Below are 57,404 nucleotides of genomic sequence, written 5' to 3' on the forward strand. Positions count from 1 at the left end.
ACACAAGGGGGCGGGGGTGATCGGGGGGTGGTTTTGGGGGGGGGGCCCCACCGGCCCCCCCCCCCGCCGGGGGGGGGGGGGGGGGGGGTGGGGGGGGGGGGGGGGGGGGGGGGGGCCCCCCCCCCCGACGGGAAGGCGCTACAGGAAGAGACTGATAAGCGCGGCGACGGCGAAGCCGACGACCGACAGCACGCACTCCAGCACCGTCCACGACTTCAGCGTGTCCCGCTCCGAGATCCCGAAGTACTTCGCGACGATCCAGAACCCGCCGTCGTTGACGTGCGACGCGAAGATCGAGCCCGCCGAGATCGCCATGATCACCAGCGCCAGGAACGCCTGCGAGTGGTCGCCGTTCTCGACCAGCGGCAGCACGATGCCCGCGGTGGTGACGATCGCGACCGTCGCCGACCCCTGCGCCACCCGCAGCACCAGCGAGATCAGGTACGCCAGGACGATCACCGGCAGCCCGACGTCCTCGAAGGTGTCGGAGAGCGCCTGGGCGACCCCGCTCGCCTTGAGGACCGCGCCGAAGACCCCGCCCGCGCCGACGACGAGCAGGATGTTGCCGACCGGCTTCAGGGAGGAGGTGGAGACCTGCTCCAGGGACTTGCGGGACCAGCCGCGCCGGATGCCCAGCAGGTAGTACGCCATGAACAGGGCGATCGTCAGCGCCACGAACGGGTTGCCGAAGAACTCGACCACCGAGCGGAAGGTGGACTCGTCCAGCGCGATCGAGGAGAACGTCGCGGCGAGGATCAGCACCAGCGGCGTACCGATGATCAGCAGCACGGTGGCGAGCGAGACCGGCTGCTCCGGGCCGCCCTTGCCGTCCGCGGTGCGCTCCGCGGCCACGGTGGCCTTGGCCTCCTCCGCCGCCTCCAGCATGTCCTGCGGCACCTCGACGTAGATGCGCTTGCCGATCCAGTCGGAGAAGACCCAGGCCGCGGCGACCGCGGGCAGGCCGACGACGACGCCCATCAGGATGACCCAGCCCAGCGAGACGTCCAGCAGGCCGGCCGCGGCGACCGGGCCGGGGTGCGGCGGCAGGAAGGCGTGGGTCATCGACAGACCCGCCAGCAGCGGCATCGCGTAGAGGAGGACCGACTTCCCGGAGCGCTTGGCCGCCGCGTACACGATCGGCGCGAGCACGAAGATGCCGACGTCGAAGAAGACCGGGATGCCGAAGATCAGACCGGTCAGACCCATGGCGAGCGGTGCGCGCTTCTCCCCGAAGAGGCCGAGGAGGCGCTTGCTGAGCACCTCGGCGCCGCCGGAGACCTCCAGGATGGCGCCGAGCATGGTGCCGAGGCCGATGATGATGGCGACGTGACCGAGGATGCCGCCCATGCCGGTCTCGATGACCGAGGTGGCGGCGGACCGCTGGATGGTGCCGAAGAGTTCGGTGACGGAGAGCCCGGCGGCGAGGCCGACGGCTATGGAGACGGCGAGCAGCGCGACGAACGGCTGGAGCCGGATCTTGATGATCAGTACGAGCAGCAGCACGATGCCGAGCGCGGCGACGGTCAGCAGACCCGCGGTGCCGTCGATCAGGAGGAGCAGTCCTCCGGTGTGGGGTGGCGCCTCGGGTGCGGGCGCCGATGCGGCGAGAGAGGTGAACACGACAAACCCTTACGTCGGTGGAGGGGTTTTGGGTGTGGTGGAGCACGGCACGGCGCTCCGCGGCGGGGCGCCGTCCCGTAGGGGGTGGTGCTGTGGGGGTGGGGCAAAGCTGCTTCTGGTTCGGGGTGCGGGGTGGAGGAGGTCCGCGGGCCGTTCAGGGGGCGACCCGCGGACCGGTTCGTGGGGGTGGTGGTGCCGGGTCAGCCGAGGACGGCGAGGGCGTCGATCTCGATGAGCAGGCCGGGCGGCAGTCCGACGTACACGGTGGTACGGGCCGCGGCGGGGGCGGTGAGGCCCTGCTCCTCGAAGTACGCGTTGTAGATCTCGTTCATCTCGGCGAAGTGGTTCACGTCGGTCAGGTAGACGCGCATCATCATCACGTCGTTCCAACTGGCGCCGCCCTCTTCGAGGACCGCCTTGACGTTGGCGAAGGTCTGGAGGGTCTGCTCGCGCAGGGTGGGGCCGGCGGGCGTCGGCGGCTGGCCCTCGACGGCCGGCAGGAAGCCGACCTGGCCGGCGACCTGGAGGATGTTGCCCTTCTTGACGCCGTGCGAGAACTTCGCGGGCGGGGCGGTGTGCGTGGCGGGGACGATCGCGGTCTTCTCGGTCATGTTCTTCTTCGGTTCCTTCGCGAGGGTGGTTGGCGGGGGGGTCAGAGGTCTTCGGGGTGGCGGGACGTCAGTGCGGGGTGACCGCGCCGGAGTACTCCCGGCTGATCGCGTCCGCGGTGCGCCGCACCAGCGGCAGCAGCGTGAGGAGTTCGTCGGCGGTGACGACCACGTTCGGTGCGGAGACCGACATCGCGGCCACCACCTTGCCGTCGGCGCCGCGGATGGGGGCGCCGATGCAGTTGATGGACTCCTCGTGGCCGCCGAGGTCGGTGGCCCAGCCCTGCTCGCGCACGATCGCCAACTCCTTGAGGAAGGCGGCGGCGTTCGGCGTCGAACGGGAGGTGTAGAGGGGGTAGTCGAGCTTTTCGGCGATGATCCGCCGCTCGGTCTCCGACAGGTCGGCGAGCAGCAGCTTGGCCACCGCGGCGACGGTGATGGCGACCGGCTTGCCGATCCGGGAGTACATCCGGACCGGGTAGCGGCTCTCCACCTTGTCGATGTAGAGCACCTCGCTCTCCTCGTACACGGCGAGGTGGACGGTGTGCCCGATCTGTTCGTTGAGGGTGACGAGGTGGGAGTGGGCGACCTCGCGCACGTCCAGGTTCTCGATCGCCTCCTGGGCGAGCGCGAAGAGCCGGGCGCCCAGCCGGTAGCGCTGGTCCTGCTGTCGGAACACCAGCCCGTGGTCGTGGAGGGTACGCAGCAGCCGCAGCGCGGTGGACTTGTGGACGTCGAGGCGCTGCGCGACCTGTCCGAGGTCGGCGGGGCCTTGCGCGAGCAGCGGAAGGATGCTGAGCGCGCGGTCGACGGTCTGGCTCATGGCGTACGTACCTCCTCATCCTCGGCTGAGGTCCAGCCGGGGCCGAGACGCAGTCTCCCCCAGGCCGCGTCGTCCAGTGCGGCCAGGCGGTCGGCCCGCTCGGTCGCGGGCGGTCTGCCCAGGTCCTCCGGGACCGTGAGCACGGCCGCCGCAGTCAGGTGGCCGTGCCGGAGCCGGTCGCGCAGCGGCAGTCCGCGCAGGGTCGCGGAGAGGTAGCCGGCGGCGAAGGCGTCGCCCGCTCCGACGGCGGCGACGACCTCCACGCTCGGCGCGGGCACGAAGGCCACCACGTCCCCGGCGCCGTCGCGGGCGAAGGCGGTCGCTCCGGCCGCGCCCTGCTTGACCACCAGCACCGCCGGCTCGGGCAGCGCGGCGCGGATCGCGGCGGGCCCTTCGATGCCCCAGGCGGCTTCGGCCTCGTCCTCGCCGACGAAGACGAGGTCGGCGCTGCGGGCGAGGTCGAGCAGGACCTCCGGCCCTTCGGCGCCGGACCACAGCCGGGGCCGGTGGTTGACGTCGAAGGAGGTCAACGGCCGGCCCGGGCGTGGACGCAGCAGACGGCGCAGGAGCGCGAGGCAGTCGGCGGAGAGGGCGGCGGTGATGCCGGTGAGGTGGAGCACCCGGCCGCCGAGCACATGGGCGTCCGAGACGGTGGCGGGCGACATCGCAGAGGCGGCGGAGCCGGCGCGGTAGTAGACGACCTCGTGGCCGTCGGCAGCGCGGTCGGCGGCGGTGCGGAAGTAGACCCCGGTGGGGCGGGAGGCGTCGCGGGTGACGGCGGAGGTGTCGACGCCGTAGCCGGAGATCGTCTCCACGAGGTGGTCGCCGAAGCCGTCCGTGCCGACCCGGCTGACCCAGCGGGTGCGGTGTCCGGCCGCGGCCAGCACGCAGGCCACGTTGGACTCGGCGCCGCCGATGGCGCGGGCGAAGGACGGGACGTCGGCGAGGCGCCCGGGGCGGGAGGGCAGGAACGTGACCATGGACTCGCCGAGGCAGATCACGTCCGTGACCGCCTTGGTGACGTCCGCGGCGGGCGGTACGTCGGGTCCGTTCACGCTGCTCACCCTGGGGCTCCTCGCGGGGTCTGGGGCCGCCGGATCCATTGACCCGACGCTCGGCCGGATGTTAGACAGCACCGAGCGATATACGCAATGGTCGTTGCAGACAATGCAACGCAGGAACCGAGGAGGCGTCCATGCCCGCCGATCAGCTGGGCCAACTCCGCCACGAACGGGTCGACCACCGCTTCAAGGCGCTGCCGCCCGACGCGGACGGACTGACCGTTGCCGAGCTGGCGGCCGAGCGGCGCTCCCTCTTCACCGGCGGCTTCACCACCCCCGTACTCGCGCTCTCCGCCGAGTCCGTCGAGCACAACCTCGACCTCCTCCAGACCTACTCCGAGCGCCACGGTCTCGCCTTCGCCCCGCACGGCAAGACCTCGATGTCCCCCCAGCTCTTCACCCGCCAGTTGGAGCGCGGCGCCTGGGGCATCACCGCCGCCGTCCCGCACCAGGCACGCGTCTACCGGGCCCACGGCATCCAGCGGATCTTCCTCGCCAACGAGATCGTGGACGCCGCCGCCCTGCGCTGGCTCGCCGGCGAACTCAACCGCGACCCCGACTTCCGCTTCATCGCCTACGTGGACTCCGTGCGTGGCGTCGAGCTGATGGACCAGGCCCTGACCGCCGCCGGGGCCACCCGCCCGGTCGACGTCGTCGTGGAGCTCGGCGCCGGCGAAGGCGCCCGCACCGGAGCCCGTACGGAGGCCGAGTGCGCCGCCGTCGCCGACGCGGTAGCCGCCGTCACCACGCTGCGGCTGGTCGGCGTCTGCGGCTACGAGGGCGAGGTCCCGAACGCCGACGGCGACAGCGTCCGCACCTGGCTGCGCCGGCTGGTCGCGCTGACCGCCGCGTTCGACGCCGCCGGCCGCTTCGCCGACAGCGACGACGTGGTGATCAGCGCCGGCGGCAGCGCCTGGTTCGACGCCGTCGCCGACGTCTTCGCCGAGGTCCCGGCGCTGTCCCGGCCGGTCCTGAAGCTGCTGCGCTCCGGCGCGTACGTCTCGCACGACGACGGCCACTACCGCCATCTGACCCCCTTCAACCGGGTCCCCGAAGAGGGTGCGCTCCAGCCCGCGCTGCGGCTGTGGGCGCAGGTCGTCTCCCGCCCCAGCCCCACGCAGGCGTTCCTCAACGCGGGCAAGCGGGACGCCGCGTACGACCTCGACCTGCCCGAGGCGCAGGCGGTGCGGGACGCCCGCACCGGCGAGCTCCGCCCCGCCACCGGCATCGAGGTCAGCGGCCTGTCCGACCAGCACGGCTGGGTGCGCACCGATCCGGGCGTCGACCTGGAGGTGGGCGACTGGATCGGCATGGGCCTGTCCCACCCCTGCACGGCCTTCGACAAGTGGCAGCTGATCCCGCTCGTCGAGGCCGACGGCACGGTCATCGACTACATCCGCACCTTCTTCTGAGACAGGCGGAACCGACATGGACCTCCTCATCCGGGACACGCGCGTCGTCGACGGCAGCGGCGCCGCCTCCTACCGGGCCGACGTGCACGTACGGGACGGCCGGATCGTCGCGATCCGACGTGAGGGCGACCCGGCGCCCGCCCTCGCGCCCGGCACCCGCACGATCGACGCCGCCGGGCTGGCCCTCGCGCCCGGCTTCATCGACATGCACGCCCACAGCGACCTCGCCCTGCTGCGCGACCCGGGGCACGAGGCGAAGGTGGCCCAGGGCGTCACCCTCGAAGTCCTCGGTCAGGACGGCCTGTCGTACGCCCCGGTCGACGACCGCACCCTGGAGGGCGTGCGCCGCAGCATCGCCGGTTGGAACGGCGGCGCCCCGGGCGACGAATCGGTCGACTTCGACTGGCGCACCGTCGGCGAGTACCTGGACCGCCTCGACCGCGGGATAGCGGTGAACGCCGCCTACCTCGTCCCCCAGGGCACGGTGCGGATGTACGCGGTGGGCTGGGACGACCGCCCCGCCACCGACGCCGAGCTGACCCGGATGAAGCAGCTCGTCGCCGAGGGCCTGGAGCAGGGCGCCGTCGGCATGTCCTCCGGGCTGACCTACACCCCCGGGATGTACGCGCCGGCCGCCGAACTGACCGAGCTGTGCCGGGTGGTGGCCTCGTACGGCGGCTACTACTGCCCGCACCACCGCTCCTACGGCGCCGGTGCGCTCCAGGCGTACGAGGAGATGGTCCAGCTCACCCGGGAGGCCGGCTGCGCCCTCCACCTCGCCCACGCCACCATGAACTTCGGGGTGAACAAGGGGAAGGCGGGCGATCTGCTGGCGCTGCTGGACGCGGCTCTGGCGGAGGGCGCCGACATCTCGCTGGACACCTATCCGTACACCCCCGGCTCCACCACCCTGGTGGCCACCTTGCCGAGTTGGGCGAGCGAGGGAGGCCCGGACGCGCTGCTCGCGCGCCTCGCGGACGACGAGACGGCCGAGAGGATCCGCCACCACCTGGAGGAGGTCGGCTCCGACGGCTGCCACGGCGTGCCGATGGAGTGGGAGACGATCGAGATCTCCGGCGTCGGCCGGCCGGAGCTCACCTCGTACGTCGGGCGGACCATCGAGCAGTCGGCGAAGGACCGCGGCGAGACCCCCTGGGTCACCGCCCGCCGGCTGCTGATCGAGGACCGGCTCAGCTCCTCGATCCTCCAGCACGTCGGCCACGAGGAGAACGTCCGCGCGATCATGCGCCACCGGGTGCACACCGGCGGCAGCGACGGCATCCTCCAGGGCGCGAAGCCGCATCCGCGGGCGTACGGCACCTTCCCGCACTACCTGGGTCGCTACGCCCGCGAGTTGGGCATCCTCTCGCTGGAGGAGACCGTGGCCCACCTCACCTCGCGGCCGGCCGCCCGGCTGCGGCTCGCGGACCGGGGCCTGGTGCGCGAGGGCTACCGCGCCGACCTGGTGCTCTTCGACCCGGCGACGGTCGCGGCGGGCTCCACCTTCGAGGCGCCGCGCACCCTGCCGACGGGCATTCCGCACGTCCTGGTCGACGGGCAGTTCGCGGTGTACGAGGGGGTGCGGACGGACGTCCTGGCCGGCCGGTCCGTCCGCCGCACCCCGCGCGTCTGAGCTATCGCGGCAGCAGTCCGCCGGCGAGGTCGGTGACGGGCGCGAGCACGCCGCCGGGCGGCGGCTTGAGCATGTTGCGGTCGACCTCGCCGGCGCTGTGGCCGCCGGCCGTGGCGGTGGGTGCGGCGTGCGCGCCCGCGCCCGCGCCGCCCAGGGCCGCCAGTGCCAGGGCGCACACCACGGCGGCCCTCCTGCGGTTCTGCTGCTTCTGGTGCTGCTTCTGCTTCTCCATGTCCGGGCAACGGCCGGGCCCCGCACGGGGTCACGGCCCGTGCGCCACTCGCACAGACGATCAGTTCGTCGATGATCCGTTACCACCTACGGGGTATCGCGTTGTCATCGTGAAGGTCGCAAGCTCTGCGGCCGATGTCCTGTATGTGCAAGGAGAACTTGATGTCGCGTATCGCGAAGGCCGCTGCCGTCGTCGCCGGTTCCGGCGCCGTCCTGGTCGGTGGAGCCGGCCTGGCCGTTGCGGACGCCGGAGCGCACGGTGCCGCCGCCAACTCCCCGGGCGTCCTGTCGGGCAACGTCGTCCAGGTGCCCGTCAACATCCCGGTGAACGTCTGCGGCAACACCATCGACGTGATCGGGCTGCTGAACCCCGCGTTCGGCAACACCTGCGTGAACGGCGGCGGCCACGGCGCCTACTGAGCCGAACCGCACCGAGGGCCCGTCCCCTCCGACCCGCTCGGGTTCGGAGGGGACGGGCCCTCGGCCTGTGTACGGGGCTGGTCGCCGCTACACGTAGCGGTACCAGCGGGTGTGGTCGAGCAGCGCTGCCGGCGCGTCGCCCCACGGCGGCAGCCCCTCCGCCAGCGCGTACACCCGGCCGTGCTGCGGATCGTTCGACGGCAGCGGGGCGAGCGGCAGATAGCCGGCGCGCGGCTGCGCCTGCTGCCAGCGCGCCCACAGCCGGTCGATGAAGGCGTGGTGCAGCCAGAACACCGGGTCGTTGGGGGACGTGGCGCCCAGCATGAGTCCACCGACCCAGCGATGCACCCGGTTGTGCATCCGCCAGCGCTCGGGGGTGCCGGCGGCCCACCCCTCCATGGCGTTGCGGAACCCGCTCCTCGTGGTGGAGTCCCAGGGCTGCGCGTCGTACTGGGGCTCCTTCAGGGCGCGGGCCACGTCGTCCCGCGTCGGCAGGGACAGCGGGTCCGCGGGGCGTCCCAGGTCACGGGTGAGGTACCGGCCGTCCAGGACGCCGGAGTTGATCCGCCAGTTGCCGGTGCGGTGCGCGAAGGGGCCGGTCGTCACCTGGCGGTCGCCGCTGCGGCCGGTGCCGCCGAGGAAGTCGTCCGCCCACAGCGACGAGGTGGGCGAGGAGTCGACCGTCCAGTCCCAGTACGGGACGGTCACCCGCTCGTCGACCTCCTGGAGCGCCCGTTCGAACTCCAGCAGGTAGCGGCGGTGCCAGGGGAAGAACGACGGCGTCATGTGGGCGGCGCGCGGGCGGCGCTCGCCGTCGGTCACGTAGAACTCGCCGTGCAGGTCGACGAAGTCGTCGTACCTGCCGGACTTCTTCAGCGCCAGCAGCGCGTCCACCAGGCGCCGCTTCTCGACCGGGGTCAGGTCCCGCTGGTTCTTGCGGACGGGCACCCCCGCCGGGGCGTCGGTCCTCGTTCCGGTTCTCGTTCCGGTTCTCGTTCCAGTTCTCGTTCCGGTTCTCATTCGTTGTGGCTCCTTTCGCCTCACAGGGCGTGGGCCGGGGTCTGCGAGAGGCGGGCGGTGCCCAGGTCGTCGACGGCCGCGCGGGCCGCCGCGCGCAACGTCGGAAACGACTCGTAGTGGTTCACCGCGCTCAGATAGCTGCCGTCGGCCCGGCGCATGACGTGCAGCGGACGGCCGTCGATCCGCACCTCGACGGTGTGTTCGGCGGCGTGGCCCGCGGCGCTCGCCGGCGCGACGCCGGTGGAGCGGCTCGCGGGGACCAGAACGGTCGCGGAGCCCTCGATGCGCCGCCCCTGGTACGTCTCCGCGAACCGCTCCGCCACGGGGACGGCGGGGTCGGCGGGTGCGGCGGGGTCGGCGGGGGTCGCGGGCGGTGCGCCGGCGACCCCCGCCGCCGTGGCGCCCGCCGCACCCGCCCGCTCGCCGCCGTGCCGCACCAGGGGCGCGAGGGCCCCCGCCGTGCCGGCGACCACGCCGATCGCGAAGAGCGTGCGCAACGCGATGCGCCGGGTCAGGCGACCCGTGCCGCGGTGGTCTCGGATGCGCATGGAGCCTCCCTTTGTCTGTTTGTCCGTTTCATGCATGACAGGGCGATGCGTCCCCCTGTCAACGAGACGACCGGCAAAGGGTTCCTCATACGAGTGGTACGACCGGTATGACAGTCGCTCCGGTCGTCGGCGGCGCCGCGACTCAGCCGAGCAGCACGTCCGCGGTGGGCGCGCCCCGCAGCGTCGGCGTCAGGAGCGCCACTTCGGGCAGCACCGGCTCGGGCTGCCCGAACAGTTCGGGGCGCGGCGCGGACAGCGGCGCCCCGAGCGAGGCGCCCGGCGTGGCGAACACCAGATCGGTCGCGTCCGACGTCACCCCTGCGGTGCCGAGGGTGCCATCGCCCAGCGGGCGCTCAAGCGGGACCTCGACCGCGGTGTGGGGCAGTTCGCCGGTGAACGGCACCCGGGGCAGCGCTCCCTGCGGCAGCAGCCGCCCGTCGACGTGGGCCGGCGCCGCCGGCGCGCCGGGCACGGGCACGGGGACGCCGGTGCTCAACTCGGGTACCTCGATCGGCACGACCGTCTCCAGGCTCTCCAACGGCAACGTGACCGGCACCGACGTGCCGGCGACGGCGGGCGCGGCTCCCACGGCCGCCGCCACGCACGCCAACGCCGCTGCAACAGAACCCCGGGTGGTCAGCTTCATGGGTGGGTGTGCCCCTCTTCTCTTCGGTTGATCTCTCGGTTGTGCTCTTCGCCTTGTCGGCTCGGCGTCAACGCACGACGACCGCGTGGGGAAGAACGAGCGAACCGACCGGACCAGCACACGATTCCCCCAAATGCAGCAGCGCACCGCAGCACATGGCATTCCGAACGAAGCGTGAGAATCGCCCGTAGAACCCCAAGGCGGGTCATACGCTCCCCTCCTCGTGGGCCACCATGGCGCCCCCGACCCGAGGAGGTTCGACCGCCGTGGCAACTCCGGCCCCCGCCCACGCCCCCGCTCCCGCCCCCGCTCCGACGACCCCGCTCCGACTTTCGGACGTCGACCTCGCCGACGCCTCGTTCTGGCAGCTGCCGCGCGCCCGGCGGCTGGAGTCCTTCGCGCTGTTGCGCACCCTCGACGCGCCGGTGCGCTTCGGCGCCGCCGACGGACGCGGCGGCAGACGCAGGGGCGACGGCGGCTTCTACGCCCTCGTCCGGCACGCCGACGTCCAGGAGGCAAGCCGCAGCCCGCGCCTCTTCGCCAGTGCGCCCGGGGTCACCACCCCCGAGCCCGCCGCCTGGGTCAAGGCCCTCTTCGGCGACTCGATGGTGAACCTGGACGACCCGAAGCACGCCGCGCTGCGCAAGATCGTCGCCCGTGCCTTCACGCCCCGGCTGCTGGCCGCGGCGGAGGACAACGTACGGGCGGTGGCCGACCGGATCGTGGACGAGGTGCTGCGGGACCGGCCGACGGACTTCGTCACGGCCGTCGCCTCCCGGATGCCGTTCCGGATCATCTGCGACCTGATGGGGATCCCGGCCCACCACCGCATCGAGATCGCCCGCCGGATCGACGAGGCGTCGGCCCACGTGGGCGTGGCGCGGCGCCGGCTGCGGGTGCCCGGACGCGGGCTGCGCGCCCTGGGCCATCTGCACGTGGTGATGGCGAAGCTGGCGCGCGAGCGCCGGCGCGCCCCCGCGGACGACCTGATCTCGGCGCTGGTCACCGCCGACGTGGACGGCCAGGCGCTGACCTCGCGGCAACTCGGGGCGTTCTTCTCGCTGCTGCTGGTCGCCGGCGTGGAGACGACCCGCAACGCCATCGCCCACGGCCTCGTCCTGCTGACCGACCACCCCGGCCAGTGCGCCCTGCTCGAAACGGACTTCGAGCGGTTCGCGGACGGCGCGGTGGACGAGATCGTGCGCCACTCCACGCCGATCATCCAGTTCCGGCGCACGGTGGCGACGGAGTGCGAACTGGGCGGACGGGCCTTCCGCCCGGGCGAGAAGGTGGTGCTCTTCTACGCCTCCGCCAATCGCGACGAGGCGGTCTTCGACTCCCCCGACGCCTTCGACATCACCCGCTCCCCCAACCCGCACCTGGGGTACGGGGGCGGCGGCCCGCACTACTGCCTGGGCGCGCACCTGGCGCGCCAGGAGATGAAGGCGCTGTTCGGCGCGTTGCTGGCCCGTACGCAGGGGCTGCGGGCGACCGGCCCGGCGGAGTTGGTCGACTCGAACTTCGACAACCGGGTGCGGGCGCTGCCGTTCGCCTTCGCGGCGCGCTGAGGGCCGTACGGTCGCGTCTAGGCGCGCAGTTCGCTGACGCGCAGCAGCACGTGGGCCGAGGACAGCAGGGCCTCCTCCGTGCCGAGGAACGCCTGGAGCGTCTCCTCGGTGACCGGCTGCCCCGGGGTCGCCTCCGGCCAGGGGCGGCTCGCGACGATGAGGTGCGCGTGCCCCCGCCCGTCCGCCGCGGTCAGCCACTCCTCGGGCGCGGGGCACTGGGCACTGAGGTACGGCATGGTGAGGACGGCCTGGCCGCCCTCGACGAGCAGCCGGATCGGGGAGTTCACGGAAGCGGGCGTCGCATCGGTCATGTCACCGACCTTGAGGCCGCATTCGTCGATCATTCCGAGCACGGCGGCGGTGCGCTCCTCGTCATTTCCGTCGCCGTCGCCGAGGGAATAGACGAGCAGGTACGGCATGTCGTGGCCGGCTTCGGGATCACCGGTCCAGGCGAGCACGGAAAGGGTGCCCAAGTGGCTGCGGCGGACGGTGTTTTTGGTGGTGTTCGCAGTGCTCATGGCTCGGCACCCTAGTGCCCTGACGGGCTTGTCAGCCTCCTGCATTCACCTGGATGGCGGATGTTGGAGCAGCCACGTGACGGTCGTCGTGCCGAGCGTGCTGTGGAATCGAGTGATGCGCGCGTCTTCCGGCACGTCGAACACCAGCCAGCCTTCCGATTGTTCACCTACCGCAAGGGTGTTCCATTTCAGCGGAATTCCGGTGGTGAATTCCTTGACGTCGGCGGCGGTTCCGGAAAGGACGGAATGGCGCTTTCCGCGGTCGTCGGTGACCCAGGCGGCGGTGCGGCGGGCGTCGTGCCGGCTGCCGCCCACGTTCAGCAGCGCGACGTCGACGCCGAGCCACCGGCGGCCCTCGGCCGGCTGCGGCCGGGGCTGCTTCGCCTTCCGTACGGCGACGGCGGGGTCGACGTAGCCGTGCACCGTCATCCGCAGGTGCTCGCCCGACGCCCCGCCGCCGAGGTCGACCGCGTCGCCGAGCCAGGCGGCGCGCCGGACGCCGTCCGGCCCCTTCCCGTCCGGCCCCTTCCCGTCCGCCCGGGCCGACGCCGCGTCCCTACGGTCGTCGGGCGCGCCCTGACAGCCGGTCGCGCCCAACGCGAGCGCCGACAGCAGCAGCGCGGAGGCCATGCGTCGCATGATCGGTCCCCTCATGAAGCCGGTTTTCCGTATGATCACGCCCTTTGCCGCCGTGCGCCGTTCCCTGGGGCATCCGCCCGGGGCGTGTCGCGCGATGTGCACCCCGACGGGTCGTCCTTCACGGCGCGCACGCCGTTGCCGCGATCCCCTGCGCGCGCGGGCCGTGCCGACCTGTGAGCGCGGGCACGCCCCGCATGCCTCGAAAAACCGTTCCTGCGCTACTCCGTGACCCTTGGTGCTCAGTGACCCGGGCGCGGTGGGCGCCGTTGGCTGCCATATGGCTAGGACTCCCGCGAATCCCCGTTGGCAGCGCGTCCAGACCCTCCCGAAGGCGGCGCCGCCGTCGGGCGCCACCCCGATCTACGAACAGTTGGTGCGCGAATGGGGCGCGGCGGGCCGTGCGCTTCCCGGTGGCGGCGGCCAGGAGGTGGAGCGGGCCCGCGCGCCCCGCTTCCCCCAACAGCCGGAGTCCCGCGCCCCCGCGCCCCCACGCCGCGGCTGGCTCCACCCGACGTAGCTCGCGACGACTGCCGCCGCCCTTCTCTTGACACCCCCGCCGTTGCCCTGCGGCATCCGTTGGTCTCCGCGCCCCGGTGGTGGGCTGTTCGCGCAGTTCCCCGCGCCCCTAAAAACCTCCGCCCCAGCCCGCAGACAAGTGCCGGGGGCAGCGAAACAGGTGGCGCTGGGGCTCCCCCCACGCCCTTCGGGCGTAGGGGGCGGAACTGCGCGAGCAAGCCACCACCGGGCCGCAGGGGAAACCCTTCCGCAGGGAAACGGCGAGGCTGTTGGGGGCGCGGGGAACTGCGCGACAAGCCACCCATGGTCCGCAGAGAGCAACGGTCCCGCAGGGAAACGGCGAGGTCTTCAGGAGTGCGGGGAACTGCGCGGGTAACCCACCACCGGGCCGCAGTGGGGTCAGCGGCGCGCGGCGCTGGGCGCAGGGGCGCGGGGCGCTCGGAGGTGGGCGCAGAGGCCCGTCGCAAGGCGCGGCGCCGTGAACTCCGCGCCGTACACGAACCGCATCGACGGCCCGAACGACGGCGCCGCCAGCAACCCCGCGAAGAACAACCCCGCGCACGACGACTCGAACACCCCGCTCAGCTCCGGCGCCCGCCCCGCCCCCACCGTCGCCAGCGCGGCCCGCAGCGGCGCGTCGAGGAGGGCGAGGCGGTCGAGGTCGGGCGTGAAGCCGGTCGCGGCCACCACGTGGTCGGTGTCCACCGACACCGCGCCTCCCGGCCCGTGCAGCGTCAGCCGGACCCGCCCGTCCACCACCCGCGCCCCGCCCAGCGCGTGCCCGAGCAGTTCGGGGACGGTGTCCTCGTACCGCTGTCTGAGCCACCACGCACCGGCAGGGCCGAGCGCGGTGCGGGCGATGTGTTCGCGTTTGGCGGGGGACAGGTGGCGTACGGCCCAGGGCAGTTCGGAGTACGCCCAGCTGCGCCAGCCGGAGCCGAGGCCGCTGAGCGGGGTCCGCAGCTTCCGGTACGGGCCGCGCGCCTCGGGCACGGGCAGGGTGTTCCAGTTCAGCGCGTGCGTCCGGGCCACGAGCCGGGGCCTGGCGCCGGTCTCCGCCAGCAGCGTCGCCGTCTCCAGGGCGGCCTGTCCGGCGCCGACGACGGTGACGTCCCGACCGCGGAAGCCGCTCAGGTCGCGGTGGTCGGTGCTGTGGGAGACGTGCTCGGGGCCGAGCCCGGACAGCTCCCGCGGCACGCGGGCGAACGGCAGCAGGCCGACGGCGACGACCGCCGTGCGCGCCGTGACCGCGTCACCATCGGCGGTGTGCACGACGAAGCCGCCGCCCGGGCCGTCGTGCCGGGCGAGTCGGGTCACGGTCCGCTCGTCGACGTCGGGGACCGCGTTGTCGGCGAACCAGCGGCCGTACGCGGTGAACGCACCGATCGGCAGCGGCCGGCCGTGTTCCGTCGCGAAGCCGGCGCGGGCGCCGTAGCGGGCGAGGGTGTGCTCCGCGGCCGGGTCGCTCAGGTTCGACGCCCAGGGCTCGGACTTGAGGAACATGCCGTCCGGCATGTGGTCGCGCCAGGTGGCCATCGGCCGCCCGAAGAGCTTCAGGCGCATTCCTGCGTCGGCCGCGTGCGCGGCGACGGACAGCCCGTAGGGGCCGGCGCCGATGACTGCCACGTCGTACATGTTCGGTTCCTTCACGTCAGTGCTGCGTCTGCGTCGGCTGGGCTTCGGTGGGTGCCACGGCGGTGGGCGCCATGGCGGTGCGCGGGGGCGGAACGCGAGGGCGCACCGCAGCCGAGGCCCGGCCCGCCCCCTTGGCGAGCCCGCGCCGCAGCCAGGCCCCCGCCATCGCGAAGAAGGGCCGCGGGTCGTCTGCGGCGTACCAGGCGGTCTCCACGCCGGCGCCGCCGACCGACGCCGTGGGCGCCCGCCGCCCGCCCGTCGCCGTCGCGGCGGCGGCCAGCAGCGCGTAGTTCTCGGCGACGAAGACCCGCCCGGGGCGCTCCGCCCGCGCCGGCACCGGCTGCCCGGTCAGGTCCAGGTAGAGGGCGCGTACGACGTCGATCCCGTCGGGCCCGGTGAAGAGGCGGAACTGCGCGCCGGGCCGGGGGTTGGCGTCCAGCAGCGAGTACACGCCGGTCGACGCGTCGCGCCGGAAGTCGAGGTCGATGACGCCCCGGTAGCCGACGTGCGCGACCAGCCGCAGGGCCGCCCGCTCCACTTCGGCGTTCGGCTGCCAGCGGCCCTTGGCGGTCAGTCCGGTGCGCGGCGGCCACGACAGTTCCTTGCGCCCGCTGCCGCCGGCGAGGCAGTCGGCGTGCGCGTCGACGTAGCCGTGGAAGAACCAGTCGCCGTCCGGGGCGTCGGGCAGATAGCGCTGGAGCAACAGCCCGGCGCCGGTGCCGGCGCCGCGTTCGTACAGCGCCCTGGCCTCGGCCGGCGAGCGGACCAGGCAGGTGCTGCGCAGCCCGGCCGCTGGCGGCAGCAGCCAGGGCCGGCTCCACTTGGCCACCAGCGGCAGCCCGAGCCGAGCCGCGGCGTCGGCCGTCGCGGCGGCGCCGGGCGGCACCACCGTCTCCGGGTGCGCGACGCCGGCTGCCCGGCACACCGCGGCGAGTTCGCCCTTGTCGGCGAGGAGTCCGGGCAGGGCCGGCGGCAGCGCGGGGAAGAGGTAGCGCTCGGCGAGCCTGGGTGCGTGGGCGGCGGTGAGTACGGCGCCGAGGTCGTCCATCGGGATCAGCACGGCGCGCCGGCCGATCCGTTCGGAGACGGCGCACAGCAGGTCGACGAAGGCGTCCGGGCCGGTCGCGGCCCACCGCGGCGCGGGGTGCGCCCGGCTGAGGTGGCGGGAGCGGGCGACCGGGCTGCGGGCCGACTCCACGACGGCGTGCACCTCGACGCCGGTGCGGCCCAGCGATCTGACGGCACCGAGGGTGCCGTGGTGAAAGGGGTTCCGGTCGAGGCGCAACACGAGCGCGGGGACCCCGGCGTCGAACGGTGGCATGGACGTCACAACTTTCACCTGGATGGCCCCTCGGGGCGCGGACGTGTTCGCGGATGGGCTAGCGACGCTCCCCCAGAACGCCCATTAATAGGACTTTCTGCCTACGGTCGGACAAGTCGTCAGTTCGATTGCCAGCCAAGGAGGAGCCATGAAGCGAGGGCGCCGCCGCACCGCCACCGGCACCTGTGTCAGCACGGTCACCGCCTCCCTCCTCGTCTCCGCGGGCGTCTTCGCGGGCGTGGGAGCGGGGGCGACGGGCCGGGCCAGCGCCGAGGAGCGGGGCCACGGCGAGGTCGCCCTGGGCGCCTACGTCGACTACGGGGCGGCCGGCCCGCGGCGCATGGCGGAGCTCTCGCGCTGGCTCGGCGGCACGGACCTGAAGGTCGGTCACACGTACCTGCCCGGCGACGTCTGGGGCGGCATCGAGGGCAACGTCGACTTCCTCGACGACTGGGCCCGCTGGCGTCAGGGCGCGAAGGACCGGATGTTCGTCCTCAACGTGCCCATGCTGGAGCGGAACGAGGGCCGGCTGCCGGACCACGAGGTGCGCGGGCTGCTGCGGGCGGGCGCGGGCGGCCAGTTCGACCACCACTTCCGCGCCCTCGCGCAGCGCCTGGTCGAACTGGGGGTGCCGGACACCGTCGTCGTGCTCGGCTGGGAGATGAACGGGACCACGTACTCGCACCGGTGCGGACCGGATCCGGCGGCGTGGAAGGCGTACTGGCAACGGATCGTGGCGGCGATGCGCTCGGTGTCCGGGCAGTCGTTCCGCTTCGACTTCGCGCCGAACCGCGGCAAGGACGCGATCCCGTGGACCGAGTGCTACCCCGGCGACGACGTCGTGGACATCATCGGCATGGACTCCTACGACCAGGCGCCGGGCCGCACCTTCGAGGAACAGGCGACGGCGCCGTACGGGCTGCGCGACCAGGTCGCGTTCGCGCGCGAGCACGGCAAGGAGATCTCGTACCCCGAGTGGGGGCTGTTCCGCAACGGGGACAACCCGGAGTACATGCGGGGCATGCTCGACTGGATCGAGGAGCACGAGCCGCTCTATCAGACCATCACGGACTACTGTCCGCACGGCGTCTGGCAGTGTGATGACAACCCCAAATCGTCAGGTGTGTTCCGGCGGGAACTGTCCGGCAAGCCGCCGGTGCCGACGGCTCCGCCCGTGCCGTCCGTGCCGCCGGTGCCGTCGCCGAAGCCGGCGGAGCCGAGTGCGACGCCGAGCCCGAGTCCGACGCCGCCGGTGGTCAAGCCCACGCCCAAACCGAGCGAGACGGTCGTGCCGCCGCCGGTGGTCAAGCCCACGCCCAAGCCGGAGGAACCGTCGGCCCCGCCGTCCCCGCTCCCCCGCCCGAACGCGACGGAGTGGTGCGTGCCGCTCCCCTTCGCCGAGTGGCCCCTGCTGTGGCACTCGGACAAGTTCTGCGTAAAGCTCCCCCGCGGCGTCATGTAACCCCTCGACGCCACGCCCCACCGGGCCGTGGGCGACCATGCGTGCCGCGGTTCCGCGGTGGCGGTGATGCGGTGTGGCGTCTGCGGCCCGCCTGTGGCTTGTCGCGCAGTTCCCCGCGCCCCTGAAAGGTCTCGCCGCTGCCCTGCGGGGTCCGTTGGTTCCGCCCCCGGGTGGTGGGTTGCTCGCGCAGTTCCGCCCCCTGTGCCCTGCGGGCACGGGGGGACCCCCAGCGCCACCTGTTTCGCTGCCCCGTCATTCGTCTGCCGGCTGCGGGTGAGGGTTTGGGGGCGCGGGGAACTGCGCGAACAGCCACAGGCGGGCCGCAGATGCCACACCGCATCGCCGCCACGGCGGAACCGCGGCGTTTAGGGGCGGTCGGGGTGCCCCCGCTCCCGGGCACAGGGGGCGGGACCGTGTGGGCGCGCGGGGGCTCGGGGGTGCGGTCACGCACGCGGGCCCGCACTCGGGGCCGCGGCCCGGGCGTGCCAGCGGCGCGCGCTGTCGCGCCAGTCGCGCGCGGACGGGAAGCGCGACGTGACCTCCTCCGCCACCCACTCGCGGCACTCCGCGCGCGCCGCATGGAGCCGTAGCGCCGGGGCCAGCGCACGCGGGGCCAACATCAGCCGTTGGTTGGTCACCGCCTCCGGGCGCCAGTGGGACTTGTACGGCTCGTCCCCACGCAGCAGGCTCACCACCCGCCGGCCCGTGCGCGCCGCGAAGTCCGCTTCGTGGCGCAGCAGCATCGTCGCCACGTCGACCTTGCGCTCCCGCAGCCGCGGATGCGCCCCGTACAGGTACCCGCCGGTGATCCCGTCCGACAGCAGCGCCACGCTCGCCGCGACGACCTCCCCGTCCATCCGGTACTCCGTCAGCGCCGCGTCGCCGTCGCGGACCATGCGCCGGGTCGCCCGGACCAGGTGTTCGGCGAACCGGGGGCGCAGGTGTTCGACGGTGACGCCGCGCCCCCGCCACTGGAGTTCGTGCAGCCGCAGCAGATGGCCCACGGCCTCCGGCACCCGCTGCTCGCCGACGCTGACGCCCTCGATCGCGAGCGCGTCGATCTTGCGCAGCTTGGCCCGTACGCGCTGGGCGCGGGCCGTCGGCAGCCGCTTGAGCAGTTCGTCCATGGGGCTCGCGGGCAGTTCCAGGCACACCGAGTCGGCGCGGCGGTGCCGGGCGCCGGTCCACCGGGCGTACAACCGCTCGGCGGAGGCGCCGGGGCGCACCTCGCGCAGGTCGACCACGGCGTGCCGGGCGGCCCGTCGGAGCCCGCGTTCCAGCGCGTCGACCGACTCGTCGGCAGCGGGGCCGTCGGCGTCGTCGAGCAGGACGTCCGCGTAGTCGGAGATGCCGCCGCCGAGCGCGACCAGCAGCGGCATCGGCCGGTGGACGAGCATCAGCGGCGCCGCGGCGACCAGTTGCCCGTCCCGGCGCACCAGCACCACCCGCAGCCGTCCCGGCGTGCCGTACGACAGCCACCACGAGTCCAGCCAGGCGTGGCTCTGGAAGGGGGTCGCGGTCGAACAGCGCCGCTGGAGGCCGTCCCACTCGGGGCGCAGCCGGGCGAAGGCACGTTCGTCCCGGCAGAGGGTGACCGCGAGGCCCGCCCCGCCCGCGGCGGACGCCGTCACACCCGTTCCCGTTCGGCCGCGGGCGCGGGCACGAGCGCCGAACCGCCCTCCCTCGCCGGCCCGCCGTCGGCGCGCCGCGCGCCACGGGGGCGCACCAGCAGCACCAGCCCGCCGATCAGCCCACCGGCCGCCGCCCCGACCCCTGCGCTGATCGGCGCGGACGGCGAGACCGGCTCGGCGGGCGGGATGGCCCGGGAGAAGCTGACGAGTTGGACGCCGGTGTTCTTGGCGACCTGGTTGCTGCTGACGAAGACGGCGTCGGCGACGGCGTTCGCGATGTCCGCGGCCTCGGACCGCCGGTCGGATGTGCCCGTGATCGCGATCATCGGCGAGTCGGGCGAGGTCTCCGTGCGCACCCGGCTGCGCAGTTCGTCGGCGGGCATGCCGGCGGCCACGCGGGCGTACGCGATCGTGGAGTCGCCGGTGGCGATGCGGCCGTACGCCTGGGCGAAGCCGAGCGCGGCACCGGGCTGGGCGTCCTTGCCGGTGACGGCGACGACGTAGCTCGTGGCGGCGTACTCGGGCGTGGCCAGCAGTCCGTACGCGGTGCCGCACAGCCCGCCCGCGGCCACCAGCGCCGGCAGCGGCCACCACCGGGGCAGCCGCCTGCCCAGGTCACGGGCGCGGGCGGCGCACCTGCGCGGCCAACCCGGCCCCGTACGCCGTGGCTTCTTCGCAGCCGCACCCTTCACAGCCGGCGCTTTCCCCTCAGCCTTCTTCCCCTCAGCCTCCTTCTTCTCCGCCTCCTTCTTCTCCGCCTCCTTCGCGGCCGGTTCCTGCACGTCCGCTGCCGCGGCCGGCTGCTGCTGCTCCTTGGGCTTCTTCATCGACTGGCTCCCTCGATCGAATGCGAATGGTGTTCACGGGGCCGCCCGGCGCAGCCCTCGGCGGCAAGGGCGCGCCCGTAGACGTCCATGACCTGCTCCGCGGTGCGCGCCATCGCGTACCGCCGCACCACCGGCGCCACCGCCGACCGGCGGGCGCCGGCCACCACCTGCTCGCGCAGCGCCCGCACGAGGGCGTCGTGGCTGCCGGCCGGTACCCGCCGGGCGTCGGGCGCCTCGTGCGACGGCAGGTCCTCGACGGCGGGGCAGGTCCGGTACAGCACGGGCAGCCCCGCGGCGAGCGCCTCCACGACGGCGAGTCCGAAGGCTTCCTCCACGGAAGTGGAGACGAAGAGGTCGAGGGCGCCGAGGAGTTCCGCGACGGTCGGGGCGCCGGCCCCTTCCTCCTGGCCGCACTCGCCGAGCAGCCGTACGCGCTCCGCCACCCCCAGCCGCGCCGCCAGCCGCTCCAACGCGCCCCGCTCGGGCCCGTCGCCGGCGATCAGCAGCACCGCGTCGCGGCCATCGGCGACGACCGCGGCCACCGCCCGCACCAGGTCGTCGAAGCGCTTGCCCGGCACGAGCCGGCCGACCCCGCCGACGGCGTACGTCCCCGGCGACACCCCGAGCGAGGCGCGCACCGCGGCGCGCGCGCCCGCGTCGAAGCGGAAGCGTTCGGCGTCGACGCCGTTGGGCACGGTGTGGATCCGGGGGCCGGGCACGCCCCAGGCGGCGAGGCGTTCGGCCACGGTCGCGGAGACGGCGACGGTCGCCGTCCCCAGTCGTTCGGTGGCCCGGTACAGCGCCCGGGTGCCCGCGGTCAGCGGCCGGCCCTCGATCTCCGCGGCGCCCAGGGAGTGCTCGGTGGCGACGACCGCACGGACCCCGGCGAGCCGCGCCGCGACGCGCCCGTACACGCACGCCCGGTACAGATGGGTGTGCACGAGGTCGTAGCCGCCGGACCTGATCAGCCGGGTCAGCCGCGGCAGCGCCGCGAGGTCCCGGTTGCCGCGCATCTTGAGGTCGGTGACGCGCACCCCGTCCGCGCGCAGCCCGTCCGCGACGGGGCCCGCGTTGGTGAGCGTCACCACGTCGCAGCGGGCCGGGAGGTGTCGCAGCAGCAGCCTGAGTTGGTGCTCGGCCCCGCCGACGCCCAGCCCGGTGATCACGTGCAGCACCCTCGGCGCTTCGGTCACCGCGGGCCCGCCCGGTGGCGCAGCCGCTTCGCCCACAGCCGGCCGGCGCGGTCGGCCTGGCTGACGTGCGTACGGGCGAGGGCGTAGGGGCCGCCGAGCCCGGCGGGCGGGCGGATCGCGCAGCCGTACGCGTACCCCGCGTCGCGCACCGCGGACGCCACGCGCTCGTCCACCGCGCCGTACGGGTAGCAGAAGCCCTGCGGTGCACGGCCGGTCAGCTCGGCGAGCCAGGCGCGGCTGCGCTCGGTCTCCTCGCGCAGCGCCGCGGCGTCGAGCCGGGTGAGGTCCACGTGGTACAGGCCGTGCGAGGCGATCTCCGTGCCGGCGGCGGCTGCGGTGCGCAGGTCGGCCTCGTCGACCAGGGGTCTTCGTGGCCCTTCGGGGTCCCAGGCGTTGTCGCCGCCGAGCCGGCCGGGGAGCACGAAGAGGGTGGCCGTGGCGCCGTGTCGACGAAGTACGGGCAGCGCGGCGGCGGCGAAGTCGGCGTAGCCGTCGTCGAAGGTGAGGCCGACGAGCCCGCGGTCGCGCCCCTCCGCGCGGGCGCGCAGCAGCGCGGAGACGCTGACGGCGGACAGTCCGCGCCCGTGCAACCAGCGCAGGTGGAGGTCGAGTCGGTCGGGGGCGACGGTGATGCGGTACGGGTCGTCGGCGGGGTCGGCCACCGAGTGGTACATCAGGATCCACGGCGGTCGGGTGGTGACGTCGGTGAGGGAAGCGGTGGGTACGGGCGGCAGTTGGGTGCGTGCGGGCGCCGTGTCAGCGAACATGTCGGGCGATCCTCCGTCGGGTGAGTGCCAGCAGGTGGACGACTTCGGGGGCTCGGACCGCGAGCCCGGTGACGGTGAAGACGGCGGGAACGAGCAGGGCGCCGAGGACGAGGGAGGGCAGCGCGGCGTCGACGGCGCCGGCGGCCAGCCGCCCGGCCAGCGCCGCCGCGGCGGCGGCGACCGCGAGCCGGCCGAGGGCGGCGCTGATGGCCCGCACCTCGATGGAGACCACCCGGGAGCCGAGGCCGCGCAGCAGGAGCAGGGCGGTGGTGGTGATGCCGGCGGCGTTGGCGCCGGCGATCCCGTACACGCCCCACGGCCCGACGGCCCACGCGCCGGCGACGACGGTCACGACGAGCCCGCCGGCCATCGCGGCGGCGGGGTACCAGGTGGGCCGCCCGGTGGAGAAGAAGGGCCGTCCCAACGCGCCGACGAGGGTGTGGCCGAGGAGCCCCACGGCGTACACCCGCATCGCGGTGGCGGTGGACTCGGTGTCGTCGGCGTCGAAGGCACCGCGCTGGAAGAGGACTTCGATGATCTGCGGCGCGTACCCGAGGATGAGCGCGGTCCCGAGGAGCACGACCAGGCCCGCGAGTGCGAGGTCGTTCTCGACCCGTCGCCGGGCCCGCTCCCGGTCGCCCTCGGCCATGGCCTTGGCGACGACGGGAAAGGTGACGGTGCAGAACATCAGGGACAGCACCATCGGCATCTGCGCGACCTTCTGCGCGTAGTTGAGGTGCGAGATGGCTCCGCTGGGCAGGGAGGAGGCGAGGAAGCGCTCGACGAGGACCTGCGACTGCCGGCTGACGGCGAAGAACACGATGGGCGCGAGCAGCGCGATGCCGACGCCGTACCCCTCGCGCCCGCTGCCGCCGTGTCCTTCGCGCGCACCGTCGCCGTACCCCTCACGCTTGCCGTCGCCGTGCCCCTCGCGCCGGCCGTCGTCACCACGTACGGCGTCGGTCCGCGCCACGCGGCCCCCGTCGGCCCCGGCGTCGCCGAGTACGCCGCCTTGCACCGTCCCGTCGACAGCGCCCTGTTCACGTACGCCTTCGCGCCCGCCCGGGCGGCCGGAGGAACGGGGCCGCGGCACCCCGCCGTCGACCAGGGCGCACGGGCGCGCGCCCATCACGTGGTGGACGAACGTGGGCAGCTGCACGAGGACCATCAGCGCGCCGCCCACCGCGACCCCGGCCGCTGCCGCGCGGACGCCCCACAGCGCGTGCAGCGAGATCGTGGTGGCGATGATGCCCGTGTTGTAAGCGACGTAGACGCCCGCCGGCGGCACGAAGCGGCCGTGGGCGCGCAGCGCCGCGCTGAAGTAGCCGGCGAGGCCGAAGGTGAGGACCGTCAGCGCGGTCAGCCGGGTGCAGTCCACGGCGAGTTCGGGGTCCGCGAAGCCGGGCGCGAGGGCCGCCACGAACTGCGGCGTGAAGACCATCAGCACCCCGGTCGTCGCCGCCAGCACGGCGAACAGCTTCGGGAAGGTCGACCCGACCAACGTCCGCACCGGATCCGGCCCGTGCGCCGCCCGCCGGGCGAGCGCGTGGCTGAACGCGGGCACCAGCAACAGCGCCATCGCGTCCTCGATCAGCAAGGTCGCCGCCATCTCCGGCACCGTCCAGGCGATCAGGAACGCGTCGCTGTCGACGCTCGCGCCGTAGATCTGCGCGATGGCCTGGTCCCGTACGAGTCCGAGCAGCGCGCCCGCGACCGTCAGGCCCGCGGTGACCGCGGCGGCCCGGGCCAGCGCGTTGCCGAGCCGGGAGGTCTCGCCGCGGGAGGCTTTCGGGGTGCGTTGCGCCTGCGTCATGCGGCGTCCGCCTCCGGCAGCGGCGCGAGGGCCCACCGCGCCGCGAGCCCCAGCACCACCCCGGTCAGCACGGTCGACGGGCCGCCGATGTCCGCGTACAGGAAGTCCACCGACTGCCACAGCAGCAGAGCGACGGCCGCGAGCCCCACGTCCAGGGGCGCTCCGCGCCGCCGTACGAGCCGACGCACCCCGCCCACCAGCAGCGCCGCCCAACTCCCCACGAACGCGGTGGCGCCGACGAGCCCCTGTTCGCTGAGGATCAGCAGGTACATGTTGTGCGGGGAGAGCAGCGGCTGGCGCTGGAACTGCTGCCCCGCGCCTGCCGTGTCGCTGCCGGATGACAGTCCGATCGAGGCGTGTGCGTCGCGGTGGTCGGGGAAGCCCTTGAGCCCGACGCCGGTCACGGGCGCCCCGCGCCACATGTCGTGCGCCGCCGCCCACATCGCGTACCGGTCGGTGACCGAGCGGTCCGGGGCGTCGGTGACCTCGGTGATGCTGCCGAGCCGCTCCGCCATCGCCGCCGAGCCGACGCCGAAGCCGCCGACGAGGACGACCCCGGCGGCGGTGGCGACCGCGAGCACCGCGAGGGCCCGGCGCACGCCCGACAGCAGCAGCACCGCCAGTGCCGCGACGGCGGTGGCGATCCACGCGCCGCGGCTGAAGGAGAGCGCGAGCGGTACGACGAGCAGGACCGCGGCGCCCGCGGCCACCGGCCGCAGCCACCGGGGCGCAGCCGCGCGGCGGGCGCCCAGCGCGAGGGCCGCGGCGCCCAGCAGCCCGTACGCCACCACGGTGGCCATGCCCATGACGTCCAGGGGGCCGAAGGTGCCCACGGCCCTGATGTCCGCGCCCTGGTACGAAGCGCCGGTGCCGGTGGCGTACTGGTGCACGCCGATCGCGCCCTGGACGAGCGCCAGGGTCGCGAACGCGCCGATGACGAGCCGGAAGTCACGGGCGTCGCGCACCACGAGCAGGACCGCGGCCGGCACCAGGACGAACACCTGGAGGTAGCGGACGAATCCGGGGACGGCCGCGGCCGGGTCCGCCGCCGTGACCGTGGCGAGTGCGATCGCCACCGCGGGCGCGCCGATGACCAGCGCCGCCGCGGCGCTCAGCGGCCGGGCCCGGTGCCGTACGGCCAGCGCGACGCCGACGAGCACCAGCGCGCCCGACGCGACGTCCGCGGGGCCCAGCCCGCCGCCGCGGGGCGCCGCCGGCGGGAACGCCAGCAGCAGCACCGTCGCCAGCAGCGGAAGCAGGGCCCACGGCACGTTCCCGGGCAACCTCCCGAGCATGGCGGTCGTCCGCGGTCTCGGCGCGGCCCACGTCGCGGCCATGGTCAGCTGCCTCCGAGCCGGAACAGCGTCGCCGCGGTGCGTGCCATGATGCACACGTCCTGCCAGGGCGACCAGGTGTCGATGTAGTGGTTGTCGAAGCGGGCCCGCTCCTCGATGGAGGTGTCACCGCGCAGCCCGTGCACCTGCGCGAGCCCGGTCAGCCCGACCGGCATCCGGTGGCGGGCCTGGTAGCCGGGGTGGGCGTGGCTGAACTTGCCGACGTAGTACGGGCGTTCCGGCCTCGGCCCGACCAGGCTCATGTCACCGCGGACCACGTTCCACAGCTGCGGCAGCTCGTCCAGCGAAGTGCGCCGCAGCACGCTGCCCGTGGCGCTCATCCGACGGTCGTACGCGATGTTCCACAGGGTCGCGGACTCGTGGTCGTCGGCGGGGGCGAGCGTGCGGAACTTCAGCAGCGTGAAGGGGTGGCCGTCGAGCCCGATGCGCTCCTGGCGGAAGATGACCCCGGGCCCGTCCGACAGGCGTACGGCCAGCGCGCACACCGCCAGTACGGGCGCGGCCACCACCAGCGCGGCCCCGGCGAGCACGATGTCGATGGCCCTCTTGACGGCCCGGGCCACGGGCCGGTGCAGCCCGGCGCGCAGCGGCTGTACGGAGAACCCCCACAGGTGGTCGCGGCCGGCGACGCACCGCCACAGGTTCCCGACCGCGGCGCCGCCGTCGACCAGCCACAGCCGGCAGCCGTGCGCGGCGAACAGCGCGATGAGGGCGGACGACTCGTGGTCGGCGCCGGGCTGTCGGGTGAAGACGGCGTGCCGGACGTCGTTTTGGACGACGGCCCGGCTGACGTCCTCGACGGTGGTGAGCTGCGGCAGGGTGTCGGCGTCGGTGGTGCCGATCCGGCCGACGGGCCGCATCCCGTAGCGGGGGCGTTCCAGGAGCGCGACCGTCACCTGGTGGGCGACGGCTCCGGTGCCCACGACGAGCACGGACTGCGGCCGGCGCGCGCCGCGGCGCCGGCGCACCGCGTACACCAGCGCGCGGGCCCCGCAGCACAGCAGGGTCTGGATGAGGACGGCGAGCAGCACCGTGCGCCAGGCGACGGCGTGTTGCGGGTCGTACGCCGCCAGGGCCTCGCTCAGCACCAGCCACTGCACCAGCGCGAGCACGGCGAGCACGGGCACGTCGGCGAGCGCGGACGGCGAAAGGCTCGGCCGGTTCAGGCCGCGGCAGACGTGCAGGACGGGTTGGAGCGCCGCGGCCCACACGAGTGCGGCCACGGGCCACGGCAGCGGCGGGATCAGGGCCACCGTGCCGGCGAGCGCGAAGACGTCCGCGGCGCACAGCCCGACGGCGGGGCCGAGCCGGCGCGCGGCTCGCAGCCCTGGGCGGGTGTGCGGCGCCGTGCGGTGGCGGTGGGCGGCGCGCCGGGGCGCGCGCAGGGGTGTGGCCGGCGCCGGCACGGCGACGGGATGGCGGGTGTGGTGGGGCGCCGGTGCGCTCTCCGTCGTCATCGCCTGGTGTGCTTCCTCGTCTCGGGGTGGGGCGCGTCGAGCGGGTCCTGACGGAGCAGGCCCTGGTAGAGGTCGTGGACGGCGGCGGCCGTCCGCCGTACGTCGCGGGTGGCCCGCGTGTGGTCCTGCGCCTGCCGGCCGAGGCGGACGCGCAGCTCCGCGTCGGCCAGCAGCGCGGTGAGCGCGGTCGCGAGCGCGCGGGGGTCGTCGGGCGGTACGAGGCAGTGGGCGTCGTGGCCGGGCGGCAGGCTCTCCCGGGCGCCGCTGACGTCGGTCAGCACCACGGGCCGGCCGGTGGCCATGGCCTCCAGCGGCGCCAGCGCCATCCCCTCCCAGCGGGACGGCAGGACGACCAGGTCGGCGGCGGCGAGCCAGGGCCGTACGTCGCTGGCCGCGCCGGCGAACAGGACGCCGGGCGGGGCGAGTCGTGCGAGCTGCGGTCGGTCGGGGCCGTCGCCGACGAGGACCAGCCGGGCGTCGGGCACGGCCGCCCGCACCGCGGACCAGGCCCGCAGCAGCACGTCCTGCCCCTTCTGCCGGCACAGCCGCCCCACGCACACCACGACGGGCGCACCGGGTGGCACGTCCGCGAGCTGCGGCAACGTCGCGCGCGCCGGGCCCTGTTCGGCGGCGGGAGCGAAGTGGTCGAGGTCGACGCCGTTGTGGATCACGGCCCAGCGGGCGGCGATCCCGGCCGCTTCGCCGGCCCGCCGCTCGCTCTCGCTGACGCACAGGGTGCGGCCGGCCCAGCGGGTGCCGTACCGCTCCCAGGTCAGGGCGAGGCCCGCGGCGCGCCCTTCGACGGCGTCGAAGGACCAGGCGTGCGGCTGGAAGACGGTGGGCACCCGGCCGCGGACGGCGAGCCGGGCGGCCAGCCCCGCCTTCGCGCTGTGCGCGTGCACCAGCCGGCATCCGCTGCGGCGGACCAGCCGGGCGGCGGTCCACACCTCCCGCACCAGCGCCGGCCCCGGCTGGCGCACGGCGGGCCAGCCGCGCACCCGCGCACCGGACTCGGCGACCCGCTCGGCGAGCTCTCCGCCGGGCGGGCAGCCCACCTCGACGCGCAGCCCGGCGACGAGTTGCGCGCGCACGAGGTCGGCGACCACGCGGGCGACTCCCCCTTCCACCGGCTGCGCCAGGTGGAGGATCGTCGTTCGGCCGAAGTCGGCCCGGGAAGGGTGCGGCACGGGCAGCTCTCTCGGTACGGGGAGGGAATCAGACTCGGGGTGAGCAGCGCCGCGACGGGCGTCAACGGCGGGTGTCCGCCTGTACGAAGAGAACGCCGAGGAAGTACCCGGGGTTATCAGAATTTTCGGGGTTCTCGGTCTCGAATCGGAAACTCAAACTGGTGGTCCCGGACACCAGTGCGGAACTGATGTCCACGACGTCGGAGTCGTATCCGAGGGTGTTCAGATGGGCCGGTTGCCGCTGCCCGGCCGGGCCGGGATTGCCGATGGTGGAATTCATGACGTCCGCGGCCGGATTCGTCGTGTCGTGCACGGAGTGGGTCTTTCCTTCGTTCGTCCGTACGTTCAGCGCGTCGCCCGTCGCTCCGCGGTCGCCGTCGTACGCGACGAATCCGGCGGTGCCCTTCGCGCGGGCGGGGATCCTGAGCCCGGCGAGCGTCACTTCCTGACGGGTGCGGGTCGCGTCCAGCGTCTCGAAGCCGTCCCAGAGGGCGAGTTGCCGCAGCGGCTCGGCGCTGTTCTCGTACGCGACGACCAGTGTCCAGCCGCCCCAGGCGCCCACCTCGGAGTGCCCCATGGCGACGTTGATCTGCGCCACGGTCCACAGCCCGGAGCGACTGTCGCGGACCAGGGGGGTGATGTCGGCGGACGCCTGGAAGGCGTCGGCGCCGGCGGCGTCCCGGTGGGCGGTGCGGGTGTCCGCGAGGACTTCCTTGTAGCGCCCGCCCGGTTCGGCGATCAGCACCCGCCCGTTGTCCTTCGGCGGCTTCTGCTCGCCGACCCGCAGGTTGCCGCCCCAGTACAGACGGGCGTACGTGACGCGCGAGTTGGCCGGCAGCGCGAGGTGGGCGCGGCTGGAGTTGTACGTGTTGGGGTCGTCGTCCTCGTCGACGTAGAACATCTCGTAGTCGCTGTTGACCCCGCGTCCGCCCTTCTGGACGGAGGCACAGGTGGCCGCCTTGGCGACCTCGGGGGTGCGGCAGGTGATCGCCGAGTTCGCGGCCCGCGCGATGCCGCCGTGCTGGACGGCGTGGTAGCGCTGGGCGAAGGGGATGCGCGGCGACTCCTCGACGTCCGCCGCCGCTGCGCCAGCGGTCGGCGCGGCGGGCAGCAGGAGCAGGAACGAGAGCACGGAGAGGAGGGGAAGAGCGGGAAGGGCGGCGAGGAAGGGGCGGAAGGGCGTGTGCACGGCCCCCCGTACGCCCTTCGTGGTGAAACCCGGCGAGTTCGACATGCGGCGTCTCTCCCACTCGTTCAACATGACAAAAACAGGAGTGCACTTTGACATGGCAACGGGGCGGTCATCACGTTGGACGCGCCCGTGCCGCCATCTGAAGAACGCGTAAGAGTTGCAGGAATAAACCTTCGGATGATCCCGCACATCCTTTTCCCGGCACGCTCGTTATGGGATTTTCCGCTGTGCCGGCACGGTGCGATAACCCCTGGGCGTGAGCGTCGTTGTCCAGGGCGACGACGGCGAGAACCGCCGCCGGAGGAAGGGATCAGAAGAATGAAGTACTCCAGGGTCGCCGCGGTCATCGCCGGTTCGGTGGCGGCGGTCGGTGCGGCGTCGCCCGCGATGGCCGCGACGCCGTCGGCCATGCCCCCCATGAGCCTCAACGGCGGCCTGGCGCACGTCGTCAACGAGACCCCGTTGCTGAACGGCGGCAGCGGAAACGTGGTGAAGGACGCGGCCGACACGGCGATGGAGCTGAACAGCATCAAGGGGCAGGCCCCCGAGCGGGTCCTGAAGACCGCCGGTCAGCTCACCCCGATGCTCGGCGGCATCTCGGTCGGCGGCTGACGGGTCGATCGCCCGCCGCGGCCCGGTCGCGTCGGGTGGACGGAGGGGCGCGGCGCTTCGGCGGGCCGCGCCCCTCCGCCGCGTCCAGCGTGCGCGCTCGCCCGCGCCGGGGCAACACGAAGGGTGGCGCCCCGGTCGGACCGGGGCGCCACCCTCACTGTGACGTGCAAAGTGACGTGTGGGAACGTCAGCCGTTCACGCAGGTGTTACCGAACGCCGGGTTCAGCAGACCGATGACGTTGATGGAGTTACCGCACACGTTCACCGGCACGTGCACCGGGACCTGCACAACGTTGCCGGACAGGACGCCCGGGGAGTTGGCGGCGGCACCGTTCGCATCGCTGCTGGCGAACGCGGAACCGGAGGCGGCACCAGCGGCAATACCCGCGGTGGCGAGCACCACGGCGACCTTCTTGGCAGTCTTCATGAGAAATAGCACCTTCTGTTCGATGTTCTGCCCTGCGTGAGGGCTCACACATGTCGAAACGGACGACAGGTGACGGGGACACGGGTGAGGTGACGGGTGACCCCCGTTCGGCCCAACGTCCCCACCGACCACCCCCTCCTCACCGGTCCCGAACGGGGCGTGCGCCGCCATTGGAGTGAACCGGGAGAACCAAACTTCCGGGGGTCCTGTTGTCAGGGCGCTCCGCTAGTGGGCATCCACGACACCGAAGGACTGAACATGCTCAAGAAGGTTATGGCGACTGCGGCGGTCTCGCTCACCGTGGTCGGCGCGGGCGCGGCGCAGGCTATGGCCATCGGCGACCACCAGGGCACGACGTCCGTCAGCGGCAACAACTCGTCGCAGACGTACGGCAACTCCGAGACCTACGGCGACATGAGCCCGCAGCTCGGCCTCGTCCAGGGCTCGCTGAACAAGCCCTGTGTCGCGCTGCCGATCAAGGGCAACGTTGGCTCCCTCATCGGCCTGGTGCCCATCGCCGTCCAGGACGTGCCGATCCTGTCGGCGCCGCAGAACCAGCAGTGCACCGAGAACTCGACCCAGGCCAAGGGCGACGAGCCGCTGTCGCACCTGCTCAGCAACATCCCGGTCCTCTCGGGCAACGGCGTCGCCAACCGCTGACGGCCCGCCCGCGGCACGAACGGCACCGTACGAACCCCGGCACCCGCCTGGTGCCGGGGTTCGCCGTGCCCCCCGTGCCACAGTCCGTCGGCGCCCGCCAGCGCAGAATCGATTCCTCGAAAACTCTTAACCTAAATGCTTCATCATTTCGATTGATTTCACCCTCCTGAAATTCACCCAGCAGATGGGTGAACGGGGTTCTCGATTGGACCGTCCGGGGTGCTTCAATATCGCCGCGGACCGCGCTTCGGAGTCCTCCGGGCGCACGCCTCCAGCCGGCGGCGCATTGCGTCGTGGGGCAGTCGTGCTTCCAGCTTGGCATGGCGCGCCCGGGTGCGAGTCGCGGTCCGCTGCTTCGGAGCGGGAGCCGCACTTCGGCGTTCCCCTTCCGATAATCCTTCCGTCGACCATGTGGCCGCGTTTGCGGCTTTCGGGTGAACGGGCGGAACCAATCAGATCGGGGGCAGTTGATCAGTCTGCTCCACGATCGATCGTTCATAGCGAAAAGGAAGCATCACGTGATCAAGAAGATTCTGGCTACCGCTGCGGTCACCGCTTCGATGGTGGGCGCCGGCGCCACGATGGCCGCCCCGGCCATGGCCATCGGCAACGACACGGGCACCACCTCCTTCAGCGGCAACGGCGCCTCGCAGACGTACGGCAACTCCGCCACGCACGGCGACATGAGCCCGCAGATGGCGCTCATCCAGGGTTCGCTGAACAAGCCCTGCATCGGCCTGCCCGCCAAGGTCAACGCCGGTTCGCTGATCGGCGTCGTGCCGATCGCCGTCCAGGACGTCCCGATCCTGTCGGCGCCGCAGAACCAGCAGTGCACCGAGAACTCGACCCAGGCCAAGGGCGACGAGCCGCTGTCGCACATCCTCAGCAACATCCCGGTCCTCTCGGGCAACGGCGCCGGCAACAACTGAGCCGTCCTTCCGTGACCCGTGCCCCCGAGCGCAGCGCGCTCGGGGGCACCCCCTTTTCACGGGAGCGCCGACGGTGCGCGCGACACGCCGCGGCATTCGCAAAAACGAGTGACTTTTCCCGGTGTCGCGCTATGCGGGTTTCCCGACGGGAACCCAGACGTTGCTAGGTCTGCACCTCCGCCGAAAGGATCGATTGAATGAAGCACAAGAAGGCTGCTGCCGCCCTCGCCGGTGTCCTGCTGGCGCTGGGTTCCGCCGCTCCCGCCTTTGCGGACTCGACCGCCAACGGGGCTGCCGTCAACTCGCCCGGCGTGCTCTCCGGAAATGTGGTCCAGGTCCCGATCCACGTGCCCATCAACGTCTGCGGCAACACCGTGAACATCCTCGCGCTGCTGAACCCGACCGCGGGCAACATCTGCGCGAACGGCTGACGTTGGTTCAGCATGAGAGCATGAGAACTGCCGATATTTAGTCGGTGGGCAAACAGGTCCCGAGGTGTCGCACCAGCGCACCTCGGGACCTGTTTTTTCGAGCACGGCCGCCGCCCCCGCCGCCCCTCCCCCGGCGGCCGGGGCGGCGCTGTGGCGGAGCCCGCACCCCCCGCGGACTCCGCCGGGTGGCCCACCGTGGTCAAAAACACGGCGCGGTCGGGCACGCCCGGCCGTAAGCTCACGCTCATGCAGGTGATCCAGTCGACGAAGCTCGCCAATGTCTGTTACGAGATCCGCGGTCCGGTGCTGGAGGAGGCGATGCGGCTGGAGGCGGCAGGCCACCGCATCCTCAAGCTGAACACCGGCAACCCGGCCGCCTTCGGCTTCGAGTGCCCGCCGGAGATCCTGGAGGACATCCTCCGCAACCTCGGCGACGCACACGGCTACGGCGACGCGAAGGGCCTGCTGTCGGCGCGCCGCGCGGTGATGCAGCACTACCAGACCAAGGGCGTCCACCTGGACGTCGAGGACGTCTACCTGGGCAACGGCGTTTCCGAGCTGATCCAGATGTCCATGCAGGCGCTGCTGGACGACGGCGACGAGGTGCTGGTGCCCGCGCCGGACTACCCGCTGTGGACCGCTTCGGTGTCGCTGGCCGGGGGCACGGCGGTGCACTACCGCTGCGACGAGCAGTCCGACTGGATGCCCGACCTCGCCGACATCGAGCGGAAGATCACCGACCGCACCAAGGCGATCGTGATCATCAACCCGAACAACCCCACGGGTGCGGTGTACGACGACGAGATGCTGCGCGGGCTCGCCGAGATCGCCCGCCGCCACCGGCTGGTCGTCTGCTCCGACGAGATCTACGACAAGATCCTCTACGACGGCGCCACTCACACCCCCACCGCCGCAATCGCCCCCGACCTGCTCGTCCTCACCTTCAACGGGCTCTCCAAGAACTACCGGGTGGCGGGGTACCGCTCCGGCTGGCTGGCGGTCTGCGGCCCCAAGGCGAACGCCTCGTCCTACATCGAGGGCCTGACGATCCTGGCCAACATGCGGCTGTGCGCCAACATGCCGTCGCAGCACGCGGTGGCCACCGCGCTCGGCGGGCGGCAGTCCATCGAGGACCTGCTGCTGCCCGGCGGACGGATCCTGGAGCAGCGGGACGTGGCGTACGACCTGCTGACCCAGATCCCCGGGGTCACCTGCGTGAAGCCCAAGGGCGCGCTGTACCTCTTCCCGCGGCTGGACCCCACGGTCTACAAGATCAAGGACGACCGGCAGATGGTGCTCGACCTGCTGCGGGCCGAGAAGATCATGGTGGTGCACGGCACCGGGTTCAACTGGCCCGAGCCCGACCACTTCCGGCTGGTCACGCTGCCGGCGGTGCAGGACCTGACGGACGCGGTGACGCGGATCGGGAACTTCCTGGACGGGTACGGGCAGCACTGACGGGCTCCCCCGACCGGAACGAATTTCCGACCGGAGCAAACTTTAGACTGAATCCAAGGTAGGATGGTCTCCTGACTGTGGGCAGGAGGCCATCACCATGTACGAGCCGATCCGTACCAAGTCGGTCCACACGATGGCCGACACCGCGCAGTATCCGCACCGCTCGCGCGAGGAGGAGCTGGACATCCAGCTCGCCGGTCACCTATCCGCGCTGCTGGCCGTCACGGACGAGCTGGGCCTGGAGGAGGCGGGCGACCGCATCGCCCGGGAGGTCGCGCGCCTGCGCGGGGCCGCGCCGGTGCGGCACGCGGAGCTGAGCGGCGCGGGCGCCGACGCGCTGCACCGCCGGGCACATGCGCTGGCCGGCCGGACGCTGGTCGTCGCGGCGTCGCGGGCGGACACGGGCGTGGCGATCCTGGCGGCCGAACGCATGGACGCGCATGCGCTGGTGGAGGCGGCGTAGGCGCGCCGAGACATGAACGGCCCCCGTAGCCGTGAGGGCGGTTACGGGGGCCGGGTCATGTGGCTCTCACGGTTCAGCCGAGGCGGGCCACCAGGGCGCGGTACTCGTCCCACAGCTCCTTGGGGGTGTGGTCGCCGAAGGTGTTCAGGTGCTCGGGGACCAGGGCCGCCTCCTCGCGCCAGACCTCGGGGTCGACCGAGAGCAGGAAGTCCAGGTCCTCCGCAGACAGCTCCAGGCCCTCGGTGTCCAGGGAGTCCGCCGTCGGCAGCACGCCGATCGGCGTCTTGACGCCCTCGGCCCGGCCGTCGAGGCGCTGCACGATCCACTTCAGCACGCGGCTGTTCTCGCCGAAGCCGGGCCAGACGAACTTCCCCTGGTCGTTCTTGCGGAACCAGTTCACGTAGTAGATCTTCGGCAGCTTCGCCGGGTCCGCGTCCGCGCCGACCTTGATCCAGTGGGCCATGTAGTCGCCCATGTTGTAGCCGCAGAAGGGCAGCATCGCGAACGGGTCGCGGCGCAGCTCGCCCACCTTGCCCTCGGCCGCCGCGGTCTTCTCGGAGGCGACGTTCGCGCCCAGGAAGACGCCGTGCTGCCAGCTGAAGGACTCCGTGACCAGCGGGACCGCGGAGGCGCGCCGGCCGCCGAAGAGGATGGCCGAGATCGGCACGCCCTTGGGGTCCTCCCACTCCGGGGCGACGGTCGGGCACTGGGCGGCGGGGACGGTGAAGCGGGCGTTGGGGTGGGCGGCCGGGGTGGCGCTGCCCGGCGTCCAGTCGTCGCCCCGCCAGTCCGTCAGGTGCGCCGGGGTCTCCTCGGTCATGCCCTCCCACCAGACGTCCCGGTCGTCGGTGAGCGCGACGTTGGTGAAGACGGCGTTGCCCCAGAGGGTCTTCATGGCGTTGGCGTTGGTGTGCTCGCCGGTGCCGGGCGCGACGCCGAAGAAGCCGGCCTCGGGATTGATCGCGTAGAGCTGGCCGTCCTCGCCGAACCGCATCCAGGCGATGTCGTCGCCGATGGTCTCCACGGTCCAGCCGGGGATGGTGGGCTCCAGCATGGCGAGGTTGGTCTTGCCGCAGGCGGACGGGAAGGCCGCGGCGATGTACTTCGGGGAGTCGGCCTCGCCGTGCGGCGGGGTGAGCTTGAGGATCAGCATGTGCTCGGCGAGCCAGCCCTCGTCGCGGGCCATGACGGAGGCGATGCGCAGGGCGTAGCACTTCTTGCCGAGCAGGGCGTTGCCGCCGTAGCCGGAGCCGTACGACCAGATCTCGCGGGTCTCCGGGAAGTGCGAGATGTACTTCGTGGAGTTGCACGGCCAGGGCACGTCGGCCTCGCCGTCGGCGAGGGGCGCGCCGAGGGTGTGCACGGCCTTGACGAAGAAGCCGTCGGAGCCGAGTTCGTCGAGGACGGGCCGGCCCATGCGGGTCATGGTGCGCATGGAGACCGCGACGTAGGCGGAGTCGGTGATCTCGACGCCGATGGCGGAGAGCGGGGAGCCGAGCGGGCCCATGCAGAAGGGGACGACGTACATCGTCCGGCCGCGCATCGAGCCGCGGAAGATGCCCTGCTCGCCGGCGAAGACCTCCTTCATCTCGGCGGGCGCCTTCCAGTGGTTCGTGGGGCCGGCGTCCTCCTCCTTCTCGGAGCAGATGAAGGTGCGGTCCTCGACGCGGGCGACGTCGGTCGGGTCGGAGGCGGCGTAGTACGAGTTCGGCCGCTTGACCGGGTCCAGCTTGGTGAAGGTGCCCTTCGCGACGAGCTCTTCGCACAGCCGCTCGTACTCGGCCTCGGACCCGTCGCACCACACGACGCGGTCGGGCTGGGTGATCGCGGCGATCTCGTCGACCCAGGAGACCAGCTCCCGGTGGGTGGTGGGCAGGGTGCTGGGGGCGCCCCCGGGGCTGAGGGTAGAGCCGCCAGAGAGCACAGCGTCGCGAGCCACGATCGCTCCTAAATGAGGGTCTTGTTCTGCTGACTGCCCCGTGGGGGCTGCGACCCGGATGCCGCGGGGGTGCTCATCCGGTGCCGACCGCACTCATCTGATCATCCGTGGATGGTGCGCATATGTCCAGGGGGCCACTCACGTGAGCATCGCCACTCGGGGTGCGCCAGTGGTGCGTGCGCCGGGGGCGCATCTCGGCCACCGACCGACGGTGCCCTCGGCACGCCGGCGTGGCTACCATCCAGGCATGACGTCGCCCGCCGCGCCCGCCGAACAGGCCGAACCCGCCGCGAATCCCGCCACCGCCGTCCCCTCTCCCCCGGTCAAGCCGCGGCTGCGCGGCTGGCTGCACGCCGGAATGTTCCCCGCGGTCCTGGTCGCCGGGCTCGTGCTCACGGCGCTCGCCGGCTCCACCGAGGCACGGGTGGCCTGCGCGATCTACGTGATGACCGCATGCCTGCTCTTCGGGGTGAGCGCGCTCTACCACCGCGGCAACTGGAGCCCGCGCTGCGAGGCCCTGCTGAGACGGCTGGACCACGCCAACATCTTCCTGATCATTGCGGGCACCTATACCCCGCTGACCATGCTCCTGCTCCCCGATTCCACCGCTCGGCCGCTGCTGTGGGCGGTATGGGCCGCCGCCGCGGCCGGGATCGCCTTCAGGGTCTTCTGGGTCGGGGCGCCGCGCTGGCTCTACACCCCGTGCTACATCGCCATGGGCTGGGCCGCGGTCTTCTTCCTCCCCGACTTCATGCACGCGGGCGGGATCGCGGTGCTGGTGCTGGTGATCGTCGGCGGGGTCCTGTACAGCATGGGCGGGGTGGTGTACGGCTTCAAGCGGCCGAACCCCTCGCCGCGCTGGTTCGGCTTCCACGAGGTCTTCCACTCCTTCACGCTGGCGGCGTTCGTCGTCCACTACGTCGGGATCTCCCTGGTCGCGTACCAGAACTGACGCCACTCCCCCTTCCCCCCCTCCTCTCCCCTCTCCTCCCCTCAAGGCCGTGGCGCCCGGTGCGCCACGGCCTTCGTGCGTCCTCGATCCCCCGATCCGGGGATTGACAGCCCATCCCGTTTGGCAGCTACTCTCATTTAACGTCGTCTGTCGATTCTGGGGGAAGTGCCGTGTCACGCCGTTGGTGGGCCTTGGGTGCACTGGTCGTGTGCATGCTGGTCATCGGGTTCGATCTGACGATCCTCAACGTCGCCCTGCCGACCATGGCCGCCGAGTTGGACGCGTCCACCGGCGAGCAGCAGTGGACGGCGGACGCGTACATCGTGGTGTTCGCCGCGCTGATGCTGCCGGCCGGCCTGGTCGGCGACCGCTTCGGCCGCCGCCGGATGCTCCTCGTCGGCCTCGGCGTCTTCGCGGCCGGCTCGCTGCTGGGGGCCGTCGCCGACGACGTGTCCACCGTGATCGCGGCCCGGGCGGTGATGGGTGTCGGCGGCGCGCTGGTCATGCCGCTCGCCCTGTCCGTGCTCCCGTCCCTGTTCACCGAGCGGGAGGAGCGCACCAAGGCCGTGGGTGCCGTCTCCGCCGCCGCGGCTGCCGGCATGCCGCTCGGCCCGATCGTCGGCGGCTGGCTCCTGGAGCACTACTGGTGGGGCTCGATCTTCCTGCTGAACGTGCCGATGGCGGCCATCGGGATGGCGGCCTGTCTGCTGCTCCCCGAGTCCCGCGATCCGAGCGCGCCCCGGGTGGATGCGTTCACCGCGGCCCTCACCGTCGGCGGGCTCGGCACCCTGATCTTCGGCGTCATCGAGGCGCCCGTGCGCGGCTGGGCCGATCCGCTGGTCGTCGTGGCGTTCTCGCTGGGCGTCGTGCTGCTGACCGCGCTGGTGCTCCGCGAGCGCCGGGCCGCCCGCCCGCTGCTGGACCTCGCCCTGCTGGGCGACCGGCGCTTCCTGCTGCCCGCCCTCACCGCCACGCTGGTGACGCTGTTCATGGCCGGGATGCTCTTCGTGCTGCCCCAGCACCTCCAGACCGTGCTCGGGTACGACTCGCTGGGCACCGGGCTGCGGCTGCTGCCGATGATGGCCGGGCTGGTCGTCGCGGCCCGGGTCACCGGCCCGCTGGTGCGTCGCTTCGGGCCGTACGCGGTGATGTCCTGCGGGCTAGTGGTCCTCTCCTTCGCCGCCTTCCTCGGCAGCACCACCACCGCGGACGACGGGTACGGCACGACCGCGCTCTGGCTCTCCGTCCTCTCCGTCGGCTTCGGCTTCGCGATCGTCCCCGCGATGGACGCGGCCGTCGGCGCGCTGGACGCCGAGCGCGCCGGCGCAGGCTCGGGGCTGCTGATGACGCTCCGGCAGGCCGGCGGCGCGGTGGGCGTCGCGGTCCTCGGCTCGCTGTTGGCGTCCGTGTACGCGAATCGGCTCGACACCTCCGCGCTGCCGCCGCCGGCGGCGGACCGGGCCGAGGAGTCCGTGGTGGCGGCCCACCGGATCGCGGAGCAGCTGGGCGAGGGGTCGTTGGTCCCGGCGGCGAACGACGCCTTCTCGCGCGGCATGTCGGCGACCTTGCTGACCTGTGCCGTCCTCGCGCTGGTGGCCGGCCTGGCGGTGGGCGGTCTGGCGCCCCGCGGACGGCGCATACGCCCCGGCGACGCGGACGCGGACGTGGATACCACGGGCGGCCATGCCCGACAATGACGGCATGGCACCCACCGCACGTCCCCCCGCCGACGCCCCGACCGGCCTGGTCGCCCTGGCCGGAATGGACGAGCGCCTCGCCCGCACGCTGCCGCAGCTCGGGCTGCGGGAGCGGAAGAAGATCAAGACCCGGATCGCGATCCGCACGGCGATGTACCGCCTGGTGGCGGAGCAGGGGTACGAGGCGACGACGGTGGAGCAGATCGCGGACACGGCGGAGGTCTCCCCCTCCACTGTCTTCCGTTACTTCCCCACCAAGGAGGACATCCTCCTCACCGACGAGTTCGACCCGTACCTGGAAGAGCAGTTGCGCGGCCGGCCGGCCGGCGAGGACCCCCTGGTGTCGCTGGTGCACGTGGTCCGGGAGGCGATGCAGCACGCCCAGCAGGAGACGTACGCCGAGGTCGCCCTGCGGACCCGGCTGATCCTGGAGGTGCCGGCGCTGCGGGCCCGGATGACGGAGACCATGGCCGCGACGTCGCAGGTGCTCATCCGCGCCATCGCGGACCGCACCGGCCGCTCCCGGGACGACCTGGAGCTGCGGGTGTTCGCGGCTGCGGTGCTGGGAGCGATGCGGGAGGCCCTGGTGGTGTGGGCGGAACGGGGGCACGAGGGCGATCTGATGGTCCTGGTGGACGAGGCGCTGGGCGTACTGAAGAACGGGCTGCGCGACTGACGCGCGCGGGGCCGGGGTAGGGCCGGGCCGGGGGCCGGGAACGTGAGCTCCCGGCCCCGCGGCATCACCCCCGGTCGCCCTTGCCGCAGGCGGTGCCGTCCCTGTTGCGGTCCAGACCCAACGGGTCCGTGCGGCCGTTGCGTTCCAGCCGTGGGTATCCGCGCTCGGTCAGCCAGTCGCAGCGGGCGGCGGGCGTTGCCGGGACCGCCTTCGGGAAGGCGACCGGCACGCACACCCCGATCGGGCCGTACGCCCGCTGGCAGCCGTCGACGGTCGGGCTGACGGGTGCCGACGAGCGCTTCTTCAGCGGCTTCTTCGCGGGCTGGGCCAAGGCGTCGGCGAAGTCGTGGACGTGTGCGTTGGGGTGGGTGTTGACCTGGGCGTCGGCGTCGGCCTTGGCAGATGCGGTCGGTGCGGGTCCGGTGCCCGGTCCGGTCGCGGGCCCGAGGTGGACCCACTTCGCCACCGACGGCACCCCGTTCGCGTCGACCGCGAACAGCATGTACCAGCCGGGCGGTGCCAGATTGGGGTTGCTGGTGACGTTGAGGTCGACGGCGTTGCCGCCGTGCACCGTCAGCGGCAGGTCGACGAAGCGCTGGTTGGGGTCCGACGAGTGGGTGACCGCCGCCGGTCGGATCAGCTCGGCCCTGGCGATCGGCCGGTCGACCTCGATCCGCTGGACGTCGCCGTAGTTCCAGCGCTCGTCCGGCACGGCGCTGATCTTCGGCCGCTCCCCCTTGAAGAGGTACGGCGGTGAGTAGACGGACACCTCGTGGTTCCAGGTGTTGTTCCCCGGGTTGTCGCCCGTCGACATCACCCGCCCGTCCGGCAGCAGGAACGACGACGAGTGGTAGCCGCGCGGAACCGGGTCCTTCGCCATGTCCGGCCGGTAGGTGTCCGTCGCCGGGTCGAACATGGACGCCTCGTACACCGGGTCGGCCCGGTCGTGCAGCCCGCCCCCGGTCTCGAAGACCTGCCCGTCCGGCAGCAGCACGGCGGACACGTACATCTTGCCCTCGCCGCCCCGCTGCGGGCGCCGGCCCTGCCCCTGGTCCACCTCGCCCTGCGGCAGCAACGGCCCCGGACGGTAGCGGGGGCTGGGCTCCTTGAGGTCGATGATGTCGGTGAGGCGGTTGGCGACCGGGTTGCGCTCGTTGTTGCCGCCGCCGATCGTCAGCACCCGCTGGTCCTGCGCGGGCGGCAGCAGCACGCTCGCCGACTGGTCGCGCTCGTCCTTGTTCTGGAGGCCGGGCACGTCGGTGACGGTGTTGCGGTCGTAGTCGTAGATCGACGCGCCCGTGCCCGGGGTGCCGTTGCCGAAGACGTGGCTGCCGGAGTAGAAGAGCCGGCCGTCCTGCATCAGGATCATCGACGGGTACAGCCCCCAGTACGACCAGGTCTGGTTGACCTGGTCGATGGGCAGCCAGCGGTTCTGCGCGGCGGAGAACCGCTCGGCAGTGACGTTGCCGGTGGAGTCCTCCTTGAGCCCGCCGAAGGAGAGCACGTCGCCGTTGCCGAGGACGGTCGCCGACGGGTACCAGTGCCCGTCGTGCATGTCGTTCGTACGGACGTACGCCTCGGTGTCCGGGTCGAAGACGTAACTGTCCTTCAGCCCCTGGTAGCCGAGGCGGCCGTCGGGCGTCGGGTAGCCCTTGTTGCCGCTCATGATCAGGACCTTGCCGTCCTGGAGTTGGACGTGGCCGGAACAGAACAGGTCGGCGGGGGTGGGGATCTGCTTCCACGTGCCGTGCGCCGGGTCGTACACGGCGGAGGTGAACGTGCCGGCCGCGAAGGCCGCGGGGTCGTTGCCGGAGCCGGCGATCACCAGCACCTTGCTGTTCTTCAGCACCACGGAGTGCATGGAACGCACCGGGTTGCGGGTCGGCAGCACGTCCCAGCGGCCCTTGGCGCACTCCTCCGCGGTGCCGGTGCAGCCAGGCTGGGGCACCGGGACGGAGACCTCCTCCATCGCGTAGTCGTCGGTGGTGACCGAGCCGAGCCCGTACACGGACACGCCCCAGGCGATCCGGTCCGTGCCCGGCGGCACGGCGGGCGTGCGCACCTCGGCCCGTGCGTAGCCGGCGCTGACCGGCAGGGTCATCAGGTCCGTCCAGTACTGCCAGCCCGCGGTGGCGTCGCGCCGGAAGAGGGTCACGGCGGTGTCGGGAGTGGTGCTCTTGTACCAGAGGGAAAGGTCGTACTGACGGTTCGGCGTCACGCGCGGCGCGCAGAGCGTGTTCTCGGCGATCAGGGCCTTGCGGTCGCCGTCCACGCGCCGGGTGAGTGTGACCTTCATGGCGGCGGAGCCGGTGCGGGCGTCGGCGACGGTGTCGAACGAGACGTCGTTCTCCCCCCAACCCGCCTTCTTCCAGCACTCGGGCATGCCGTCGCCGCCCGGGCCGCCCGGCGTCTCGAAGCCGGGGTTGCGCATCAGGTTGGGCTCGGCCGTGGCGGGGGTGGGCGAGGAGACGAGCAGCGCGGCGCTCACGGCGGTGGCGGCGAGCAGCGCGAGGGGCTTGCGGAAGGGGGTGCTCACCGTTCGCCTCCCACGGGTGAGGCCGGGGCCTGGCCGTCGGCATCGGCATCGGCATCGGCATCGGATCCGACGACGCGGCGGATCTCGATCCGGTCGTCACCGGTGCCGAAGACGACGATGGGGGTGGAGTTCTCCAGCGCCGCCTGCACGTTCGGCAGGGTCGGGGCGTCCCGGCGGACGGTGAGCGAGGAGACGACGTAGTCCAGGTCGCGCCAGCCGCGCGGCATCGACTTGGCCACCTCGGGGTCGAGGTCGGCCTTGTAGAACCAGATCGCGCCGGTGCTGGGCTCGTAGCCGTCGTGGACCAGGTCGAGCCAGAGCGCGTCGTCGACCAGGACCCGGGTGGACGCCGGGTCGCCCACCCGGTCCTCGAACCAGGCGGCGGCGGCCCGGTAGTGCTCGTTGGCGTCCTGGGTGAGGGCGTCGTGGTTGCTCGCGATCCAACGGGGCGTCAGCAGGGCGGCGGCGGTGAGGGCGAGGGCGACGACCGCGATGCGGCGGGTACGGGCGGGGCGTACGGCTTCGTCGTCAGAGTGCGCGGCGGGGTGCGCGGCGCGGCGCCGGTGCAGGATCGCGTGCACCGCGCTCGCCGCCGCGCCCGCGAGGACCAGGGCGAGGAACGGCAGGGCCTGGATGACGTACATCGCGGGCAGGTAGCCGTCGGGGCGGAACGCCACCAGGGCCAGCAGGGCGACGGCGAGCGCGGGCCCGGCGAGGGCGCGTGCGGTCACGGACCGCTTGAGGGCCGTCAGCAGGAGCAGGGCCGCCGCCGTGCCGGCGAGCGGGAGCACCGGGTCGTAGTACAGCCACGCCTCGAACGTCTTGTGGGAGCCGGTGCCGGCGTCGAGGAGGAAGCCGGAGCCGGGGCGGCTGAGTTGGTAGCGCACGCCGTCGACCAGCGAGACGTGGTCGGGGCCGGCGAAGAGCTCGCCGTTGAGCAGGGCGTACAGCGGGTACGCCAGACCGATCAGCACGCAGGAGGTCACGGCGCCCGTGATGGCGAACTTGCGGGTGTCGCGGTGGCTGTGGCGCCACAGGGTGAGCAGCAGGGCGGGCAGGACGATCAGCATCGTCTCCTTGGAGAGCACGGAGACGGCGCCCGCGACGCCGGCGGCGAACTGGTGCCACAGGTGCCGGCGGGGGGACGCGGCCAGGCAGAACGCCAGCAGCATCCACATGACCGCGATGTTGTCGAGGAAGATCTCCCGCTGGAAGTGGACGGAGAGCGGGGAGAGCCCGAACAGCGCCGTGGCGAGGGCGGCGGCCCACCGGGGCAGGAAGAGCCGGCGGGCCAGTACGTAGACGAGGACCGCGCTCACCGCGCTGATCAGCAGCATGGCGAAGCGCATGGGTGCCACGGTCATCGCTTCGGGCGCGAGGAGGGCGGGGAGGTAGGTGAGCCCGGCGAGTTGGAGCCAGCCCAGCGGCGGATGGTCGTACCAGTACGTGTAGTGGGCCAGGCCCTCGCCCTGCTGGACCGCCCACGCCTGGGAGAGGTACGTGCCCTCGTCGTCGCTGAGGGCCGGGAAGTTGGTGATGTTCCAGCCCTGGACGAGGACGATCACGGCCACGAGGCCGAGGCATATGAGCAGGTCGGGGCGGGAGGACCGGAAGCGTATGACGGGGCGGGGCGTGGTGCGTAAGTTCGCGGAAGCGGGCGCTGGAGCGGGAGCGGGAGCGGGGGCGGGGGCGGGCGCGGTGTCGTTCGGAGCGCCGTTCGGGGTGTCGTTCGGGGTGTCGTTCGGGGCGGGCAGGGTCGTCGTCACCGGTGGGCGTCCTCTCTGAGCTCGGCGGCGGCCGTGGCGCGGGTGTCTGTGGGCCGGGAGTCAGTGGCGCGGGTGTCGGTGAGGTGGGCGCCGACGTGGCTCGTCAGCTCCCACTCGTTGCGCCCGCGCTGCTCGCGCCAGACCGCGCGCAGGGCCGCGCCCGCGAGGAGCACCTGGTAGAAGGGGCCGCCGGCGATGAGCTTGAGGTAGTGCACGAAGCGGACGCGCAGCCCGTACTGCTTGCCGAAGTCGTGCAGTCCGACGATCTCGAAGACGAAGGTGACCACGGCAGCGACCGCCGGCAGGAAGGTCACCATCGTGGCGCCCACGGACACGTCGAGCAGGAGCGCGACGGCGACGTTCAGCGGGATGACCACCCCGGAGAACGCCTGGAGGAAGGGGGTCATCAGGGTGTAGCGGGCGAGCAACCGCTGTCTCCGGCCCGGCAGTTGCCGCCAGTCCTTCTTCCGGTACACCTGGAGGAAGCCCTGGTTCCAGCGGGTGCGCTGCTTGAGCAGGCTCAGCAGGGTGTCGGGGGTCTCCTCGCGGGTGACCATGTCGCTGTCGTACGCGACGACGACCTTCCTGCCGACGGAGGAGAGCCGGACGCCCAGGTCGCAGTCCTCGGCGAGGCAGTCGGGGTCCCAGCCGCCCGCGTCCCGCAGCACCCGGGTGCGGACGAAGACGGTGTTGCCGCCGAGCGGGATGAAGCCCTTCTCGGCGTGCAGGTGGAGCCGGCTGCGGAACCAGAAGAAGTACTCCAGGCAGTTGCGCAGGCTGTACCAGGAGGAGTGGAAGTTGATGAGCTGCACGCCGCCCTGGACGACGTCGGCGCCGGTGGTGGTGAAGGCGTGGTCGACGTGGGCGAGCAGCTCGGGGTGGACCTGGTCCTCGGCGTCGAAGACTCCGACGACGTCGCCGCGGCAGTGCGGCAGCGCGGTGTTGAGCGCCTTGGGCTTGTTCTTCTTCTCGTGGATGTCGGTGATGACGCGGACCCGCAGCGGGTCGCGCAGGGCGGCCCGCTCGGCGACGGCCGTGGTCTCCGGGTCGTCGTGGCCGACGATCACGATGATCTCGTAGTTGCTGTGGCTGGACTCCAGCAGCCGCTCGATCGTGTGCTCCAGCACGGCCTGTTCGTGGCGGGCGGGGAGCAGCAGCGAGAAGGAGAGCCCGACGTCGCCGTCGGGCCGGTCGAAGCTGGTGGCGGCCAGGATCTCGGGCGTGCGCCAGGCGTGCATCTGCCACCAGAGCGTGAAGACGGCCATGCAGAACAGGGCCATGGATACGGCCACGACGAACACCGATAACAGCACGAAGTCCCCCCTTGAACGCCCGCGCGCGGCGTCAGGACCCCCCTGCCGGCGTACGCGTACGCGTACGGTGCAGCCGGGCGGTCGGCACACTCCCCTGTGTGCGCTCCCGGCTACTCCATGTCGATGATGAGGGGACTTTATCGTCGAGCTGTGAAGATCTGGTGCCCAATTGAGGAACGCTGGCGCATTGCAGAGCTTTGGCGCGTTTGCGCTCACTCACTGCCGCGCCGCTGACCCCAACTGCTCGACCAGCTCGGCGGGTTCGGCGGTGGGCGTGCGGCAGGTGAAGGCGCGACAGACGTACGCCGCGGCCCGCCCGTCCACCAGGGGCCGCCCCCGCAGCAGGGGGAACTCCTCGCCGTCCGGCTCGCCCACGGCGACGACCGCGCCCGGCGCGGTGCCCAGCAGCGCGGTGCGGTGCAACTCCGCCGCGGCCGGGTCGCCCGCGAGGCCGACGACGGCGACCTCCCGCGGCCCGTCCAGCAGCGCCTCCGCCACCGCGAGCCCCCACCCGATGAACCGCGGCGCCCGCGGGCCGAGCGCCTTCACCACCCCGAGCGCCTGCTCGGCGGCGGTGCGGTGGGCCTCGGAGCCGGTGTGCGCGGCGTACGACAGCAGGGCGCCCGCGGCGGCGCTCCAGCCGGAGGGGGTGGCGTTGTCCGTGGGGTCCTGGGGCCGCCGGATCAGCTGTTCGGCGTCGTGCGCGGTGTCGAAGAGGGTCCCGTTCTCCCCGGTGAACAGGTCGATCACCAGGTCCAGCAGGACGCCGGCGAAGTCCAGCCACACGCCTTCGCCCGTGACTCCGGCGAGGGTGACGAAGCCCTCCGCCACGTCGGCGTAGTCCTCCAGCACGCCGGCGTTCGCACCGGCGATGCCGTCCTTGGAGGTGCGCACGAGCCGGGCGTGGCTGTCCATGTGCACCCGCACCAGCAGATCGGCGGCTTCAGTGGCCCGTTCGACCAGGTCGGGCCGGTCGAAGTACGCACCGGTCTCGGCGAGCGCGGCGATCGCGAGGCCGTTCCACGCGGCGACGACCTTGTCGTCCCGGCCGGGTCGGGGCCGCTGCTCGCGCGCGGCGAGGAGCCGGCACCGGATGTCCTCCACGGCGTCGGCGTCGAACTCGCCCCCGCCCTCGTCCTCGTACCGGCGCGGCAGTTGGAGCACGGACGCGCCCTCCTCGAAGGTCCCCGTCTCCGTCACCCCGTAGACCGCCGCGGCGCGCAGCGCGTCCTGCTCGCCGAGGACCTCGCGCAGCTGCTCGGGCGTCCACACGTAGAACGCGCCCTCGGCCGCGTTCCCCTCGGCGTCATGGCTGTCCGCGTCCAGCGCGGACGCGAACCCCCCTTCGGCGGTGCGCAGTTCGCGCACCATGAAGTCCGCGGTGTCCAGGGCGACCCGCCGGGCCAGCTCGGAGCCGGTGGCGCGCCACAGGTGCGCGTACACCCGGCACAGCAGCGCGTTGTCGTACAGCATCTTCTCGAAGTGCGGCACGACCCACTCACGATCGACGGCGTAGCGGGCGAACCCCCCGCCGAGCTGGTCGTGGATGCCGCCGCGGGCCATCGCCTCGCAGGTGTCGACCGCCATCTGCAGCGCGCCGTCGGCACCGGTGCGGGCGTGGTGGCGCAGCAGGAACTCCACCACCATCGCCGGCGGGAACTTCGGCGCACCCCCGAACCCGCCGTTCCGCTCGTCGTACTCCCTGGCCAGCCCGAGCAGCGCCTTCGCCTGCTCGTCCGCCCCCGGCACGCCCTCCCCGCCGTGCGCCAGCGACCGCCCCGCCAGATCACGGGTGATCTTCCCGGCCACCTCCGCGACCTCCTCGCGCCGCTGCGCCCACGCGGTGGCGACGCCCTCCAGCACCTGTCGGAAGGAGGGCATGCCGTGGCGCGGCTCGGGCGGGAAGTACGTCCCGAAGTAGAAGGGCTCGGCGTCCCCCGTCAAAAAGACGGTCATGGGCCAGCCGCCCTGCCCGGTGGCCGCCTGCACGGCCTCCATGTACACCGCGTCGACGTCCGGCCGCTCCTCGCGGTCGACCTTCACCGCGACGAAGTGCTCGTTCAGGTACGCGGCGGTCTCCTCGTCCTCGAAGGACTCGTGCGCCATGACGTGACACCAGTGACAGGAGCTGTAGCCCACCGACAGCAGCACGGGCACATCACGCCGCCGCGCCTCCTCGAACGCCTCCGGCGTCCACGGCCACCAGTCGACCGGATTGTCAGCGTGCTGAAGCAGATAAGGCGAGGTCACACCAGCCAGCCGGTTCATGCGGCCAGCCTCTCACAACGCCTTGCGCGGCCAGCGAAACCTGCGCGAGCCCACCTCGCTTGGCCGAATCGCACGGGCAAGCCCTCTCGTCGGTGTCGAGCTTCCCCGGCACTCCTCCCATTCGGGCGGCCCGGCACCCCAAACAGTAGGTTGGGCGCAGCAGCACTGGGCCTGTCGAGGCTCCTCGAAGGAGGTACACCATGACCGCCGAGACCGTCGTGAGCCCGAGCACCTCGAAGCGGCATAACCGGCTGGCCCGGATCCTGGCGCATGCCTACTTTGGGCTTCACGGGCCTCAACAGAGCAGTCGCTCCCTCCGACGGCAGCGGTCCAGCGGTAGACGAGCACCGGCCCAGGCACTGCGGGTAGTTACTGACGTGGTGTGAACGGTGTCGTCGCTGGTCATCGGTGGCCGGCTCCCTACTCTCTCCCTCCCAATGAGTGGTGTGCTGTGCGACTACTTCTTGTACGAGTACCTGGCCGGTGAAGCCACCAACAGCAACACGGTAGAGAGCGTCGACGTCATGTGGATTCCGGGAAACGCTGCGCCTCGGTTCATCCCCGCCGATACGATCTTCAAGCACCTTCTGGCCACTCTGGAGGAACCGCGAACACAAAGGAACAGAGTGCCTACAAGCCGGGGACCTCCGCGGCCATCGTGGTGCAGGACGGCCGCGTGCTGATGCTGCAGCGGCCCGTGAAGGTTGAGGCCCGGCTGTTGCCAATCGGGCATGCTGGTGTTTGAACAATAATGCGGATGGGAGCAGCAGTGGGGGCACAAGCAGCGGGTGGTCGGGACCCAAGGATTCTCGGGCTCGCAGCGGCCTCGGTGAACTTCGGCTTCCTACTCCAGCACCTGGATCTGCTTGTCCTGTACGGTGCCGGCGCAGAGGCATCGATCTTTGATGACCCCAACATCGCGCTCTTTAAGTCGCGCCAGTTCGGTGAAGCCATGGCAGCTGACCTGGTGCGCCGGTTCCAGCTTCGACCTGAGAGGGATCAGCAGACCGATCTACTGCGCGCTCTGGCGCGCGAAGGTGTACTGCACGGCAGTGTGGGTCGAGCATTCGACCAGGTGCGCCTTCTCGGCAACCGAGCAGCGCACCAAGGTTACGCCGAGCAACGTGCTGCCTTCGAGGCCGTAAAGACCTGCTTCCGGCTCGGCGTCTGGTTCGACCGCCTCCTCACCGGTACCCGCGAGCACCGTGCCTGGATTCCACCCAAGCCTCCGAATCAGGAGCCGCCGGTCGGCGCGAGCGAGCAACGAGAGTTTTCCCGTCTGAATGACGACTACGAGCAAGTCGTCCAGAGGCTTGCGGATATCAAGCTGAACCTTCAAAGCACCATGAGCCGACTCGATTCCGAGCAGGCTGCACGTGATCTGGCTGTGGCTGACCTGGCCAAGGCACAGGCCGATCAGGTCCAACTCGCCGAGCTGCTCGCTTCACTTCAGGAAATCGCTCAGCAGCCGGTAACTGAGGCGCTGGGGGAACGGAAGTCGACGAAGCCAGACGCCGCCGAGCGCGATCGTTGGCTTCGGAACGCCGAACCCGCCTCCCGTGAGCCACTGACCGAAGCCCAAGTTCGCGTGGCCCTCGACCGCATGCTGGCGGATGCCGGCTGGGCCGTGCAGAACGACACCGCGGCTGAGGTGGACCTCACCGCTCGCCGGGGCGTGGCACTGCGCGAAGTCACAGTCGGAGCTGGTCGCGCCGATTACCTGCTGTATGTCAACGAGAAGCTGGTCGGTGTCATCGAGGCCAAGCGCGAGGGAGCCGATCTCACCGCTGCGGAGTCCCAGGCCGACGGCTACGCGCAGAACCTCACCTCGGCCCAGCGGTTCTCGGCCTGGCGACAGGACCTACCGTTCCGCTACGCCAGCGACGGAGGGACGACCCGATTCCGCAACACCCTTGACCCTGACTCACGATCGCGCCGAGTGTTCTCCTTCCACCGGCCGGAAACACTATCGCTGTGGATCCGCGAGGCGGAGGAGGACCCCCAGGCCCCTACGTTTCGCGCCAAGATGCGCTGGCGCATGCCGGAGCTCGACACCAGCACGCTGCGTCCCGCTCAGATCGAGGCGGTCACCGGTCTGGAGCAGTCCCTGGCGATGGACAAACCACGTGCTCTCATTCAGATGGCAACCGGCGCCGGCAAGACCTACACAGCCGTTACCTTTAGCCACCGCCTGGCCAAGTACGCCAACGCTCGCAAGATCCTCTTCCTCGTCGATCGCAACAACCTCGGGGCTCAGGCTGAGGGCGAGTTCAACAACTACGTCATCCCGGGAACCCGTCGAAAGTTCCCGGAGGAGTACAACGTTCAGCGCCTGTCGAACGGAGCCGAACTGGAGGACTCCACGAAGGTTGTCGTCTCGACTGTCCAACGGCTGTGGCTAGCGCTTGCCGGCAAGCCCATGCCTTCACTCGAGAGCGATGAGCCCGAGATCGTCGAAACCGACCAGCCCATTGAGGTGCAGTACAACAAGAATGTCCCGCCCGAGACTTTCGACCTGATCATTGTCGACGAGTGCCACCGGTCGATCTACGGCCAGTGGCGCAACGTGCTTGAGTACTTCGATGCTCACCTCGTCGGGCTGACCGCCACGCCGGTGTCCCAGACCTTCGGTTTCTTCGACCGGAACCTGGTGTCGGAGTACACCTTTGAGCAGGCTGTCGCCGACAACGTGAACGTGGACTTCGATGTGTACCGCATCCACACCAAAGTCACCGCACAGGGTTCGACGATTCCCTCGGGCGTCACCGTCCCGGTGGTGGACCGGCGGACCCGTCGGCAGAAGTACGAGGAGCTCGATGAGGACATGACTTATAGAGCCGCCCAGGTCGGCGCCTCGGTCATGTCTAAGGACCAGATGCGTCTCGTCATCAAGACCTTCCGAGAAAACCTCTACTCCGATATCTTCCCCGAGCGAGCCAAGATCCCAGCCGACAAGCGGATGGTCCCCAAGACGCTGGTGTTCGCCCGCAATGACCTGCACGCGGATGAAATCGTCCAAATAATCCGCGAGGAGTTTGGCCGGGGCAATGACTTCTGCAAGAAGATCACACACAAAGCGGAGAAGACTCAGAACCTCATCAGCGACTTCCGGAACTCCGCCGAGCTCCGAATCGCCGTGACAGTCGACATGATCGCCACCGGAACCGACGTCAAGCCGCTTGAGTGCCTGGTTTTCCTACGGGACGTACGGTCGTGGGCCTACTTCGAGCAGATGAAGGGCCGGGGCGCCCGCACCATCTCTCGGACCGACTTCGCCAAGGTCACCCCCGACGTAGGCGAAAAGGTGAGGTTCGTCATCGTCGATGCCGTCGGCGTGACCGAGAACCCCAAAGTCGACGCTGCTCCGCTTGATCGCGACCCCGTGCAGCGTCAGTCGCTGGAGAAGCTACTGCGCAACGCCGGCAATGGCAGCATCACGCCGGACGAGGTCTCCACGCTGGCCGCCCGCCTGGCGCGGCTCGACAAGCAGATTTCGGAGGAAGACCGGCTGGAGCTGGAGAAGCTGGCCGGCGTGCCGCTGCGCCAGATCACCCGCACCATGGTCGACGCCGTCTCGGTCGACGCCCAAGATGTCGCCAATGCGCGCGGGGGCGATAAGGCCGTCTACGAGCTTGCCCGGCAGTCGGTAGCTCCACTGGCCGGCAACAAGAAACTACGTGAGCGGATCTTGGAGATCCGTCGGGCGGCGGACGTTGTCGTCGACGAGGTCACGGCCGACAAGCTGCTGCACGCCGGTGCCGTGGTGATAGATCGGGACGACGCCGAGAGCGTCATCACATCGTGGCGCAAGTACGTCCAAAAGCACCAGGACGAGATCCTGGCCTTCCAGGTGGCCTATGCCGACCGGACGCTCAGCCCGCGCGAGGTTTTCGGTAGGCTGAAGGAGATCGCGCGTCGGCTGGAGCGTCCGCCGCACCGCTGGACACCCGAAGGCCTGTGGCGGGCATACGAGGCACTAGACCTGGCGGCTGGCAAGCGCGGCGTGAAGCACGGGCCAGCTGATCTGGTCTCCATCATCCGGTTCGAGCTAGGCCTCGACGAGGAGCTGCGGCCGTACCGAGAGGTGATCGAGGAGCGGTTCGCCGCCTGGGCACTGCGCCAAGAGCAGGCTGGTGTGATCCTCTCCGACAAGCAGCGCTGGTGGCTGGAGCAGATCGCTGAGGCAGTTGCGAAGAATGTACGCTTCGACACGGCCGACCTCGACCATCCACCGTTCACGCAGCGCGGCGGCACTGACGGTTACCTCGCCGACTTCGGTGAAGAGGCCGCCGTGCGGTACATCAACGAGCTAGATCAGGAGCTGAGCGCGTGATCTCGGGGCTGCCAGACGGCTGGGTTCGGACGACGCTTGGGGAGCTGACGCAGCCGTCAACAGTACGCGAAATTCCGGGAGATGCCGACGAACGCCCCTACCTTGCGATGGATGGACTCGAACCTCATACGGGTGTGGTTCAGTCACTAACGCGAGCCGGGGACTTCCGAAGCTCCGCTCCATTGGTCAAGCCCGGCTACACGCTTTATGGTCGACTTCGCCCATACCTAAACAAGGTGACAGAGGCCTCATTCGATGGCCTGTGTTCGGCAGAATTCATCCCCCTTCCCAGCCAGCCGTGGCTAGCGCCACGATTCTTGATGTACCGTCTAATGGCGCCCGATTTCGTACGCTTTACGACTCGACTGAACGACGGCGATCGACCTCGCGTCAAGTGGGAGCAAATCTCCTCCTTCGAGATCAACCTGCCGCCCCTTGCGGAGCAGTATAGAATCGTCACTGCGGTCGAGGATAACTTTTCCCGCCTAGAGGCTGTTCGAGGTTACGCTAGAGCAGCACAGTTGCGCGCAGATTCCCTCACGTGGACCCTAAAGTCTCGCGCCGCGCAGGGCAGATTGGGCGCGAAAGGGAAGAGCCTTCCTGAGGCAGTCGACAGCATCAGGCTAATCGACGATCGAGCGAACCAGAAGTTTGACTATAAGCTTCTGGAGCCACTTCCAGAGGGCTGGAAATGGCGAATTGCCCAGGATATCTGCACGCCAATCACAAGCGGGTCGACTCCCGCAAGTAACCTGATGTACGAGAATGAAGGCGACATTCCTTTCCTGAAGGTCTACAACATTTCCCCATCAGGGTTTATCGACTTCACAATCAAGCCCACCTTTATCGATGAAGATACGCACAATGGCAAGCTTCGCCGTTCTCGCGTCCGACCGGGCGACGTACTGACCAACATCGTCGGCCCGCCGCTCGGGAAATCTGCCGTCGTGCCTGCCACTTTCCCGGAGTGGAACATCAATCAGGCGATCACGGCGTTTCGGGCCGGTCCGGAAATTCTCCCATCATGGCTTGCCTTGCTTTTGAGGTCACCATTCATTCTCGATAAGCTTAAGGCTACGGCCAAGGCGACTGCGGGTCAGTTCAATATTGCTGTCACGACCTGCCGCGCCTTGCCACTTCCCGTGCCACCTTTGGAAGTGCAGGCCGAGCTCGTGGCGCTTGCGGAGTCCTCGATCGACAAGTCGCAGCGACTGGCAGACCGAGTCGCTGATGTTTCCCAGCAAAGTGAACTGCTGCGCCGATCCATCCTCTCGGCAGCAGTTACCGGACGGCTTGTCCCGCAGGACGCCAATGATCAGCCAGCCTCAGCTCTCTTGGAGCAGATGAAAGCCCGGCAGATGCTCAATCCGCAACGCCGGCGGGCCAGACCGAAGGCTACGGCGTCGTCTAATTACGTCAAGGAAGAGCTGCCGCTGTGACCACATCGATCAATACTCCGGCCGGCGAGACCGAGGACACGCGGGTTCTTGTCAACCGCTTGTGGTCGTACTGTGAGCTCCTACGCCATTCTGGCGTATCAACCCTCGATTACGTCGAGCAGTTGACCTACCTACTGTTCCTCAAGATGGCTCAGGAAATGAAGGAGCGGCCTCTCAACAGGATCGAGGTCATTCCGGTCGGCCTGGACTGGCTTAGCCTGGCTTCAAAGAGTGGCGACAAGCTCAACGATCAGTACCAGTACGTATTGGCCGAGCTAGGTAAGAAGCCGGGCATGATCGGGGCCATCTTCAAGGGGGCAAGGTCGAAGATCCAGTCCTCAGCCACTCTGGAGAAGTTGATCAAGGATTTGATCAATAAGCACAACTGGGGCCGCACGACGGTCGACGTCAAGGGTGACGCCTATGAAGGATTGCTCCAGCGCGGTGCAGAGGATCGCAAGACTGGTGCTGGCCAGTATTTCACTCCCCGCTCAATCATCGACGCAATGGTGGAGTGTGTCGAGCCTGAGCCAACGGACATCATCATGGATCCGGCTTGTGGTACGGGCGGGTTCCTGATCGCGGCGGCTTCCTACATTGAGAAGCGTCATGGTTCCACTATGACCAGCGACCAGCGACGGCAGCTCCAGAACAAGGGCATCACTGGCGTGGAGTTGGTTGAGGAGACAGCTCGTCTCGCATCGATGAACATGCTGCTTCACAGTGTCGGCCTACCGAATGGAAACCCACTAATCGACGTGCGAGACTCGCTCGCTACCCCGCCTGGGCGCCATGCGACCGTGGTGCTGGCCAACCCTCCATTCGGAATTGGCACCATCAGCGGTGCAAACTACGGCGAGACTCGTGATGACTTCTGGACCAGCACGACCAACAAGCAACTGAACTTCATCCAGCACATCTTCTCGCTCCTGGAGGAGAACGGTCGGGCTGCGGTCGTGCTGCCCGACAATGTCTTGTTCGAGGCAGGGGTGGGTGAGACGATCCGGCGCAAGCTGCTTCAGGCATGCGACGTCCATACGCTTCTACGCCTTCCCAAGGGCATCTTTTACGCCAATGGAGTCAAGGCCAATGTGCTCTTCTTCGACAAGCGGAAGCCGAAGCCTGACGCAACCCCAGCAACAACCAAACTATGGGTTTACGACTACCGGACCAACCAGCACTTCACGATGAAGCAGAACCCGCTGCGCCAGGAGCACCTCCAGGATTTCGTGAAATGCTATATGCCTGGAAGGCCTCGAACCGAGCGCACAGAGACTGAACGGTTCAAGGCGTATGACTATGACGAGCTGATCGCACGAGAAAAGGTCAACCTCAACCTGAATTTCATTGAGGATGATTCCCTCACTGACGCCAGCTCACTGCCAGCTCCGGAGATTCTGATCCAGGAGATCATCGACGACCTGCAGGCTGCTCTCATCGAGTTCCAGGCAATCGGCGAAGGACTTGGGCTGACACCAGACGATTTGGAAGATGACCCCACAACTCTATCGGTGACCACGGTCGAGTAGTGCTACGATCCGCCCCGAGATCAACTGAGTTACCATTCAGACTTCTCGGGGGCGGACACACATGACCGGTACCACCTTCCAGCCGGCACCGGACGTACGGTGGGGGCAGTTCACGACCAACATTGACTTCTGTCGACGCATGGTGCATAGCGGCGCTGCACTGGAGAGCGCGGCCACCAGTCAGCTCAACCTGGGTGATCTGTCCCAGGTCGAGCACACGGACCTGTATCGAGCTGCTTGGGTCCAGGCTGTTTCCGCACTCGACCACTGGCTGCATCGGGAGATCGTCAGCCGCGCCATTGCGATCATCAACGATCGGCCCACACCGCGGCCTGATCGCCTGAAGAATTACGCGGTCTCCTGGCAGACCGTGGAAGACATGCAAAGCCGCTCGATCGACGACGTCATGACCGAGCATATGACTGAGCGTCTTGGTCGCGACTCCTACCAGAAGCCTGATCGAATTGCCGAGGGGCTCGGATATGTGACCCAGAAGAAGCAGGGCCAAATCTGGAAGGAAGTGGCTCAGCTCCTGAATTCACAGCCGACCGTAGAGTACGTCAAGCAGCGGCAGACCGAGATCGCCGACCGCCGCAACAAGATCGCCCACGAAGCCGATATTGACCACCTGGCGGGCGCCCGTCGGCCGATCACGGCTCCCGAAACGAGCGCCACGATCGAGTGGATCGCGAACCTCGCTACGGCGATCAAGGCTGTGCTGGGGTAGCCAATCGCCACCACCCCGTTCCCGGTGGCCTCCGCACAAGCTGACCCGTCAGTTCATCTTGCTGGTCGAAGCAGTGCCCTTACTGATTGGTAGCGGCAACACCTGATGCGGCTAGCGAAACCTGTGCGAGCCCACCTCGCTTGGCCGAATTGCACGGGTAGGCCATCACGTGGTGGTTGGTGCATGGACCTCATCGTCGGTGGAGCACCAGTTTTCCGGTGGTGCGTCCTGTGCGGCTCTCGTCGATCGCCGCGTTCACACCCTCCAGCGTCAGTGGGGAGGTGCGGGAGAGGTGAGGGCCGACTCGGTCGGCTTCGACCAGGTTGTTAACGCGGCGTTGGAGGTCTCCGGAAGCCTTGAGGGAGACGGGGAGGTACTTCGTTCCCCGCGGCCCCGCGCCCCGCAGTCTGCGGGCGGTGATCGTCGAGAGGAGCCGGGCCGCGGAGGCGAGGGTGACCACGCCGTCCTCGTCGCGCGCGATGGTGACGAATCGGCCGGCTGACCGTAGGGCGTGCTGCGCGTGGATCCACTGTTCGCGACCGCCGACGCAGTCGACCACCGCGTCGAACGAGTCCGGGCCGAAGCTGGCGGATACGTCGGTCGCGTTTCTGTCGATGGCCTCGTCCGCTCCTATGGAGCGTACGAACTCCTGGTTCCGCGCGCTGGCGACGCCCACCACGTGCGCCCCGGCTGCGCGGGCCAGTTGGACGACGAAGTGGCCGACGCCGCCGGACGCTCCGACTCACTGCGACGCGCGTGCCGGCCGCGACCCGGCCGCGGTCCAGACAGGTCATCGCGGTCTGGGCCGCCAGCGGGAGGGCTGCGGACTCGGCGAAGTCCAGCCCCGTTGGTATGTGGGCGAGCAGTCTTGCGGGGATGTTGGCGTACTGCGATGCGCCGCCTCCATGGTGCTCGTTGTCGGCGTGCACCCGGTCGCCCGCGCGGAAGGACGTGACCCCGTCGCCGACTTCGGTGACGACGCCGGCGAGGTCGAACAGCGGTGTGAACGGGAAGCGGCGGCGGGCGATGAGGCGTCGGTTTCCCTCGATCATCTGCCAGTCGATGGGGTTGATCGATGCCGCCCGGACGTGGACCTGCACCTCCTGGGGGCCAGGGGCGCGGACGGAGATCGCTTCGGAGAGCGCGAGGACGTCGTGGGGGCTCCGTAGCGGGTCTGCACGATCGCCTGCTGGGTTCGGGGCAGCGCACGGGAGTTCATCGGGCGGCCTCCTCAAGCCGGCCTGCGGGGCGATCCCGGGGCCACTTAGGCAGATTTTTGACTCATGGATCAGTACTGTACGACACGTTCAATAGTGGGAACAAAGGCCAGGAGGGGCTATTCTCAGGGCGTGGTGAAGTCGTCCAGTGAGTCCGGGGATCCGCGTGTGGCGCGCACACGGCGCGACGTGATCAGTGCGAGCGCGGCATCGCTGCTGGAGGACGGCTGGGCGGCGACGACGCACGCCGAGGTCGCCCGGCGGGCGGGGTACTCGAAGGCAACGATCTACGCGCACTGGCCCACGTCCGTCGACCTCGTGGGGGATGCGATCGCCCTGATCTGCGAGGGCGCCACGCACGCGGCGGTCAGCGGGGACCTCCACGAAGACCTCCACACCTGTCTGAGCGCGCTCGCGCAGACGTTGTCGGAGCGCCGGTACGACCGTTTGATGGCGGGCGTCATCGAACGCGCCGGCCACGACGAAGGTGCACGGGACCTCCAGCACCGGCTATACGGGACGGCCACGGCCGGAGTCCGCGGCGTCCTCACCGCGCACCTGCGGCCCGACGCCGTCGAGCCCTGCCTCGCCATGCTCGTCGGCGCCGTCCTCGTCCGGGTGACGTACGAGGGCGAAGCGGTGACCCCCGCGTTCATCACCGACGTCATCGACCGGACCCTCGCCCGCGCCGAGCGGAAGTTCGAACCCGCCGAGGGGGGCCGCGGTGCGGATCGTTCGGGGGATCGCCCGGCTGATCGACAAGCTTGACTATTACTCATAACGAAGATGCAGTAGGGGTACGTCGCAGGTTGGCGCGCGGCGTGGACCAGGGACAGTCCAGCAATGCCGTTCGCCGCTCACCACATGTCGCTGATCGTTGACCCCTGATCGCTGATCGTTGGGAGAGTCGTAGATGCCCGAGGTGGAAC

At 71.0% G+C, this 57,404-nt stretch carries 48 protein-coding genes and 3 pseudogenes (1 of these 51 running past the window's edge); 22 read left to right on the plus strand and 29 right to left on the minus strand.

Annotation, left to right across the window (positions count from 1 at the left end):
* Positions 1–138: 138 nt before the first annotated feature.
* The 4 genes from ABZ842_RS34380 to ABZ842_RS34395 all read right to left on the minus strand — a co-directional run bounded on the left by ABZ842_RS34380 (position 139) and on the right by ABZ842_RS34395 (position 4,115).
* A complete protein-coding gene (locus ABZ842_RS34380) occupies positions 139–1,620 on the minus strand; it encodes a gluconate:H+ symporter (protein WP_361546112.1) in 1,482 nt (493 codons plus the stop codon).
* Positions 1,621–1,820: 200 nt separating this feature from the next.
* A complete protein-coding gene (locus ABZ842_RS34385; protein ID WP_361546115.1) occupies positions 1,821–2,231 on the minus strand; it encodes a RidA family protein in 411 nt (136 codons plus the stop codon).
* 67 nt (positions 2,232–2,298) lie between these two features.
* Positions 2,299–3,051, minus strand: coding sequence for an IclR family transcriptional regulator (locus ABZ842_RS34390; protein ID WP_361546118.1), 753 nt, complete (start codon positions 3,049–3,051; stop codon positions 2,299–2,301).
* Complete coding sequence (locus ABZ842_RS34395; RefSeq protein ID WP_361546120.1) at positions 3,048–4,115, minus strand: sugar kinase; 1,068 nt, start codon at positions 4,113–4,115, stop codon at positions 3,048–3,050. The genes ABZ842_RS34390 and ABZ842_RS34395 overlap by 4 nt, the downstream gene beginning before the upstream one ends.
* 131 nt (positions 4,116–4,246) lie before the next feature.
* On the opposite strand from ABZ842_RS34395, the gene ABZ842_RS34400 reads away from it, so the two are divergent.
* A complete protein-coding gene (locus tag ABZ842_RS34400; RefSeq protein ID WP_361546123.1) occupies positions 4,247–5,524 on the plus strand; it encodes an amino acid deaminase in 1,278 nt (425 codons plus the stop codon).
* Between the two features lie 16 nt (positions 5,525–5,540).
* The gene (locus tag ABZ842_RS34405; protein ID WP_361546125.1) at positions 5,541–7,157 is read left to right on the plus strand and encodes a D-aminoacylase; all 1,617 of its coding nucleotides are present in this window, start codon (positions 5,541–5,543) and stop codon (positions 7,155–7,157) included.
* Between the two features lies 1 nt (position 7,158).
* Here the strand turns inward: ABZ842_RS34405 and ABZ842_RS34410 are convergent, their stop codons facing one another.
* Positions 7,159–7,389, minus strand: coding sequence for a hypothetical protein (locus ABZ842_RS34410; RefSeq protein ID WP_361546128.1), 231 nt, complete (start codon positions 7,387–7,389; stop codon positions 7,159–7,161).
* A gap of 161 nt (positions 7,390–7,550) precedes the next feature.
* Here ABZ842_RS34410 and ABZ842_RS34415 point away from each other — a divergent pair, with 161 nt between their 5' ends.
* Complete coding sequence (locus ABZ842_RS34415; protein WP_361546131.1) at positions 7,551–7,808, plus strand: chaplin; 258 nt, start codon at positions 7,551–7,553, stop codon at positions 7,806–7,808.
* Positions 7,809–7,895: 87 nt separating this feature from the next.
* Here the strand turns inward: ABZ842_RS34415 and ABZ842_RS34420 are convergent, their stop codons facing one another.
* The 3 genes from ABZ842_RS34420 to ABZ842_RS34430 form a co-directional block, all read right to left on the minus strand.
* A complete protein-coding gene (locus tag ABZ842_RS34420; RefSeq protein ID WP_361546134.1) occupies positions 7,896–8,756 on the minus strand; it encodes a tyrosinase family protein in 861 nt (286 codons plus the stop codon).
* 92 nt (positions 8,757–8,848) lie between these two features.
* On the minus strand, positions 8,849–9,376 hold the full coding sequence (locus tag ABZ842_RS34425) for a tyrosinase family oxidase copper chaperone (RefSeq protein ID WP_361546137.1): 528 nt from the start codon (positions 9,374–9,376) through the stop codon (positions 8,849–8,851).
* Between the two features lie 142 nt (positions 9,377–9,518).
* Positions 9,519–10,022 carry a hypothetical protein gene (locus tag ABZ842_RS34430; RefSeq protein WP_361546140.1) on the minus strand — a complete coding sequence of 168 codons (504 nt, stop codon included), beginning with the start codon at positions 10,020–10,022 and terminating at the stop codon, positions 9,519–9,521.
* Between the two features lie 266 nt (positions 10,023–10,288).
* On the opposite strand from ABZ842_RS34430, the gene ABZ842_RS34435 reads away from it, so the two are divergent.
* Positions 10,289–11,590, plus strand: a complete 1,302-nt coding sequence (locus tag ABZ842_RS34435) for a cytochrome P450 (protein ID WP_361546143.1) — start codon at positions 10,289–10,291, stop codon at positions 11,588–11,590.
* A 17-nt stretch (positions 11,591–11,607) separates the two neighbouring features.
* Here the strand turns inward: ABZ842_RS34435 and ABZ842_RS34440 are convergent, their stop codons facing one another.
* Together ABZ842_RS34440 and ABZ842_RS34445 are read right to left on the minus strand one after the other, a co-directional pair.
* Positions 11,608–12,108 carry a DUF5949 family protein gene (locus tag ABZ842_RS34440; RefSeq protein WP_361546146.1) on the minus strand — a complete coding sequence of 167 codons (501 nt, stop codon included), beginning with the start codon at positions 12,106–12,108 and terminating at the stop codon, positions 11,608–11,610.
* Between the two features lie 45 nt (positions 12,109–12,153).
* Entirely contained in the window at positions 12,154–12,747 is a 594-nt protein-coding gene (locus ABZ842_RS34445) for a DUF4352 domain-containing protein (RefSeq protein WP_361546149.1), read from the minus strand.
* A gap of 277 nt (positions 12,748–13,024) precedes the next feature.
* Between ABZ842_RS34445 and ABZ842_RS34450 the strand changes: the two genes are divergently transcribed.
* Positions 13,025–13,264, plus strand: coding sequence for a hypothetical protein (locus ABZ842_RS34450; RefSeq protein ID WP_361546152.1), 240 nt, complete (start codon positions 13,025–13,027; stop codon positions 13,262–13,264).
* A gap of 398 nt (positions 13,265–13,662) precedes the next feature.
* Here ABZ842_RS34450 and ABZ842_RS34455 read toward each other — a convergent pair whose 3' ends face one another.
* Together ABZ842_RS34455 and ABZ842_RS34460 are read right to left on the minus strand one after the other, a co-directional pair.
* Positions 13,663–14,898 carry an NAD(P)-binding domain-containing protein gene (locus tag ABZ842_RS34455; RefSeq protein ID WP_361546155.1) on the minus strand — a complete coding sequence of 412 codons (1,236 nt, stop codon included), beginning with the start codon at positions 14,896–14,898 and terminating at the stop codon, positions 13,663–13,665.
* 16 nt (positions 14,899–14,914) lie between these two features.
* A complete protein-coding gene (locus ABZ842_RS34460; RefSeq protein ID WP_361546245.1) occupies positions 14,915–16,219 on the minus strand; it encodes an ATP-grasp domain-containing protein in 1,305 nt (434 codons plus the stop codon).
* A gap of 148 nt (positions 16,220–16,367) precedes the next feature.
* Here ABZ842_RS34460 and ABZ842_RS34465 point away from each other — a divergent pair, with 148 nt between their 5' ends.
* A complete protein-coding gene (locus ABZ842_RS34465) occupies positions 16,368–17,681 on the plus strand; it encodes a glycosyl hydrolase (RefSeq protein WP_361546158.1) in 1,314 nt (437 codons plus the stop codon).
* 443 nt (positions 17,682–18,124) lie between these two features.
* On the opposite strand, the gene ABZ842_RS34470 is transcribed toward ABZ842_RS34465, so the two are convergent.
* From ABZ842_RS34470 to ABZ842_RS34510, 9 genes are all read right to left on the minus strand, one after another.
* A complete protein-coding gene (locus ABZ842_RS34470; RefSeq protein WP_361546161.1) occupies positions 18,125–19,312 on the minus strand; it encodes a GNAT family N-acetyltransferase in 1,188 nt (395 codons plus the stop codon).
* Positions 19,309–20,139, minus strand: a complete 831-nt coding sequence (locus ABZ842_RS34475) for a lipopolysaccharide biosynthesis protein (protein WP_361546164.1) — start codon at positions 20,137–20,139, stop codon at positions 19,309–19,311. The genes ABZ842_RS34470 and ABZ842_RS34475 overlap by 4 nt, the downstream gene beginning before the upstream one ends.
* Positions 20,136–21,332: a glycosyltransferase gene (locus ABZ842_RS34480; protein ID WP_361546167.1), complete on the minus strand. Its 1,197-nt coding sequence runs from the start codon at positions 21,330–21,332 to the stop codon at positions 20,136–20,138. The genes ABZ842_RS34475 and ABZ842_RS34480 overlap by 4 nt, the downstream gene beginning before the upstream one ends.
* On the minus strand, positions 21,329–22,099 hold the full coding sequence (locus ABZ842_RS34485; RefSeq protein ID WP_361546170.1) for a polysaccharide deacetylase family protein: 771 nt from the start codon (positions 22,097–22,099) through the stop codon (positions 21,329–21,331). The genes ABZ842_RS34480 and ABZ842_RS34485 overlap by 4 nt, the downstream gene beginning before the upstream one ends.
* Positions 22,089–23,912 carry a lipid II flippase MurJ gene (locus ABZ842_RS34490; protein ID WP_361546173.1) on the minus strand — a complete coding sequence of 608 codons (1,824 nt, stop codon included), beginning with the start codon at positions 23,910–23,912 and terminating at the stop codon, positions 22,089–22,091. The genes ABZ842_RS34485 and ABZ842_RS34490 overlap by 11 nt, the downstream gene beginning before the upstream one ends.
* On the minus strand, positions 23,909–25,195 hold the full coding sequence (locus ABZ842_RS34495) for an O-antigen ligase family protein (protein ID WP_361546176.1): 1,287 nt from the start codon (positions 25,193–25,195) through the stop codon (positions 23,909–23,911). Before ABZ842_RS34495 ends, ABZ842_RS34490 begins: the two co-directional genes overlap by 4 nt.
* Positions 25,196–25,251: 56 nt before the next feature.
* Positions 25,252–26,724 (minus strand): exopolysaccharide biosynthesis polyprenyl glycosylphosphotransferase, encoded by a 1,473-nt coding sequence (locus ABZ842_RS34500; protein ID WP_361546179.1) that lies wholly within the window; start codon positions 26,722–26,724, stop codon positions 25,252–25,254.
* Positions 26,721–27,911, minus strand: coding sequence for a glycosyltransferase (locus ABZ842_RS34505; RefSeq protein WP_361546182.1), 1,191 nt, complete (start codon positions 27,909–27,911; stop codon positions 26,721–26,723). Before ABZ842_RS34505 ends, ABZ842_RS34500 begins: the two co-directional genes overlap by 4 nt.
* Before the next feature lie 61 nt (positions 27,912–27,972).
* Positions 27,973–29,145: a DUF3344 domain-containing protein gene (locus ABZ842_RS34510; RefSeq protein WP_361546185.1), complete on the minus strand. Its 1,173-nt coding sequence runs from the start codon at positions 29,143–29,145 to the stop codon at positions 27,973–27,975.
* 276 nt (positions 29,146–29,421) lie between these two features.
* Between ABZ842_RS34510 and ABZ842_RS34515 the strand changes: the two genes are divergently transcribed.
* Positions 29,422–29,715, plus strand: a complete 294-nt coding sequence (locus tag ABZ842_RS34515) for a hypothetical protein (RefSeq protein ID WP_361546188.1) — start codon at positions 29,422–29,424, stop codon at positions 29,713–29,715.
* A gap of 187 nt (positions 29,716–29,902) precedes the next feature.
* On the opposite strand, the gene ABZ842_RS34520 is transcribed toward ABZ842_RS34515, so the two are convergent.
* Positions 29,903–30,142 carry a chaplin gene (locus tag ABZ842_RS34520; RefSeq protein ID WP_361546191.1) on the minus strand — a complete coding sequence of 80 codons (240 nt, stop codon included), beginning with the start codon at positions 30,140–30,142 and terminating at the stop codon, positions 29,903–29,905.
* Between the two features lie 258 nt (positions 30,143–30,400).
* On the opposite strand from ABZ842_RS34520, the gene ABZ842_RS34525 reads away from it, so the two are divergent.
* The 5 genes from ABZ842_RS34525 to ABZ842_RS34545 all read left to right on the plus strand — a co-directional run bounded on the left by ABZ842_RS34525 (position 30,401) and on the right by ABZ842_RS34545 (position 34,083).
* Positions 30,401–30,802 carry a rodlin gene (locus ABZ842_RS34525; protein WP_361546194.1) on the plus strand — a complete coding sequence of 134 codons (402 nt, stop codon included), beginning with the start codon at positions 30,401–30,403 and terminating at the stop codon, positions 30,800–30,802.
* 518 nt (positions 30,803–31,320) lie between these two features.
* The gene (locus ABZ842_RS34530) at positions 31,321–31,731 is read left to right on the plus strand and encodes a rodlin (RefSeq protein ID WP_361546197.1); all 411 of its coding nucleotides are present in this window, start codon (positions 31,321–31,323) and stop codon (positions 31,729–31,731) included.
* Between the two features lie 197 nt (positions 31,732–31,928).
* The gene (locus ABZ842_RS34535) at positions 31,929–32,162 is read left to right on the plus strand and encodes a chaplin (protein ID WP_361546200.1); all 234 of its coding nucleotides are present in this window, start codon (positions 31,929–31,931) and stop codon (positions 32,160–32,162) included.
* 246 nt (positions 32,163–32,408) lie between these two features.
* Positions 32,409–33,620 carry a pyridoxal phosphate-dependent aminotransferase gene (locus ABZ842_RS34540; RefSeq protein ID WP_361546203.1) on the plus strand — a complete coding sequence of 404 codons (1,212 nt, stop codon included), beginning with the start codon at positions 32,409–32,411 and terminating at the stop codon, positions 33,618–33,620.
* 97 nt (positions 33,621–33,717) lie between these two features.
* The gene (locus ABZ842_RS34545) at positions 33,718–34,083 is read left to right on the plus strand and encodes a hypothetical protein (RefSeq protein WP_361546206.1); all 366 of its coding nucleotides are present in this window, start codon (positions 33,718–33,720) and stop codon (positions 34,081–34,083) included.
* Between the two features lie 73 nt (positions 34,084–34,156).
* On the opposite strand, the gene ABZ842_RS34550 is transcribed toward ABZ842_RS34545, so the two are convergent.
* Entirely contained in the window at positions 34,157–36,007 is a 1,851-nt protein-coding gene (locus tag ABZ842_RS34550; RefSeq protein ID WP_361546248.1) for a phosphoenolpyruvate carboxykinase (GTP), read from the minus strand.
* Positions 36,008–36,269: 262 nt separating this feature from the next.
* Here ABZ842_RS34550 and ABZ842_RS34555 point away from each other — a divergent pair, with 262 nt between their 5' ends.
* From ABZ842_RS34555 to ABZ842_RS34565, 3 genes are all read left to right on the plus strand, one after another.
* A complete protein-coding gene (locus ABZ842_RS34555; protein WP_361546209.1) occupies positions 36,270–36,974 on the plus strand; it encodes a hemolysin III family protein in 705 nt (234 codons plus the stop codon).
* 170 nt (positions 36,975–37,144) lie between these two features.
* Entirely contained in the window at positions 37,145–38,671 is a 1,527-nt protein-coding gene (locus ABZ842_RS34560) for an MFS transporter (protein ID WP_361546212.1), read from the plus strand.
* 4 nt (positions 38,672–38,675) lie between these two features.
* The gene (locus tag ABZ842_RS34565) at positions 38,676–39,347 is read left to right on the plus strand and encodes a TetR family transcriptional regulator (protein ID WP_361546215.1); all 672 of its coding nucleotides are present in this window, start codon (positions 38,676–38,678) and stop codon (positions 39,345–39,347) included.
* Between the two features lie 64 nt (positions 39,348–39,411).
* On the opposite strand, the gene ABZ842_RS34570 is transcribed toward ABZ842_RS34565, so the two are convergent.
* The 4 genes from ABZ842_RS34570 to ABZ842_RS34585 all read right to left on the minus strand — a co-directional run bounded on the left by ABZ842_RS34570 (position 39,412) and on the right by ABZ842_RS34585 (position 47,230).
* Positions 39,412–41,835, minus strand: a complete 2,424-nt coding sequence (locus ABZ842_RS34570) for a galactose oxidase early set domain-containing protein (protein WP_361546251.1) — start codon at positions 41,833–41,835, stop codon at positions 39,412–39,414.
* Between the two features lie 44 nt (positions 41,836–41,879).
* Positions 41,880–43,502 (minus strand): glycosyltransferase family 39 protein, encoded by a 1,623-nt coding sequence (locus ABZ842_RS34575; RefSeq protein ID WP_361546254.1) that lies wholly within the window; start codon positions 43,500–43,502, stop codon positions 41,880–41,882.
* 143 nt (positions 43,503–43,645) lie between these two features.
* Positions 43,646–44,962 carry a glycosyltransferase gene (locus ABZ842_RS34580; protein WP_361546218.1) on the minus strand — a complete coding sequence of 439 codons (1,317 nt, stop codon included), beginning with the start codon at positions 44,960–44,962 and terminating at the stop codon, positions 43,646–43,648.
* Positions 44,963–45,178: 216 nt separating this feature from the next.
* A complete protein-coding gene (locus tag ABZ842_RS34585; RefSeq protein WP_361546221.1) occupies positions 45,179–47,230 on the minus strand; it encodes a thioredoxin domain-containing protein in 2,052 nt (683 codons plus the stop codon).
* Positions 47,231–47,664: 434 nt separating this feature from the next.
* Here ABZ842_RS34585 and ABZ842_RS34590 point away from each other — a divergent pair.
* The 5 genes and pseudogenes from ABZ842_RS34590 to ABZ842_RS34610 all read left to right on the plus strand — a co-directional run.
* A pseudogene (locus tag ABZ842_RS34590) lies at positions 47,665–47,835 on the plus strand (NUDIX hydrolase); the annotation flags it as partial.
* Positions 47,836–47,987: 152 nt separating this feature from the next.
* Positions 47,988–51,563: a DEAD/DEAH box helicase family protein gene (locus tag ABZ842_RS34595; protein WP_361546224.1), complete on the plus strand. Its 3,576-nt coding sequence runs from the start codon at positions 47,988–47,990 to the stop codon at positions 51,561–51,563.
* Positions 51,560–53,002, plus strand: coding sequence for a hypothetical protein (locus tag ABZ842_RS34600; protein WP_361546227.1), 1,443 nt, complete (start codon positions 51,560–51,562; stop codon positions 53,000–53,002). The genes ABZ842_RS34595 and ABZ842_RS34600 overlap by 4 nt, the downstream gene beginning before the upstream one ends.
* Positions 52,999–54,531, plus strand: a complete 1,533-nt coding sequence (locus ABZ842_RS34605) for a class I SAM-dependent DNA methyltransferase (protein WP_361546230.1) — start codon at positions 52,999–53,001, stop codon at positions 54,529–54,531. Before ABZ842_RS34600 ends, ABZ842_RS34605 begins: the two co-directional genes overlap by 4 nt.
* A gap of 61 nt (positions 54,532–54,592) precedes the next feature.
* Entirely contained in the window at positions 54,593–55,258 is a 666-nt protein-coding gene (locus tag ABZ842_RS34610; protein ID WP_361546233.1) for a hypothetical protein, read from the plus strand.
* 190 nt (positions 55,259–55,448) lie between these two features.
* Here ABZ842_RS34610 and ABZ842_RS34615 read toward each other — a convergent pair.
* Both ABZ842_RS34615 and ABZ842_RS34620 read right to left on the minus strand, forming a co-directional pair.
* Positions 55,449–55,973: pseudogene (locus tag ABZ842_RS34615) on the minus strand (zinc-binding dehydrogenase); the annotation flags it as partial.
* A 250-nt stretch (positions 55,974–56,223) separates the two neighbouring features.
* Positions 56,224–56,310 (minus strand): annotated as a pseudogene (locus tag ABZ842_RS34620) (hypothetical protein); the annotation flags it as partial.
* A gap of 333 nt (positions 56,311–56,643) precedes the next feature.
* Here ABZ842_RS34620 and ABZ842_RS34625 point away from each other — a divergent pair.
* A complete protein-coding gene (locus ABZ842_RS34625) occupies positions 56,644–57,243 on the plus strand; it encodes a TetR/AcrR family transcriptional regulator (RefSeq protein ID WP_361546236.1) in 600 nt (199 codons plus the stop codon).
* Positions 57,244–57,388: 145 nt separating this feature from the next.
* On the plus strand, positions 57,389–57,404 hold the 5' portion of the coding sequence (locus ABZ842_RS34630; RefSeq protein ID WP_361546239.1) for an alpha/beta hydrolase. It continues 830 nt past the right edge of the window; 16 of the gene's 846 nt are visible here — the first part of the coding sequence; its start codon is at positions 57,389–57,391; its stop codon lies off the right edge, out of view.

The organism is Streptomyces sp. NPDC047315, from assembly GCF_040643215.1.
Classification (GTDB): Bacteria; Actinomycetota; Actinomycetes; order Streptomycetales; family Streptomycetaceae; genus Streptomyces.

Excerpts from the sequence above, each read along its gene's own strand:
- ABZ842_RS34385 (WP_361546115.1), bottom strand. The coding sequence starts at position 2,231 with ATGACCGAGAAGACCGCGATCGTCCCCGCCACGCACACCGCCCCGCCC.
- ABZ842_RS34390 (WP_361546118.1), bottom strand. The coding sequence starts at position 3,051 with ATGAGCCAGACCGTCGACCGCGCGCTCAGCATCCTTCCGCTGCTCGCG.
- ABZ842_RS34400 (WP_361546123.1), top strand. The coding sequence starts at position 4,247 with ATGCCCGCCGATCAGCTGGGCCAACTCCGCCACGAACGGGTCGACCAC.
- ABZ842_RS34405 (WP_361546125.1), top strand. The coding sequence starts at position 5,541 with ATGGACCTCCTCATCCGGGACACGCGCGTCGTCGACGGCAGCGGCGCC.
- ABZ842_RS34410 (WP_361546128.1), bottom strand. The coding sequence starts at position 7,389 with ATGGAGAAGCAGAAGCAGCACCAGAAGCAGCAGAACCGCAGGAGGGCC.
- ABZ842_RS34415 (WP_361546131.1), top strand. The coding sequence starts at position 7,551 with ATGTCGCGTATCGCGAAGGCCGCTGCCGTCGTCGCCGGTTCCGGCGCC.
- ABZ842_RS34425 (WP_361546137.1), bottom strand. The coding sequence starts at position 9,376 with ATGCGCATCCGAGACCACCGCGGCACGGGTCGCCTGACCCGGCGCATC.
- ABZ842_RS34430 (WP_361546140.1), bottom strand. The coding sequence starts at position 10,022 with ATGAAGCTGACCACCCGGGGTTCTGTTGCAGCGGCGTTGGCGTGCGTG.
- ABZ842_RS34440 (WP_361546146.1), bottom strand. The coding sequence starts at position 12,108 with ATGAGCACTGCGAACACCACCAAAAACACCGTCCGCCGCAGCCACTTG.
- ABZ842_RS34445 (WP_361546149.1), bottom strand. The coding sequence starts at position 12,747 with ATGCGACGCATGGCCTCCGCGCTGCTGCTGTCGGCGCTCGCGTTGGGC.
- ABZ842_RS34450 (WP_361546152.1), top strand. The coding sequence starts at position 13,025 with ATGGCTAGGACTCCCGCGAATCCCCGTTGGCAGCGCGTCCAGACCCTC.
- ABZ842_RS34455 (WP_361546155.1), bottom strand. The coding sequence starts at position 14,898 with ATGTACGACGTGGCAGTCATCGGCGCCGGCCCCTACGGGCTGTCCGTC.
- ABZ842_RS34460 (WP_361546245.1), bottom strand. The coding sequence starts at position 16,219 with ATGCCACCGTTCGACGCCGGGGTCCCCGCGCTCGTGTTGCGCCTCGAC.
- ABZ842_RS34465 (WP_361546158.1), top strand. The coding sequence starts at position 16,368 with ATGAAGCGAGGGCGCCGCCGCACCGCCACCGGCACCTGTGTCAGCACG.
- ABZ842_RS34475 (WP_361546164.1), bottom strand. The coding sequence starts at position 20,139 with ATGAAGAAGCCCAAGGAGCAGCAGCAGCCGGCCGCGGCAGCGGACGTG.
- ABZ842_RS34485 (WP_361546170.1), bottom strand. The coding sequence starts at position 22,099 with ATGTTCGCTGACACGGCGCCCGCACGCACCCAACTGCCGCCCGTACCC.
- ABZ842_RS34490 (WP_361546173.1), bottom strand. The coding sequence starts at position 23,912 with ATGACGCAGGCGCAACGCACCCCGAAAGCCTCCCGCGGCGAGACCTCC.
- ABZ842_RS34500 (WP_361546179.1), bottom strand. The coding sequence starts at position 26,724 with ATGACGACGGAGAGCGCACCGGCGCCCCACCACACCCGCCATCCCGTC.
- ABZ842_RS34510 (WP_361546185.1), bottom strand. The coding sequence starts at position 29,145 with ATGTCGAACTCGCCGGGTTTCACCACGAAGGGCGTACGGGGGGCCGTG.
- ABZ842_RS34515 (WP_361546188.1), top strand. The coding sequence starts at position 29,422 with ATGAAGTACTCCAGGGTCGCCGCGGTCATCGCCGGTTCGGTGGCGGCG.
- ABZ842_RS34520 (WP_361546191.1), bottom strand. The coding sequence starts at position 30,142 with ATGAAGACTGCCAAGAAGGTCGCCGTGGTGCTCGCCACCGCGGGTATT.
- ABZ842_RS34525 (WP_361546194.1), top strand. The coding sequence starts at position 30,401 with ATGCTCAAGAAGGTTATGGCGACTGCGGCGGTCTCGCTCACCGTGGTC.
- ABZ842_RS34535 (WP_361546200.1), top strand. The coding sequence starts at position 31,929 with ATGAAGCACAAGAAGGCTGCTGCCGCCCTCGCCGGTGTCCTGCTGGCG.
- ABZ842_RS34540 (WP_361546203.1), top strand. The coding sequence starts at position 32,409 with ATGCAGGTGATCCAGTCGACGAAGCTCGCCAATGTCTGTTACGAGATC.
- ABZ842_RS34545 (WP_361546206.1), top strand. The coding sequence starts at position 33,718 with ATGTACGAGCCGATCCGTACCAAGTCGGTCCACACGATGGCCGACACC.
- ABZ842_RS34555 (WP_361546209.1), top strand. The coding sequence starts at position 36,270 with ATGACGTCGCCCGCCGCGCCCGCCGAACAGGCCGAACCCGCCGCGAAT.
- ABZ842_RS34565 (WP_361546215.1), top strand. The coding sequence starts at position 38,676 with ATGGCACCCACCGCACGTCCCCCCGCCGACGCCCCGACCGGCCTGGTC.
- ABZ842_RS34585 (WP_361546221.1), bottom strand. The coding sequence starts at position 47,230 with ATGAACCGGCTGGCTGGTGTGACCTCGCCTTATCTGCTTCAGCACGCT.
- ABZ842_RS34595 (WP_361546224.1), top strand. The coding sequence starts at position 47,988 with ATGGGAGCAGCAGTGGGGGCACAAGCAGCGGGTGGTCGGGACCCAAGG.
- ABZ842_RS34610 (WP_361546233.1), top strand. The coding sequence starts at position 54,593 with ATGACCGGTACCACCTTCCAGCCGGCACCGGACGTACGGTGGGGGCAG.